This window comes from Sphingosinicella sp. SM1-17 (assembly GCF_056821765.1).
In genome coordinates, this window is sequence record NZ_JBPDIO010000001.1 from 2,404,637 (window position 1) to 2,458,123 (window position 53,487).

Consider the following 53,487-nt stretch of genomic DNA (forward strand, 5'->3'; position numbering starts at 1 on the left):
GAGGATGCCCCAGAGGAGTGCACGATACTGATATCTGGGTGGAATCGCGAAGTAGGTGAAGATCAGGCTGATGACGAAGACGTTGTCGATCGACAGTGCCTTCTCGATGAAGAAGCCGGTGAAATACTGGATTCCGGCTTCCTCGCCGCGGCCGTACCACACCCAGGCGCCAAACAGCATTGCGACGCCGATGTAGAAGGCGGAAAGCTTCAGGCTTTCGCCAATCCCCATCTCGCGATCCTCCTTGTGAAGGACTCCGAGGTCGAAGACGGTCAGCGCAGTGACGAGGGCGAGAAAGGCAAGCCAGAACCAGGCCGGCGTGCCGAGCCAGTCAGCGAAGAGGAATTCCGTCATCTGACTATCCCTGCAAGAAAGGTCGATCGGGACGACTTGCGGCTTCTTCAGAGGTGAGCGGGGCCGTGCGCGAACCGATGGATGAAGTCCTGTTCCGCAGCGTCTTCTCCAGCCGCACCACTTCGACCCCGTTCGGCTGGGGTCGATGCTGCGTCAGTCGCAGCGCTTCGTCGATCCGCCGGTGCTTTCCTGTTGGCCGGTACAGTCGCGAACGCATGATTCTTCTCCTCTTCGGGACGCAAAGGTCACCGGAGGATCCGCGCTGCGGGATGTTGGGCGAGAAATCGCGCCGGGCCTACGAGCATCGGACCTTCCGATGCGGTCCGACATCACGAGCATTGGCTCGCCAGAGGGGCCCGGGCCGCGGAAGCCAGATATTGATTGACTAGTCAGAGGACAAGGGGGCGCCGAACTTTTCGGCAATGCTTGTCGATCAGTCCCTTCAGAACATCCTTCTCCGTCACCACTAGCGCCAAGGTGGTGAAGATCCTCGCGGCCAACCGATTGCTGCGATGAAGCCTTCCAGAGCGCATTTCACCCTGAGGGGAGCTTGAGCCCAGATGCAGGGCCGGGAGCGGATGGAATGCGCTCTGGGTGGAAGCAAATGATCTAGATCTCAGTGGCAGCTCATTCCGGATAGTAAGTCGGCGCGAAGCTAAGCTCGTTCGTGCGATCTGCGCGAACTCGGCACGAAGCGCTCCTTACGCCACTCTTTGATCTGGTCGGCAGGTCGGTGTTCGGTCCAGCGCATTCGAATCGCGCTGCTGCACTTGCTGAGCCGGATCTGCGGCGGCCAGGCTCCTGACCCTCGATTCTCTGACGTCCCTGACCGGAGGCTTGCCAAACTGGCGGCCATATTCCCGGGTGAACTGAGAAACGCTCTCATAACCCACTGCAAAGGCCGCGCTGCTCGCCGTCTTTCCTTCCGACAGCATCAGCCGTCGCGCCTCGATCAGGCGCAGATGCTTCTGGAATTGAAGCGGCGACAATGACGTCACCGCGCGAAAGTGCTGGTGGAAGGAAGATGGGCTCATGCCCGCGGCGGAAGCGAGGCGCTCCACCGGCAGGGGCCGTGCATAGTCGGTGCGCAGAATCGCGACCGCGCGGGCGATCCGCTGCGCGTGGCCATCGGCCCAACCCAGCCGCCGGATCGCCGATCCGTGCCGCCCGACCAGCAGCCAGTAATGAAACTCGCGAACAAGCTGGGCCTGAAGCACCGGCAGCGAAGCCGGCTTATCGAACAGCCGGATGAGCCGAAGCGCGGCATCGGCGACCTCTGCGTCGGTCGGATCGATCCGGACGGGCGTGGAGTCGGTCACCGGGCCGGGGCCCATCTCCGCGCAAAGCTCGGCGATCAGCGTCGAATCGAGCTCCAGCACGAACGAGTAGTAAGGGACGGCGAGGCTGGCCCGGGTAATCTGGCTGACCGTCGGCACATCGGCCGTGATCAGAAGCGAATCCCCGGCGGAAAAGGCGAATTCCTGGACGCCCATGGTGACGCGCTTCGCTCCCTGCACCACCAGTGCCACGAGCGGGCGCGAAATGGCGTAGAGCAGGTCGCTGGGGGCGGTCGCGCGAATTGTCGACAGCCCCGCGACTTCGGTGCGGGCGATGCCGTCTTGGTCCGCATGGGTATCGGCATGGCGGCGAACGGCGGCGAGCAAAGCGGTCATGATCCTCATCTACGCCTCAGCCGCCGACGCGCAAAGCAATTTGGAGGATCAGGCAAAAACCCGCGAGTTTCGGGAAACACAGGCGGGCCGCTTCGGACGATAGCCAGATCGCCACATGAGTGGCTCAACTCGAAAGGAGCAAGGCCATGACCAAGATCGCACTCGTAACCGGTTCCAGCCGCGGCCTGGGCCGCAACACGGCCCTGAGCATCGCCCGGCGCGGCGGGGACGTCATCGTCACCTATCACAGCCGGTCCGACGAGGCCGAAGCGATAGTCGGAGAGATTCGGGCAATGGGTCGCAAGGCGATCGCCCTCCAGCTGGACGCCGGAAACGTGTCGACTTTTCCCGAATTTGTCGAGCGGCTTCGAACCGTGCTTGCCCAGAACTGGCAGCGGGAGACCTTCGACCATCTCGTCAACAATGCCGGCCACGGCGACATGGCCACGATCGCCGAGACTAGCGAGGCTCAGTTCGACCGGCTCGTGAACGTTCATTTCAAGGGCGTCTTCTTCCTGACCCAGGCGCTTCTCCCGCTGATCGCCGATGGCGGCCGGATCGTGAACCTGTCGTCGGGCCTCACCCGTTTCGCCGCCCCGGGCTTCTCCGCTTATGCGGCTGCCAAGGGAGCCGTCGAGGTGCTCAGCGTCTACATGGCAAAGGAGCTCGGAAGCCGCGGCATCGCCGTCAACACGGTGGCCCCGGGGGCGATCGAGACCGACTTCCTGGGTGGAGCGGTGCGCGACACGCCCGACCTCAACCAGACCTACGCAGGGATGACCGCTCTCGGCCGCGTCGGCGTGCCGGATGATATCGGGCCGATGGTCGCGACCCTGCTTTCCGAGGAGAATCGCTGGGTGAACGCCCAGCGCATCGAAGTGTCGGGCGGCCAAGCGATCTGACCCAACACCCGAACCTTTTCGCCGGTCCGTCTGGAAAGCCCCACTCTCGAGGCGGACCGGCCGTCTTCCAATCTCTCCCGCCGTTCCTCGGAACCGGCATAATCCCTGGCAGGCAAAAGCCTTATCGAGAAACGGCTTGACTCATATCGATATTCGATCAATATTATTGATATTCGATATGGAGCGGAATGATGCCACCTTCCCTGCCGATGCGCCCAATACTTGCCCTTCTGAAGGTCCTGATCGTCCTCAACCTCGCCGCGCTCGTGCTCTTCATCGGCGTTCTCGGTGCCAGTTTCACCGATCTCGTCATGCGTAGCATTGCCGAGGATCATCCGGACACACCGCTCGAGACAGTGCTGCTGAGCTCGCGCGCCGTGCTGGTGATCGCCATCCTTATCGTCCCGTTCGCCCACGTACTGCTCACCCGCCTGCGCGACATCGTCGAGACGGTGCAGGCGGGCGATCCGTTCGAGATGGCGAATGCCGGCCGGCTCGCCACCATCGCTTGGTGCCTGCTCGCCATCCAGATACTCGATCTCGGCTTCGGAGCCGTCTCCTATTTTGCGCTGCCAGATCCTGCCTGGAGCTTCTCGCTCACCGGTTGGCTGGCGGTCGTGCTGCTGTTCGTGCTGGCCAAGGTCTTCGAGCGTGGCGCGGTGATGCGAGAGGAACTGGAGGGGACGGTCTGACCATGCCCGTCATCGTGAAGCTCGACGACCTGCTCCATGAGCGACGAATGACTCTGACCGAGCTGTCGGAGCGCGTCGACATCACATTGGCCAATCTGTCGGTCCTGAAGACGGGAAAGGCCAAGGCGATCCGCTTTTCTACATTGAGCGCGATCTGCCGCGAACTGGGCTGCCAGCCCGGTCAACTGCTGACCTGGGAAGAGGGAGAGGAAGAATGACGGATATCGCCATGCCTGCCGCCGAAGAGCGAGAGACCTCCCGCATCGGAAGCCTGCTGCGCGGGACGAGCTGGGCGATCGTCCTGACCTATCTGCGCGCCGGCCGGATGTGGCGCGTGGCGCCTGCCATCCTCGCAATCGCGGTGGTACCGGAATTTGCGCAGCATGCCGCAGAGATCCATCTTGGGATGTTCGACTCGCGCGAAGCCTTTCGCGCGCTCGCCTACGACCCGCTTCGCTGGACCTTCGCCTATCCCAAGATGGCGGGATTCGTCCTGGCCATTCTGGCGACCGTGCGCTTCCTGGCGTTGGGCTCGATTCGCGCGGCGCTGTTCATCCGGCCGATGAACCTCCTGCGGCTGGCCTTTGCCATTGCCCTCACTTTTGCCGCCGAACTGCCGATCGAGTGGCTACGCGATGCAAGCGTTTCCGCTGCGGTCGACGGGCTCATCACCGCCACGTCGGTGGTGCTTCAGGCCGGGCTCCTCATCTATGTCGTCCGAGCGCTGGTCGACGACCCGTCGAACAGCCTGCGCTCCGCTTTTGCCGAACGCTGGCCGGCCGCGATTCTGATGGCGCTGCTGGTGGCAGTCGCCTTCGTACCTGCCCAGTCGCTGCACACCGGCAGCCACCTTGCCGCGATGGGGCAGGATCCGCTGATCGTCTGGGCAATCATGCTCTTCGACAGTCTGCTCGTGGGCATGATCGCCGCGCTGATCGGCGCCGCGCTGTATACGGCCCATGCGGCGGCACCGACCTGGCGCGGCTGGACCCGTTCGCCGGCGAAAGGCCGCACATTCGGGAGAATCCTTGGCCGGTACAGCCCGGTGCAACGCATGCGCGGAACAATCCCTGGCTGAGTCATGTCAGCCTTGCCAGGGGCGATAAGTTGCCGGAGGCCCCGTGGATCGTCCGCAGCCCTTGCTTCCGGGCTGGCCTCGCCGCCGCTACGCTGCTCGGTGCGGCCATGGCGAACCAGCGCCGGTTCGGGATATGCTTAAGTCCGATGCTGTTTGCGTGATCACGGTGCCTGCCCTCTTGACTGCCGTCGGTTCAATGAGGATCGCTTATCCGTGTGGGTGGGGAGGGGGCATTTTGACAAGCGTAGATCCTTTGCCTGCTCACTTTCGACGGAGTTCCTCCAACGGATGCGCGCGATGAAAGTGCGGCGCGTGGCCGCACTCGCCTTCTCGGTCCTGCTCGTTCTTATCGCCCTTCTGTGTCTTGCTTCTCCCATTGCACAGCTGCTCCTCCAGGAGGACGGCGCAATCATCGAGGATACAAAGGCCTATTTCGGTGCTGGAACGAGCGTCGGCGTTCCTCGGGTATCGCAGGTACATTGCTCCAAGAACGGCCGCGGCGGCTCCTCCAGAGGAAACTCACGTACCCTCGGATGGAGTTGCAGCTTGTATCTCGTGCCGGGTCCGGCCCAGCCAGAGCAGGATCAGTGGGAGGGTAGGAGCTACGAAGAAGGTTATCGCGAATATCGGAGGCGGATGAGCCGATATCTCGAAGATCTTCGCACCGGTGAGCGCCCTCCAGCGCGACTGGAGCGCGTGTTGCCTTCTGATCGAACGGGTGATCTGCCCACGCTCCGGCGCCTGTCAGCCGAGGGTGACCCATACAGGTTCGGCATAGTCTGGAGTGGCAAGGAGATCACGAGCCGCTGGTTATACTGGGCATTGATCACTGCAATCTTCTGGGGGATCGGGCTTGGTTGTCTCTTTGCCCTTCGGACAATCTGGCGCCGCCACCGTTGAGGTGTTGAGCCAAGGATCTGGCACTTGCCAATCGAGACGTAATCACCAGTCGGTCCTGTTCCTTGAAATCCGAGTTGAGAGCTGATCGTCCTGGCGGTTGGCGGTCGTCGTGCCCGCGAATGCGGCGAAGATGATCGACGGCGTAGGCTAAAGATCAGTCCACGTCGCGCACCAAGCAAGCAGGGAACTCAGCCTCTTCACGCGGCAGCGAGATCAAGAGGTCGCCTTGACCTAGCAGAGGCGCTCCTTTGGCAGGAATGGGCGGATTGCTGCTCCGTCGCCTGCCGAAACGGGCCCGCGCAAAAGCCCAGTGAGCTGCCCGCGCCCGGATAGTTCATGGAAGCGGGCCAAGAAGGCACCTGCCTCGCCGGCAGGCCTTCTCGAATCGCCGCCGATTCAAATCATTCCAGTGAGGTTGCTCACAACAGAGTTGTGAATCCTTCACTCAGCAAGTGGCTTGCGCAGCCGCAGCAAAGACGGCAGTCTTGCTGCGACGCAACATTTTCTGGTGCACTGCAGCGGAGGTGGAATGAGGCTAGCGCGACGCGGATTGGCGGGTCCCCTGCTGGCGGGATTGCTGCTCTTGCCTGGACCGGCCGCCGCATCGCCCGCAATCTTGAGCGTCGACAAGGGCGACACCGCATGGATGCTGGTGTCCACGTTGCTGGTGCTGCTTATGATCGTTCCGGGCCTCGCCCTATTCTACGGCGGGCTGGTACGAGCCAAGAACCTCCTGTCGATCTGCACTCAGATAGTCGGCATCACAGCTCTGACGATCCTGGTCTGGGTCGGCTGGGGCTACTCGCTGGCATTCTCTGATGGCACGGCTTTGGTCGGCGGCTTCGGGAAGCTCTGGCTCGCTGGTATAGGCGCCGACACGCTCAGCGCGACCTTCACCGAAGGAGTCGGCATTCCGGAGTTGCTCTTCGTTGCCTTCCAGATGACGTTTGCCGCAATCACGGCTGCCCTGATCGTCGGCGGACTTGCCGAGCGGGTGAAGTTCTCGGCGATCATGTTCTTCACCTTCCTGTGGCTGACGATCGTCTACGCGCCGCTCGCGCACATGGTCTGGGCCTCGGATGGGCTCATCTTCACCATGGGCGCGCTCGACTTCGCCGGCGGCACCGTTGTCCACATCAATTCCGGCATTGCAGGCCTGGTCGGCGTCTGGTTCGCCGGCAGCCGAATTGGCTTTCTCCGGGAAACCATGGCGCCCCACTCGCTGGCGCTGACCCTGCTAGGCGCGGGCCTGCTCTGGGTCGGCTGGTTCGGCTTCAACGCCGGATCGGCACTCGAGGCGAATGGGGCGGCTGCGGTCGCGATGGTCAACACGTTCGTCGCGCCAGCCGCCGGCATCCTCGCCTGGATGGGGGTCGAGCGCTTTGTGTCGGGCAAGGCATCGCTGCTCGGCGGTGCGTCCGGCGCAATCGCCGGACTGGTCGGCATCACGCCTGCGGCCGGCACTTCGGGACCGCTGGGCGCGATGCTGCTCGGCGCTGGATCGGCGTTCGCTTGCTATCTCTTCATCACTCGGCTGAAACACCGGCTACGGCTCGACGACAGCCTGGACGTGTTCGGGATCCACGGGCTGGGCGGCATCGTCGGGTCGATCGGCACTGGGATCGCCAGCTCTCCGCTGCTCGGCGGCCATGCGGCTGGAGACTATTCGATCGCTGCTCAGACGTCGGTACAAGTCGGGGCGGTCCTTATCGCCATTATCTGGTCGGCAGCGGGCTCCACGCTCTGCTTCTTCCTCGTCAAGCGAACGATCGGCCTGCGCCATCACGAGGAGGCGGAGCGTGAAGGCCTGGACATCAGCGATCACGGAGAACGCGCATACAATCTGTAGGTCGGGAGCAAGGAGTGGCGCAGGCGTTGAACGCACAAGGGCTTTATCAACCGTCGCGCGAGCATGACAGCTGCGGGATGGGATTCGTCGCCCATGTGAAGGGCGAGCGCACCAACGGCATCATTGCCAAGGGGCTCCAGATTCTCGCCAATCTTGCCCATCGCGGCGGCGTCGGAGCCGACCCGACCATGGGGGATGGCGCCGGTTGCCTGATCCAGATGCCCGACGCCTTGCTGCGCGAGTGGGCGAAGGGCGCACGGATCGCCTTGCCCGAGCCTGGCGACTACGCCGTGGCGATGTGCTTTTTGCCGGGCGACGCCGCCGCCCGCGCCGTGGCCGAGGCACGGCTGGAGCGTTTCGTGAAGATTGAGGGGCAGCTGTTTCTCGGCTGGCGCGACGTGCCGGTAGACCATAACGTCGTCAGCGCCTCGGTGCTGCCGACCGTGCCGGTAATCCGGCAGGCAATCGTCGCTCGCGGCCCGACGACGAAGGACCAGGACGGTTTCGAGCGCAAGCTGCTCGCCATCCGCAAGCAGGTCCAAAATCCCCTCGCCGAACTGGCGGCGAAGCACGACCTTCCGGGGCTCGCCGACTTCTACATTGCCAGCTTCTCAAGCCGCACCCTCGTCTACAAGGGCATGCTGCTGGCCCACGATGTCAGGCGCTTCTACAAGGACCTGACGAACCCGCTCACCACCTCCGCACTGGCGATGGTGCATCAGCGTTTCTCGACCAACACCTTTCCGAGCTGGCGCCTCGCCCACCCCTATCGGATGATTGCGCACAATGGGGAGATCAACACGGTTCGCGGTAACGTGAACTGGATGAATGCGCGGCGGCGGACGATGAAGAGCGCGCTGCTGGGGGATGACCTGGACAAGATATGGCCGATCATCCCGCACGGCCAGTCCGACAGCGCCTGCCTCGACAATGCGCTCGAACTGCTGATCGTGGGCGGCTATTCCCTGCCGCACGCAATGATGCTGCTGATCCCGGAGGCATGGGCCGGCAATCCGCAGATGGAGGCGCAAAGGCGCGCTTTTTACGAATATCATGCCGCGCTGATGGAGCCCTGGGACGGCCCTGCGGCGATTGCCTTCACCGATGGGCGGCAGATCGGCGCGACGCTCGACCGCAATGGGCTCCGGCCGGCCCGCTTCTGCGTCACCGACGACGATCTCGTCGTGATGGCCTCGGAAAGCGGCGTGCTTCCGATCCCGGAGGAGAGGATCGTCCGAAAGTGGCGGCTCCAGCCTGGCAGGATGCTTCTGATCGACCTCGAACAGGGCCGCCTTGTCGAGGACGAGGAAGTGAAGGCGCAGCTCGCCGCGGCCGAACCCTATGGCGACTGGCTGAGCGAGACCCAGTTCAACCTTGCGGACCTTCCGCCCGGCTGCCACCCGATTCGCCGCCCGCCCGACCTGGAGGTGTTTCGACGCACGCAGATGAGCTTCGGCTACACTGAGGAGGACGAGAAGTTCTTCCTCGCGCCCATGGCTGCGCAGGCGGACGATCCGGTCGGATCAATGGGAACGGACACCCCGCTCGCGATCCTTTCCGCCCGACCTCGTCTCCTTTACGATTATTTCAAGCAGGATTTCGCGCAGGTCACCAACCCGCCGATCGATCCGATCCGTGAAAGCCTGGTGATGAGCCTGGTCTCGATGATCGGCCCGCGCCCCAACCTGCTCGGCCGGAACGCGGGCAACCACAAGCGGCTTGAGGTCTCGCAACCGATCCTCACCAACGAGGATCTCGAGAAAGTCCGGTCGATCGACCAGACGATGGATGGCGCGTTCCGCACCCGCACGCTCGACGCCACCTGGCCGAACGGCGGCGATGCCGAGTCGCTCGCGGCGGCGATCCAGCGTCTCTGCTGGGAAGCGACCGAGGCGGTGCTCGCAGAGATCAACGTGCTGGTCCTTTCCGACCGGGAGGAAGGTCCGAACCGAATCCCGATTCCCGCCGCGCTCGCCACCGGCGCGGTCCACCACCACCTGATCCGCCAGGGCCTCAGAATGCAGACTGGACTCGTCCTGGAGACCGGCGAGGCACGGGAGGTCCATCATTTCTGCGTCCTTGCCGGCTATGGAGCGGAAGCGATCAACCCCTGGCTTGCCTTCGACACGATCGAAGATCTGTGCGAGCGAGGAAAGATCGCGCTCCCCGCAGCCGAAGCGCAGGCCAGCTACATCAAGGCGATCAGCAAGGGCATGCTGAAGGTCATGTCCAAGATGGGTATCTCGACATTCCAGTCCTATTGCGGTGCTCAGACCTTTGATGCGGTCGGGCTCAACGCCGACTTCGTCGAACGATATTTTACCGGCACCGCCACCAGCATCGAGGGCATTGGCCTTGCCGAGATTGCCGAAGAAACCGCCCGCCGCCATCGCGCCGCCCATGCGCCGCTCGCCGAACGGCTGGATGTCGGCGGCCTGTACGCGCTTCGCGCCGGCGGCGAGGCGCATGCCTGGACGCTCGATACCATCGCCGACCTTCAGCACGCCGTCCGCGGCAATCTTCCCGACAAGTATCGCGCCTTCGCGGCCGGGATGAACGAGCAGAGCCGCCGCCTGCTGACCATCCGTGGGCTGCTCGACTTCAGGCCTGCCGGGCCGCCGGTGCCGCTGGACGAAGTCGAGCCCGCGTCGGAAATCGTCAAGCGGTTCGCCACCGGTGCAATGAGCTTCGGCTCGATCAGCCGCGAGGCGCACGCGACGCTCGCCGTCGCCATGAACCGGATCGGCGGCAAATCGAATACTGGCGAAGGCGGCGAAGAGCCGGACCGCTTCGTCACGGACGAGCGGTCGGCGATCAAGCAAGTCGCCTCCGGCCGCTTTGGCGTCACCACGGCCTATCTGGTCAACGCGGACGATCTCCAGATCAAGATCGCCCAGGGCGCCAAGCCCGGCGAGGGTGGCCAGCTTCCCGGCCACAAGGTGGACCGCCACATCGCCGCGGTGCGCCACGCGACGCCAGGCGTCAGCCTGATCTCGCCTCCGCCCCATCATGACATCTATTCGATCGAGGACTTGGCCCAGCTGGTCCACGATCTGCGTCATGTGAACCCCGCCGCCCGGATCTCGGTGAAACTGGTCTCGGAGACCGGCGTCGGCACGGTCGCCGCGGGTGTCGCCAAGTGCCTCGCCGATCACGTCACGATCGCTGGCTATGAAGGCGGCACCGGCGCGTCTCCGCTGACGTCCCTCTCTCATGCCGGCTCCCCATGGGAGATCGGTCTCGCCGAAGCGCAGCAGACGCTGGTGCTCAACGGCCTCAGGGGTCGAGTGACGGTTCAGGCCGACGGCGGTCTGCGAACCGGCCGCGATGTCGCCGTCGCGGCCCTGCTCGGCGCCGACGAGTTCGGCTTCGCCACCGCACCGCTGATCGCCGCAGGCTGTATCATGATGCGAAAATGCCATCTCAACACCTGCCCGGTCGGCATCGCCACGCAGGACCCGGCGCTGCGCGCGAAGTTCACGGGCGCACCCGAGCATGTGATCAACTACTTCTTCTTCGTCGCCGAGGAACTGCGCGGGATCATGGCTTCGCTGGGGCTGCGCACCGTCGACGAGATGATCGGGCGCGCCGACCTGCTCGAACCGCGCAGGGTTCAGGATCATTGGAAGGCAGGGGCCGCCGACCTTTCGAGACTTTTGTTCGTTCCGCTCGACAGCGCGGAGCGGCGGTTCGGGGGTGCCCTCCACCGCACACCGCAGGCGCGGGTCGATGCCCGCCTGATGGAGGCGTTCGACGCCATCCCCGCCCGCATCGAGATGCAGGTCACCAACGTCGATCGCGCGATCGGCGCCATGGCCTCGGGCGAGATCGCCCGCCGCCACGGCCATGCCGGACTGGCCGAGGGTTCGGTGCACGCCACGCTCCTCGGTACCGCCGGGCAGAGCTTTGGCGCGTTCCTCGCGCATGGGCTGACGCTGGAGCTGATCGGCGATGCCAACGATTATGTCGGCAAGGGCCTCAGCGGCGGCCGCCTGATCGTTCGGCAGCCGCCGCAAGCGAGGCGGGATCCCGCGGGGAACATCATCGTCGGGAATACCTGCCTCTACGGCGCCGTCGCCGGCGAGGCGTTCTTCTGCGGCGTGGCCGGCGAGCGGTTCGCCGTCCGCAACTCCGGTGCGGTTGCGGTCGTCGAAGGGACCGGCGACCATGGCTGCGAGTATATGACGGGCGGCGTGGTCGTCGTGCTTGGAGCGGTCGGGCGCAACTTCGCCGCGGGAATGTCGGGCGGCATCGCCTATGTCTGGGATCCCGAGCGCCGCCTTTCCGAGCGCTGCAACCGCGAAGGCGTTGCGCTGGAGCCGGTCGAAGACGAAACGCAGCTAAGGGACCTGATCGAGCGTCACCGCGATCTTACCGGGAGCCTGCGTGCGCGCGGACTTCTTGCCGATTGGCGGCACTGCCTGAGCGATTTCGTCCAGGTGATGCCGCACGAATATCGCCGCGCCCTCGCCGGCCGGCTCGTTGCGGCGGAGTAGGGCGATGACCAATCCGACAGGCTTTCTGGAGATCAAGCGGCGGGATCGGCGCTACCGGCCGGTCGAAGAGCGCGTTCAGGACTGGCGCGAATTGGCCGAACCGCTGCCCGCCGAAGCGGTCGCGCAGCAGGCGGAGCGCTGCATGGATTGCGGCGTCCCCTTTTGCCACACGGCCTGCCCCGTGAACAACCTGATCCCGGACTGGAACGATCTCGTGACCGATCGGGATTGGCGTGCCGCGATCGACCGGCTCCACGCCACCAACAATTTTCCCGAGTTCACCGGACGCGTCTGCCCGGCTCCATGCGAGGCAGCCTGCACGCTTAATCTCGAGGAAGAGCCGGTCACAATCAAGACGATCGAGTGCGAGATTGCCGACCGCGCCTGGCGGGAGGGTTGGATCGAGCCGCGCCTGGCACGACAGGCAAGTGGCCGGCGGATTGCCGTCGCCGGCTCGGGTCCCGCAGGGCTTGCCTGCGCACAACAGCTCGCACGGATGGGGCACCATGTGACGGTGTTCGAAAAGGCCGACCGGATCGGCGGACTGCTTCGCTACGGCATTCCGGACTTCAAGCTGGAAAAGCCTCTGATCGACCGGCGGGTCGCGCAGATGGAGCAAGAGGGGGTGCAGTTCCGGACCAACGTGCATGTCGGCATCGACATCGACATCGAGCGCCTGCTCGACGATCATGAAATCGTCGTTCTGACGTGCGGCGCCGAACAACCCCGCGACCTGCCGGTTCCGGGGCGCGAACTGCCGGGCATCCACTTCGCGATGGACTATCTTGTCCAGCAGAACCGCCGAGTTGCCGGCGACGATGAGGCGACGGCGGCACCTGGCGGCACGATAAACGCACGCGGCAAGCACGTGGTGGTGATCGGCGGCGGCGACACCGGGTCCGACTGCATCGGCACGGCGAACCGGCAAGGAGCGGCGTCGATCACCCAGCTCGAGATCATGCCAAAGCCGCCTGCGCGTGAGGACAAGGCCCTGACCTGGCCGTTCTGGCCGCTCAGGTTGAGCACCTCCTCAAGCCATCAGGAAGGTTGCGAGCGGGACTTTTCCGTCGCCACCGTCGCCTTCGAGGGGGAGACCAGGGTCGAGCGATTGCGCTGCGAACGGGTCCGCTGGGCCGGCGGGCGGATTGAAACGGTGCCCGGTTCGCAGTTCAAGATCCGGGCAGATCTCGTCCTGCTAGCGATGGGCTTCACCGGCACCGCCTTTGCCGGGACCGCTGCAGGCATCGTGCAGGACGGAGGCGTGATTCGCGCCGGCTTCGGCGACTATGCCACCAGTCGCGAGCGCGTCTTTGCCTGCGGGGACATGCGTCGGGGTCAGTCGCTGGTGGTATGGGCGATCCGCGAGGGTCGGGACTGCGCCACAGCCGTTCATGCGTTCCTTTCCTCATGAACTCAGATTTCTACCGCATCCGGCGTCTTCCGCCCTACGTCTTCGCCGAGGTGAATGCGATGAAGGCGGCCGCTCGTGCGCGCGGGGAGGATATTATCGACCTGGGCATGGGCAATCCCGACACGCCCCCAGCGCCGCACGTCGTCGAGAAGCTGGCGGAGGTTGCTCGCGACCCGAAAGCGCATCGTTACTCGGCATCGCGCGGCATTCCGGGCCTGCGCCGCGCCCAGGCGGCCTATTACCAGCGCCGCTTCGCGGTGGACCTCGATCCCGAGACGGAGGTGATCGTCACCCTTGGCTCGAAGGAGGGCCTCGCTAACCTTGCACAGGCGATCACGGCGCCGGGCGACGTCGTGCTGGCGCCGAACCCCTCCTATCCCATCCATCAGTTCGGTTTCACCATAGCGGGGGCGGCGATCCGCTCCATTCCCGCTGCGCCGGGGCCGGAGTTCTTGGAAAGCCTGGAGCGCGCCGTCCGCTTCACCGTCCCGAAGCCGTCTGTGCTGGTGATCGGTTATCCGTCGAACCCGACCGCGTACACGGCGACTTTCGACTTCTACAAACAGGTGGTCGATTTCGCCCGCGAACATGCTTTGTGGGTGATCAGCGACCTCGCTTATGCCGAAATCTATTTTGGCGAGGAGCCGACCCCGTCAATCCTTCAGGTGCCCGGCGCGAGGGACGTGGCCGTCGAGTTCACCTCGATGTCGAAGACCTTCTCTATGGCGGGATGGCGGATCGGCTTTGCCGTCGGCAATCGAGAGCTCATCGCCGCCCTCGGACGCGTGAAGTCCTATCTCGACTATGGCGCCTTCACGCCAGTACAGGCGGCTGCCGTCGCGGCGCTCAACGGGCCTCAGGACGTGATCGAGGCCAATCGCCGGCTCTACAAGGCGCGCCGCGACGTGCTGGTGGAGAGCTTCGGTCGCGCCGGCTGGCAAATCCCGCCGCCAGAGGCGAGCATGTTCGCCTGGGCGCCGGTGCCGGAGCCCTTCCGAGCGTTTGGGTCGATCCAATTTGCCAAGCACCTGCTCGCCGGGGCGCAAGTGGCGGTCGCGCCGGGCGTGGGCTTCGGCGAGCAGGGCGAAGGCTTCGTCCGGATCGCTCTGGTCGAGAACGAACAGCGTATCCGCCAGGCTGCGCGAGGGGTGAGGAAAGTGCTGGCGGCCGCTGATCTTCAGGCGGCTCGTGTTGGAAGCTCCAGCAATCCGGATTGGTAAGGATCAAGCGGATCCAGCGCCCGCGGACTAGATCCAACGCCGGGAAGCGAACGATCGCGAGAAAGGGGAGGAGGAGCCCAGCAGACCTGGGGCATGTCTCGGAAGGTCGTCAAAGGCACTTGAGTATGCGGACCCAAGATTCGGTCGAGCGGGTGCAGCAGGTGCCTGCTCCGCGCGATCAAGCTTAGGACGACTGAAAGGCCGGTGATTGTGATTGCTGGTGTGGATGGTTCCATTCATTGGGATTGACTCGGTTCGCGACGGGCGCGGCGAGCCCGCCGTAGACCTCAAAAGCTGTACTTCGCCGCGACCTCCGCGCGCTCGACTTCGCCTTCGGCGCCGGAGACGAGGCGTCTTCGGCCGTGGCGCAGCTCGATGCCGAGGTCGAGCGGGCCGACCGGAGTGAAGAAGAGGTTGGCCGAGGCGCTCCAGGCGCGATCGTTAAGATCGGCGGCGGCGAGGACGCCGGGATGGTCGATGGTCTGGAAGCTGCCCGTCAGCGTCGAGCGCAGGCGATCGGTCCAGCCGATGCGCAGCGCGGCGAAGCCGGCGGTGACTCCAACGGGGCGAAGATCCAGGCCGGCGCCGCGGGCGACCAAAGCATCCGGGGCGAGGTTGAGCCCGACATAGCGGCCGATGCCCTCGCCATGGGTGAGCATGAAGCGGACGTCGTGACGAGTGCCGAGGGCGATCTTCCCGGCCGCGGACACGCCCCACCCGAACGTGCTGTCCCGGGCCGAGCCGGTATTGACGGTGAGGCTTCGGACGAGGCCGGCAAGCGAGAGTTCGGAGCGACCGAGCTTCAAACCCACCCGGGTGGTGAAATCGGGCGAGCGATCGGTGCCATATTCGACGAGGAGCGACGAGCGGGCGTCCGCGGCCACGGTGGCCGGGTTTTCGAGCGCCGCGGACAGGGTGAGTCCGCGGCCGATCGACGCCGAATAACGCAGCTGCGCCTGGCGCACGAACACCGTCCCCTCGCTCGGACCCAGATAGTCGGTGGTCTCCGGAAGAGCGCCAACGAACTGGAAATTGGTCCATTCCTGCCCGGCGAGGAAACCGCCGAACGAGAAGAAGGCGCGGCGAAGGGCCGGATTATAGGCATTGGTCATCCGCTGAGTGCCGAGGCCGGGCGAGGACTGGAAATCGATCTCAATCAGCCCGTCGAGCGAGCGATCGCCGATCGGGGTGGCGGTGGCGAGCGCCAGCCGAGTCTGCTTGGCGTTGATCCCGAAGGACAGGCCTTCGCCGCGACCGCCGACCGGGATCGTCCCCGGAACATAGAAATCCTGGCCGGCCGAGGCGGCGGCGAGCGGCCCGTCCGCATAGCGGCTCGCCGACAGCCAAGTCTTGACGTAGCCGGTCAGCCGAAGCCGGGTGCCCCCGATCGTGGCTGAGGCCGGTGAAGGCGAGGGTGAAGCCGGCGAAGCGGCAACGGGCGGAACGGACGCGGCGGCGATCGCCGGCGGCGCAGACGGGACCGGATCGGGCGCGACCGCCGAAGCGGCGCGGGCGCGGGCAAGCTCCTGCCGAAGCTCATGAAGGCTGGATTCGAGGGCACGAAGCCGGGCTTCGAGCTCGGCCGTCGAAGGCGCTTCGCCGGCGGCGAGGGCCGGGGAGGCGGCGGGAAGGGCGGCGAAGGCCGCCCCGGCGAGCAGCGCCCGCCGAAGAAGGAGGCTCATCTTGTTCTCCGAGGGAAAGGACGTTCGAGGTCAGCCGAAGACCGGGACGGGCGGCTCGGCTTCGGCTTCGGCCAGGATCGGCCTGGCCGGTGCCTGGGAGCGGGGGCGGGACCTCGCTCCGGGAGCATCGGAGTCGATCCGGAACTGCCCGGCATGGGCGGCCAGCGACTGGACCTCGCGGGCGAGGTTGACGGCCGCCGCGGAGGTTTCCTCGACCATCGCCGCATTCTGCTGGGTCGAGCGATCCATTGCGCCGACGGCGGCGTTGATTTCGGTGATCGTTCCCGACTGGGCGTTGTTGTCGTCCGCCATCTTGGCGACGAGCTCGTGCACCTGCTCGACCCCGCCGGTGATGTTGGCGAGCGCGCCATCGACCTTCTGGACCATCTCGACCGCGGTGACGACGTCGCTCTGCGTGGCGGTGAGCTGTTCGCGGGCGCGCTTCGCTTCCTCCTCCGAGCGCATGGCGAGGGCACTGACGAGATCGGCGACGACGGCGAAGCCGCGACCCGCCTCGCCGGCGCGGCCGGCCTCGACCGCCGCGTTCATCGCGAGAACTCGGGTCTGGAAGGCAATCTTGTCGAGGCCTTCGATCACCTGGTCGATTCCCCGGGCGCTGTCGGCGACCCGGTTCATCGCGCCCATGGCCTGATCGGCCGTGCTTCGGCCGGCGACGACGAAGGTCATGGCCTGGCTCGTCTGCTCGACGGTCCGGCCGGCTTCGCGGGCGGTTTCGCGCAGGCGCGCTTCCATCTGGTTCAAGGCGGCCGAAGTCTGCTCGAGGCTGGCGGCATTGCTTTCCGTGCGCCGGGCGAGATCCTCGGCGGCTCGGGCGATTTCGTCGGAGCCGCTGCGGATATTGCCGGTGGCTCGGGCCAGGCTGGCGATCAGGCCGCGAAGATTGCCGACCGCCTTGTTGAAGTCGGCCTTGATCGAGGCGTAGGTGCCGGGGAATTCGACGTCGATCTCGGCGGTGAGATCGCCCTCGGAAATGGCGGAAAGCCGCGAGGAAAGCGTGTCGACGACGAAATTCTGGTCGGCATCGGCGCGGGCCTTGGCCTTTTCCACTTCCGCCTTGGCGATCGCCGCGTCGCGGAAGACTCCGAGCGCCGCCGCCATTTCGCCGACTTCGTCGCCTCGGCCGAGGCCCGGGATCGGCGCGTGGACGTCGCCGTCAGCGAGGCTGCGCATGCGTCCCGTCAGGCTCACGACCGGGCGGGAGATGGAGCGGCTGAGCAGCCAGCTGAGCACGGCCACGACGAGCATGATGATCAGGGCGAGGGCGCCCTGGGTGAGGGCGGTCTCGAACACGGCCGTGTCGATATCGGTCATGTAGACTCCGGAGCCGATGATCCAGCCCCAAGGCGCGAAGCCCTTCACATAGGAAACCTTGGCCTCCGCCTCGGTCGCACCGGGCCGTTCCCATTGGTAATAGACCAGGCCTTCGCCCTGGGCGCGGACGATGTCGACCATTTCGCGGAACATGAAATTGCCGTCGGCGTCGGTCTTGTTGCCGATGTCGGTGCCGTTCAGCGCCGGCTGGAACGGGTGCATGATCATCCGGGGCTGCATGTCGTTGACCCAGAAATAATCGTCCTCGCCGTAGCGCATGGCGCCGACGGCGGCGAGCGCGGCGGACTGCGCCTGTTCGCGCGTCAGGCGCCCCGCCGCTTCCTCCCCCTGATAATGGACGAGGATGCTGTGCGCGGATTCGACGGTCTTGCGGGTCCGGTCGGCAATGTCGCTGCGCATGACGGTGTTGAGGTGAATCAGGGACACGGCGAGGACGAGGGCGAGTCCCACGATCGCGGCGAGACTCACCAGGTTGAGGCGGCCGCTGATCTTCAGGCGGTTCATGTCAAAGCTCCAGCAATCCGGATTGAGAAGGATCAAGCGGAGCCATGCCGACCCCCGGCTAAGAATCTCCAGCGGCGGCCCTAAGTAGTAGTACGGATAGGGGAGGCGACGTCATCGACTGGTTCGTCGGCAAAGCCTGGAACTCTATCGGCCCCGCCGGTTTCTTTCGAAATCAACCCGATGGGAGCAGCCTCATGAGCACCGCCACCAAAACCATTGCCCATGACGAAATTCGGCGTTGGGCGGAGGCGCGCGGCGGCAAGCCGGCTGTCGTCGATGCGACGTCCGGAAAGGGCGGCGGAGGAATCCTCAGGATCAATTTCGACGAGCCCGGAGGAGACGATGACGAGGGTCTGCGGGAGATTGGCTGGGACGAGTTCTTCAGGATCTTCGACGAGAACGAACTCGCTTTCCTGCACCAGGACGAGACCTCCGACGGCAGCGACAGCCGGTTCAACAAGTTCGTAAGCCGGGACGACTGAGCGAAGGCGGGCCAGGCAGGCCTTGATTGTTCCCGGGCGGCTTGCGGGCCGTCGCGACGTAATCGGGATTTCGGCAGGAATGAGTCCCTATCGACAGCGCCGGCGGGGATCGTCCTGCCGGCTCCCGGTCTGCGCGCCTGCTTCCTCGAACTCGGGTGCGGCGCCAACCTGGATCAGCTGCATTTTCTCCAGCGCCTTAACGCTGGTGAATGCGGGCGTGGCGGTTCCTTGTCAGAGGACGGTAAAGCCTTGGCAAGGAACAAGAAAAATGTGCGAAGAAGAGGATCTGAACTACCATCCGGAGCGGGCGATGCGGGAGCTTCATCTGGGCCTCACCGCGCCCTTGATGCCTGTCGCCAGATCGCATCTCCAGCTCTCGTCGCTGCATCTGGAAAAGGTGATCGAGATTCGCGGTCCCGCTTCCCGAACCCGCCCTCACTGCATCCTCGACTGAACCCGCCGACATTCCATCTGCTGATCCTGGGCAAACTTCTGGTTTCACACAGGTTAGGCAGAATGGCTGCAACACTGCCGATGGTTCGTCCGTTCATGAGCCAGGCAGGTTCGGCGAGGATCGAGGCATGGACCGACAGAAGATGGATCGAGGCACCGGGCGTTCTCCGGACGAGCTGGCCCTTCTCGTGCGGAACTGGTCGGCAGCGGCCGTTCGTGCCGGCGACACCCGCAATCGGCGGATCTGCCGGCGCCTGGCCGAGCAGCACCGAAAGCGTTTGAAGCTCAGCGCAACGGCGCGATCGACCGAGCGGGACTGGACAGCACCCGCCGAAGCCGCGGCGACATAGGCGACTTATTTCAGGAGCAGTGCCATGACAGGAGCAGGCGATAGAGCCGGTCACCCGAGCACCACCGTCGACGCGACCGGTACATCCGGCGCCAATGGCGGCGGCGGCCCGATCGAGGGGCAGCAGCAAGACGAGAGCGGCGTTCCTCCGCCCGACGCTCCCGCAGGCGGTGGCACCGGCCGCCAAGGCGGGTTGACCAGCGAAGATCTGAAGAACGATGCCGGAGTCACCGGCGGGCCCGATGTCGTCGGCGAAGAGGACAGCAGGAAAGGCATTGCCGGCGGGCAGACCCAGGGGAGCGCGACCGGCGGCGGCTGAGCCGCGCAGCAAGGGAAAAGCGGCGAAGGCTCGGACCGCCGGCCAGTAGGAAGCGTCCGGCGACCAGCGCAGGAGGGACCGTGGGAACGGTTTGGCGGGGTACGGGCGTGCAGGCAGCCACGCCAGTTCGGCGCAACGCGTGCCGGGCTAACCCGCCACAATGATTTCCACCGCCGCTGCGAAGGGCAGCGAATGAACGAGGGCGCCGCCGTCGTCGTGAACATCGATTCGGTACGGCAAATCGAGCCGTCCGGTCCTGACGTCGCCCGCCATGCAGTCACGGGCCTGCATCAGGGCCGTTCCCGCTACCGCCTCGCCGGTCATGATGATGCCGTCGGGATCGAGCACCTCGTCGATACTGTCCCTCAGATGGAAGAAATAACGAGACATGTCTGTGCTCCTGGGTCGGGAGCACGATCATGTCTCTTAGTCACCGAATGGCGGAAGGCCGGCAATAAGCGACCAGCGCTCATGGGGAGGAGGGATGTTCCTGTCAGCCCGCGGCGAAGCGCGGCCGCCGGTTGGAGCCGGCTCAGCCTCATCCGAGCGCGGCTTCGTCGATGCGCAGGTGCAGATAGGTGCTGTCGAAGTCGCCCGCATCGGCCAGCTTTCTCCAGTCGCCGATGACGACGGTGCGGCTGCTTCGACGTTCGATCAGCCGTTCGGTTTCGAGCGCCTTCAAGGTCCGGTTGACATGGACGGGGGTGAGGCCGGTGCAGTCGGCAATCTGTTCCTGGGTCATCGGCAATTCATATTCGGTCGCCTCGCCCAGACCCGCGACCTTGAGACGGAGCGAGAATTCGCAAAGGAGATGGGCAAGACGGGTATGGGCGTCGCGCCGCCCGACATTGGCTATCCATTCCCTGAAAATCGAACCGTCGACGAGCGTGTCGATCCACATGGCCAGCCCGATGCGCGGACGCTCGAACGCCAGTTGCTTGACGGCATCGCGCGGGATGAAGGCGACCTCGCCTTCGGTGAGCATCTGGACGCTATGATCGGCCACGCCCAGAAAGGAATTCTGGAGGTCGACCATGTCGCCCTTCATGTGAACGGCGACGATCTGCCGAGCCCCACCGACGACGATCTTGTGCCGGAAGGCGAAACCCGAGAGCATCAGGCACGAATGGGAGGTCCGCTCGCGTTCGCGAACGATGAAGCCGTGCCGCTCCAGCCTCTTCACCTGATGCGGGAGATCGAGCAGGGCTTGCTCGTCGGCCGAGTCGAGCTTGCCCCAATAAGCGAGCTTGCGGACCAACGGGTCCAATGTTCGATTCGACGGGCCTGACATCGTGCTCTCCGCTACGGCGGGAGCACTTATGTCTCACGGTCGCTGACAGGCCGGTGGTAAGTTCAGCGATAGAGAGGTTTAGCTCCTAAGGGGATCATTGTCCCTAACCCATGTTGACCTGAAGAACTTATCCAGATCCGGGCCTCGTAGCCTAATTGCCAGTCCCGTCCGATCTTCCGTTAAGCAGGGCATCGGGCGCTGCCGGTCCTTATCATTGACGGAAGAGGAGCCGGATCTCTGCCTCCGAGTGGCTGCTGCCTTGCCGTTCCAGCTCCTGCAAGCTAACGCATCGTCTGAGGTACCGAAACATGCCCTATTGCTACCATTTAGGAGGGATAGTAAGGCATATAGAGGAGTAAAAGGGAGCACTGTTGATGTCATATGGTCTTGTCACCGTTGAAGAGGCTGCCGAGCAGCTGAAGCTTCATCCCAAGACCGTGCTCCGTCACATTCGCGAGGGCCGGCTTGCGGCGACCCGGATCGGCAAGTCCTACCGGATTGACCGGGCTCGACTGGATGCCTTTGCCGGCCTGGCGAGCGGCGAAGCGGGGAGAGGGGACGAGGTGCGCGTCACCTGTATCGTCGACCTTCCCGAGATGACGGCCGAACGAGCGGAGCGGATGGCGACGTTCCTGGCTTCCGCTGCCTTGACCGGCGATTCCGGCACGTCGCCGCTGCACCTCAACACGGCGTTCGATCCCGTGGCCAGGACGGTCAAAATCGTCATGATCGGCAGCCCGGCCGATACGTCCCGACTGCTCGACATGCTGCAACTTCAGATCGGACCCCGGCCATGACCGACCCGGTGTTTCGGAGCGAAGCCGCTGCCGCGACGGTCGAGGCGCAATACCGGCAGGTACTCGACGGCTGGCCGGTTCCGAAGACGGAACTGTGCCTTCAGACATGCCAAGGCTCGACCTTCGTTCTGGCCTGCGGACCGCAGGATGCTCCGCCCGTTGTCCTGCTCCACGGATCGCAGGCCAATTCCGCGGCCTGGATAGCCGATGTCCCTTCATGGTCGTCGCAGTTCAGGCTGTTCGCCATCGACATGATCGGCGAAGCCGGGCTGAGCGCCCGGGTGCGGCCGGACCTTCGGACGGAGGCCCACGCCTTGTGGCTCGACGATGTGTTCGAAGGCCTCGGGCTGAGGGCCGCTCGCATCGTCGGCACCTCGCTCGGCGGCTGGCTTGCGCTCGACTATGCGAGCAGGAGGCCTTCGGCCGTGCAAGCGCTGGCCCTGATCAGTCCAGCCGGAATTGGCCGGCAGAAGAACTTCCTGCTGAAGGTGGCGCCGCTCCTCCTTCTCGGCTCGTGGGGGAGGCACAAGATCCGGGAAAAGGTTTTCGGGCCGCGGCCAGCGGAGTTCCCGCCCGAGGTGCAACCGATGGCTGACCTTATGGACAGCGTGGGTCGAGCGATCAGGCCCAGGGTGGTCGAAATTCCGCGGCTGACGGACGAGCAGCTTCGGCGGCTCGACATGCCCGTCCTGGCGATCGTCGGCGGTCGGGACGTACTGCTCGACTCCCGCGATACACGGGCGAGACTTGAACGTACGGTTCCGCACGCGCAGATCGACTTCATCGAGGATGGCTACCACTTCCTGCCGAACCAGTCGCAGCGGATCCTGGAATTCCTGAAGGACACAGTCGAGCAGGACAAAGGCTGATCGGCACGAGGGCTCGCTGTCAAGGCTTGCGCAGTCCCGCCAAGCGGCGATGGCTCACCGAGTAGCGACTGCGATCAGAGCCGTCGAGGGGATGGGAAGCACCGGGCGATCCGCCGCCAGCTGCCGAACCTCGGCGAGCACGGCGGCTTTCTCGACTTCGCTCAGGCTGGTCCAGTCCGGCGACATTCCGAACAGGGTATCGGGCTTTGCGAGCGCCGCCAGGTCGAGCTCGTAATCGTAGGTCACGGCCTCGATCTCCGGATCGCGATAGCCGGCGTCGATCAGTTCGCGAGAAAAATCCTCGGGGCGGCTGAGCGCCCTGACCGCTTCCGGCATGGTCATGCCTTCGCGCCCGGGGAAGAGCTTGTCGCGGATCCGGCCGAGCAGGAGAAAGGTGGCGGCTCCGCGTTCCTGCCAGGTCGCGACAACGCCTTGGCCGCCGGGCCGGGTCACCCGAGCCATTTCGCGAAGACCCCTTCGCCAGTCCGGGAACATGATGACGCCGAAGATCGAAAAGACCGCGTCGAATAAGGCGTCCGGAAGGTCGAGCGCCTGGCCGTCCATCACCCGCGCCTCGACATTGGGCAGTCCGGCGGCGGCGATCCGCGCCACCATTCCGGGCGAGAAGTCGGTCGCAAGCACCTGCGCCCCGGTCCGAGCGGCGGCGAGCGCCAGCGCTCCGGTTCCGGCCGCGACGTCCAGCACCCGGCTGCCGGGCCCGAGCGGCACCCGGGCAAGCGCCGCCTCGGCGAAGCGCGCCGTGAAGGGGTGGGCGGTCTTCTCATAATGATCGGCGGCGGTGTCCCAATGATCGGGATCCTCGAACGGCTTCATCTTCGCCCTTTCACAACTCATGTAACATCATAAGTAGCATGAGTGCCCGCCCTTGCCAATCCCGGGTCGCCTGTGGAGGATCGCGCGATGCGCAAGGACAGCCGTCTTTCCCGGACCCTGCACGTGCTGCTCCACATGGCGCGGCATGACGGACCAATGACGTCCGAAGCGATCGCGCAGATGCTCGGCACCCATGCGGTGGTGGTGCGCCGGACGATGGCCGGGCTTCGCGACGCCGGTTATGTGCGCTCGGAGAAGGGCCATGGCGGCGGCTGGGTGATCGCGGCGGACCTGAAGAAGGTGTCGCTGCTCGACGTCCACCGAGCCGTCGGCGGACCGAGGATCTTCGCGATCGGCAACGAGCATCCGAACCCCGAATGCGCGGTCGAGAAAGCCGTCAATGCGGCGCTGGAAGACGCGCTGCACGAGGCCGAGGCGCTGCTCTTCGCCCGCCTTGGCGCCGTCAGCCTGGCGGAGCTCGCGCAGGATTTCGACGCGCGCTGCAGTGCGCTGCGCTGAGGAGCAGCCGGCCAGCTCCGCCGCGTGGCGGGGGAGCAGACGAACGCGCTTCCTCCCGTGCGATGGAAGTCGGCTATCGAGTGCCCGAAGTTCGCGGCTCGAGCGACACCGGGAAGGCGCAAGGCAGGCAGGACAAGCAGCGGCGATCGCGTTACAGTCGCGAAATGAGCATCGAGACCAAGCGCTCATGATCAGCCGTCGGACTTTCGTGGCGCTGGCCTCGGCCTCGATGGCGGCGCCGGCGCTCGGCTGGGCGGAGGAGGCGCAAGGACGGATCGAGACCCTGGAGCCGCTCGGTTCCGGCTTTGGCCCGCAGCCCCGGATCCGGATCGGCTTGCCCGCCGGCTATGACGAGAGCGGGCGCTCCTATCGGACGATCTACATGCTCGATGGCCAGTTCGTCTTTGCGGGCGACAGTGACGGCCAGAACTTTGCCGCGGACCGGCGGATCGCCCGGCTCGCGGCGGCCGGCCGGATCGAGCCGGCGATCATCGTCGCGATCGACAATCTCGAAGGCGATCGCTTCCTGCAATATATGCCGCAGACGATCTACGACCAGGCCGAAGGCGAGCTTCGCGCCGCGATCGACCGGGAGCTCGCCCGAACCGGCGGGCGGCCGCTCGTCTCGGCGCCCTTCATCGAGTTTGTCGCGACCCGATTGAAGCCGCATGTCGACGCCCGCTACCGGACCGCTCCCGACCGCCTCGACACCGCGATTTTCGGGGCGAGCATGGCGGGCGTGATGGCCGGAGCCCTCTTCGTGGAGGCCCAGCCGGCGTTCGGCCGGGGCGCCTGCATGTCGCCGAACTGGCCGATCTACGACGCGCGCTTCATCGACCATCCTCAGTTGGCCGAGATTTGGCCGGCCTATTTCGCGCGGCTGGGCGCTCCAGCCGGCCGCCGGCTCTGGCTGGACCATGGTACGGAAATGATGGACGCCGGAATGGCGCCGCATCAGGCGAGGATCGCGCAGAAGCTGGCCGAGCTGGGATGGCTTCGCGGCCGCAACCTCGAGGCGCGAGTCCATGAGGGAGCGGGCCACGCCTTCGCCCAGACCGCAGCGCAGATGGACGAGCTGCTCGTCTGGCTGCTCGGCGACTGATCATCCCGGGAGATCCATTTCCCGCAAACCCCGCAACGCCTTCGATCGGAGCAAGCCCTTGACCCTGACCTTCTACGGACATCCCTTCTCCTCCTACTGCCAGAAAGTCCAAGTGGCGCTGTACGAGAACGACATCCCGTTCGAATATCGCATCATCGGGCCCGACGATCCCGAAACCGCCGCCGAATGGGCAGGGCTTTGGCCGATCCGCAAGTTTCCGGTGATCTCGGACGGTGGGATCGTCGTCGCCGAATCCAGCATCATCATCGAGCATCTGCAGCTGCACCATCCCGGTCGCGTCCGACTGATCCCGGAGGACCCCGCCGAGGCTCTCGAAGTCCGGTTCCTGGACCGCTTCTTCGACAATCACGTGATGACCCCGACCACCGCGCCGGTGCTCGAAGCCATCCGCCCGGACGGAGGGCGCAAGGAGGAAGCGCTGGCCAAGGCGGCCGAGTTGCTGACCGTCGCCTATGGCTGGCTGGAACAACGGCTGGAGGGCCGGACCTGGGCGGCCGGCGAAGCGTTCAGCCTTGCGGACTGCGCCGCGGCGCCGTCGCTCTTCTATGCCGACTGGGTCCATCCGATCGGCGAGGCATTCGCCAATGTCCGCGCCTATCGATCGCGGCTGCTGCAGCGGCCGTCCTTCGCCCGGGCGGTGGACGAGGCCCGACCCTACCGGCCGCTCTTCCCGTTGGGCGCGCCCGACCGGGATTGAGGCGGGATTCCCGAACGCGACGGGCCGGAGACCGCGGCCGGCGGTGCGGACTCCGTTCGTTCGCTTGCTTCGGCGCTTCCCGTGCCACAATTCGGAGACAGGATGCGGTTGGCTGACCACTTGTTCGTCATCACCGGCGGGCCCGGTTCCGGGAAGACCAGCCTGATCGAGGCACTGGCTCGCGCCGGCCTGCGGCACATGCCGGAAGGCGGGCGAGCCATCATTCGAGATCAGCTTTCGATTGGCGGCGACGCCTTGCCCTGGGCGGACAGAGAAAAGTTCGCGGAGCTGATGTTGAGCTGGGAGCTGCGTTCCCATGGCGAGGCCGCCGCTTCGACGGCGCCGGTCGTCCTCGACCGGGGCGTACCGGACGTCCAGGCCTATCTCGAACTTTGCGGCCTTCCGGTGTCGGATCACGTCCGCAGGGCCGCCGAGCTCTACCGGTACAATCGCTCCGTCTTCATCGCTCCGCACTGGCCGGCCATTTACGGACAAGATGCCGAGCGCAAACAGAGTGAAGAGGAAGCGGCGGCCACGTTCGACGCCATGGAGAAGGTCTATTCCCGCCTCGGCTACGCGTTGATCACGCTGCCCCGGAGCAGCGTCGCCGACCGCGTCTCCTTCGTCCTCGAGCGGATTGGCCTGGCTTTGCGGGGAAGAGGCTCCCCAGCCTAAGGCCGAGGGCAGGGCGGCCGACCAAGCCCGGCCGCGGCCGATCCGGAAGACTCGGCCCGGCCTTCGTCTTCAGCCGCGAGAGGATGCGCATAGCGAAGAAGGGCGGCGAAGAAGCGGCCCGGTTCCTCGATCATCGGCACATGGGCCGAGTTTTCGAACCAGAGCGTGGCCTTGCAGGGAGCGTTCACCCGTTCCATCCAGCGCGCCGCAATCTCCGACGGGGTCATGTAATCGTGGCGCCCGAGGAACATGAAGACGGGGACTCGAACTTCCCCGAGGGAATCGAAACTGAGATCGGCCAGCCGCGGCCAGAGCGTCCTTACCGTGAACAGGCTGCCGTCGCTCCACGCCTGCCGGTCCGCGGGCGAATATTCGGGGGATAGGCGCGGCGCGCGAAGGTAGAAATTGCTGTTCGCCCGCCCTGCAGCGAAGGCGCCATAGCCGAATGCGTGCCTGCGCCACCCGTCGGCCTGATCGATCGTGAACGGCCCGGATTCCGGATAGGGCGCCAGCGCCTGGATATCGCGGACGGCGCGTTCGTCGCCGCGGCGGCGCGCCTGGTCCAGGGTCCAGGCCATGCCGACCCGCTCATTGTCCCGGACATCGATGATCTGGCCGGTGCCGATATAAGCGTGGAGCAAGTCCGGGCGCCGGGCCGCGACCGCCAGTCCCACGGCGGACCCCCAGCTGTGCCCGAGGACGAACACTTTCCTTTTTCCGTAGCGGGTTCGAAGCATCTCGATCAGCTCGATGGCATCGTCGCGATACCGATCGAGGCTCAAGGTCGGCGCCAGCTGCTCCGGATCGGTGAGCGGGAAGGATCGGCCCGCCCCGCGCTGGTCGTAATGGACGACGGTGAAATAATCTTCCCAGGGCCGCTGGAAGGCCCAGGCGATCGGCATTTCGACCGCGCCGGGGCCGCCATGAATGAAGAGGATGAGGGGATTGTGCCGATCGGCGCCGCGCACGTTCACGACCTGGGGAACGCCGCCCAAAGTGACCTCGAACGTTTCCTGGACGCCCTGCGGAGTCACCACCCGGTTGATGTCGGCGATGATTTCCCGGCCCTCCGAATAAGGATCAGGCGCAGCCGGTGTTTCGGTCGCGACGTTCAGAAGCAGGAGGAGCGGAGCCAAGCCAATCATCGTGTGCCGGTACACCTTCGTTGGGATTCATGATGCGTAGGAGCCGATCTAGGCCCTGGGAGTCAGGCCCACAACCGGCTGCCCGCCCTCGCCGAGAACACGGCCCCGGCGCTGCCTGGAGACAGCAGCCCCTGATCCCGATGACCGGCACGGCGCGATCGGCAGGGAAGGGGGGCGGAAGGCGCATGACGTTCGCCCAGGCCGACGCAAGGCCACTTGTCTGCGACGGCCTTTGTCGGCCATGCACGACAGGCCGGCCGGAGCGGGTGCGTTCCCGCCCTCCCTTCGGCCAGGTTCGGCGCGGACCGGTGGCAAGGTTCCGATCGCAGACAATGAGGTGAGTGCATGGCTGCAGTCCCCGTCGATCCGGCGAAGGTGCATGAATTCGTCGATGCGGCGGCGTTCGAGGCGTGGCTGTCGAAGCATCATCAGAGCGAAACCGAAATGTGGATCAAGATCCACAAGGTGGGTTCGGGCCGGCCGTCGATCACGCCGAAGGAAGCCATCGACGTGGCGCTGTGCTGGGGCTGGATCGACGCGATCCGGAAATCCTTCGACGACCAGAGCTACCTGCAGCGTTACACGAAGCGCCGCCCGAAAAGCCTCTGGAGCAAGCTGAACGTCGAGAATGTGGAGCGGCTGATGGCCGAGGGCCGGATGACCGAGCACGGCCTGAGCGAGGTCGAGGCTGCCAAAGCCGACGGGCGCTGGGACCGAGCCTATGGCGGCAGCAAGGACATGAAGATCCCCGACGATCTCCAGGCGGCGATCGATGCCGATCCCGATGCCCGCCGGACGTTCGAAAGGCTCACCGCCCAGAACCGGTTCGCGCTCGCCTTCCGGATGCACAAGCTGAAGACCGAAGCCGCTCGGCGCCGCAACATCGAGACGTTCGTTGCGATGCTGAGGCGCGGCGAGACAATCCATCCGCAGCGCTAGCGGTCGGGAAGCGCGCCGCGCGAAGCTCTCCGGACGTCCCGCTAGGGCCTGGAGCCGGTCCGGAGCAGGCTGAGGCTGAGCGCGACGGCCCAGAGACCGACGAGCAGAAGGGTGCCGAGCGCCGCCAGATAGAGGGGGCCGGCCGCCTTGGCCGGGCCGTGCATCTGATGGCCGGCGGTTTCGACGAGCAGGGCGAGGGTAAGGCCGCAAAAGGCGCTCCAGGCCGCGACATGCCAGCCGGCGCCGTCCCGGCCCGATCGCCAGGCCGCCCAGAGCAGGGCCGCGGCGACCAGGAGCTCGTCGAACGCCATCGGGACGAAGCGGGCGCTTCCCCAGTAGCGGGCAACCTCCCCGGCGGAGAGAAGGAGCGCGATCAGGCAGGCGGCGAGGTTCAGCGCTTTCATCGGCCGACCCTAATCGGATCCGGCAAGCGACGGCAACAAGGGCAGGAGCGCGTTCGCCATTGGATTGGCGCCGCACGGCCTCCTAATCAGCCCCTTCGGAACTCGAGGGTTTTGCCCTGCCGCGGCCTTAGTCCGCAGACGCCGTGACGCATTCCGAACTCGACGCCGGCAGGCTTGACTGCAGGGGCAGGCTGAACCGGAATTCCGCTCCGCCGCCGGTTCGCGGGAGGTGCCAGATCCGGCCGCCATGGGCTTCGACGATCGACCGGCAGATCGAAAGCCCCACGCCCATTCCCTCATCCTTGCTCGACAGGAACATGGCGAAGACCTGGCCGGCCCGGTCGGGAGGGATTCCCGGCCCATTGTCGGCGACGCTGACTTCCGCATGTCCGTCATTGGTGGAAACGGACACTTCGAGCCGCGGCGAAAGGGTCGCTTCCATCGCGTCGAAGGCGTTGCGCACCAGGTTGATCAGGACCTGCTGGATCTGGATCGGATCGACGCTGATCGTCACCGGTCCTTCGGGGATGGACAGCCGGCAATCGATCCCGCGCGGGCGAGCGTCCACGCAGGCCAGAGCGCAGGCCTCGCGGATGATTTCGCCAAGGTCGGCCTCGATCCTTTCCGGTTCCTTCCCCGATACCCGCGAACGGATGCTCCGGATCAGTTCGCCGGCGCGAAGCGCGCAGGCCTCGGCCGATTCCAGGCCGTCGATCGACAGCTCGACCGCCTCGGGCGTGGGCCTTGCGAGCAGCCGCCTCGTGCCCCTGATGAGGCCGACAATCGCCATGAGCGGCTGGTTGATCTCGTGCGCCAAAGACGAGCCCATCGCGCCCATCGCGCTCGCCCGGGACGCCTGGACCAGTTCGCGGCTGACCCGCCGCAGTTCGACGGTCTTGTCTTCGAGCGCTGCGGCGAGCTGCGCCTTTTCCTGAAGCGCGCGCTGCAACCCGGCGGAAGCGCCGTAAAGCTCCAGGCAGATGTCCATGAACAGCTTGATCATGAACAGCCCGCCCACGCCCAGCACCTGGTAGAAGCCGTCTCCGGTCAGGAGCGCGCCGATGCTGGCGGGGCCGAGGATGAGGAGGGTCTTGCCCAGAGCGAGCGCCGGCCGGAAATGATCGCGCAGGTTGGTGATGGTCGCGCCGAGGGCAAGCGAGATGAAGATCATGTGGACCAAAGGGTCTTCGGAGGCGAGCAGGGCGAAGCCGGCCATGAAGCCGATGCTTGCGCTCGAGCTCCAGACGAGCCGTTCGAATGCACGCTCCATCGACCGGATATCGGGCAGTGACGCCCCTTGCTCCAGCCTCGCCAGATAGCTGCGCGCCGCCAGCGGAAAGACGAGGACCAGAAGGCAGGACGCGAGCGAAAGCAATCCGAGCACGAAGCTTTGCGCGCGCCACGCCCCGGTCAGGCCGATGACGAGGACGAGCAAGGCTTCGAGCAGCGAGATGGTCGGAGAGATTCGGAACAGCTGGCGGGCGAGCGCGCGATAGACGTCGTCCCCCAGCACCTGCCACGCGCCAGGGCGAAGCAAGTCGATCCAACCCTGTTTTGCGGCGGCCCCCATTCCTGTGGAGCCATAATATATGGCGAGGTTTCAGGCCAGTGCGAGCGCGGGGCGTACTGCTCAGCGCCGATCGAAGGACGATCCGATATCGCGGATCGCGATCGACACGAGGTGGGTGCAGAATTGGAAGGTGGGGCGGAATGAGGATCCACGATTTGAAAAACATGAGGGGTATTCAAAGCGGAGCGTCGGCCGAGAGAGAATTGCGAGGCACTTTGAAAAACCGCGGCGCGAATTCAAAGCCGGGATCCTCGCGCGGAGGGCAGGGCGGAGGGTCAGTACCCCTCTGTTTTGACAGGACACAGTTCGGGATCGTCGGAACTGGAGATGAGCACTCGATCGGGGGAGGGGAGGATGATTGAGTATTGTGTTCCCGGAATAGCGCCGGAATAGCGATGTCCCCGGAATAGCGGTGTCGCCGGCGACGCGAGGAACCGAACTTTGCGAAGCGGTCAATTGTAAGCTGGGCCCGAGCCGGATGGCGGTGGGGTTGGTACCTCGCTACCGAACGAAGAAGGCGGTACGCCCTACACCGGCATTGTTGGCCGGCGTCATCCACGCCCGCACTTCGACTTCGTACAGTCCCGGCGCTCGCGGTGTCAGTTCGGTGCCGAACAGGCCGGTCCTTCGATCGAAGACCAGCGTCCGCCTTTCCGGCGGTCCGCCGTTCAACGAGACGAGGCTCTCGACTTCAGTGTCATCTGCGCGCCAGGGTCCCTCTGTAGAGAGGGGGCAGCCGCACATCATCGTCACCGAGACACGCAGCGGGACGGAGGCGCCGGCCTCTACCCACTGGTAGGCAACCGGACTCGAGAGATCGACTATGAGGCCGGGTAGCTCGAGCCGCCAGCCGTCCCCTGCCGTGAGATGGCGGCCCGGCAGCACCCATTGGGTGCTGGTGACGTTCGTCGCCGCCTGCGGCTGGCTGAGTGGACCGGTCGCGCTGACCGTCACCCTGCGGGGGGCAGCCAGATCGAGCGTGGTCGAGAAGACGGCCGAATCGTCGCTTGAGAGGCGGCCGTCGGCCTGGTCCCCGCCCATGATCCGCTGTGTGTCTCCGGTCGAGCCTCGCGTCATACCGTGAGCGAGAACTTCGCCGCTATCGGCATCCGTGAGAACGATCCGCATCGACGCTTCGTAGCCGCCGATGAACTTGGCACCGCGCGCCAAAACCCGCACCTCAATATGGGTTGGCTCCGCCGAGGCCGGGGAGGCCATTCCAAGCCACATCGCGAATGCCAAGGAAGCGGCGAACCGTCTGGTCTGCATGGTTGGTCCTTTCGAAATCGACGAGCATCGTCACCGGAAATCGTGGGCGCCGCCTGCTAGCGACCCGAGCCGCGGGTGGTGGCGATTGCGGCGTCCAGTTCGCGCAGGACGGCCTTGATGCGGGCGTTGCTGGGATCGAGATCAAGTGCGCGCGCGTAACTGGTGCGGGCCGCAGCCAGATCGCCGGTCGCCCGATAGGCTTCCCCGAGGCTGTCATGCGCGTTGGACGAGTCGGGAAACCGCGTCACATTCAGCTGGAACGGAAGCAGTGCCGCGCGCGGCCCCAGCGCGAACAGGGCGTCATAGCCGACCCTGTTGAGGATGTTCTCCAGGCGGTTCGCCAGCGGCCCATCCGCGACATGATCGATCGTTCGAAGGGCCTCATCCCACTGGCCGGCCGCAAGCCGCTGGAGCAGGGCCTCCTCGAGCGCTGCGCCCGGCCTGGCGGCGCCCGGAATGATCCTATCGGCCAGCAGGCTCGCCAGCCGCTCCGGCCTGAGAAACGTTCGCCCCCCATTGTCGAGGTAGATGACGGTAACCGAGTCCTCAGGATCAGCGGCTTTGAAGAAGTGGCGCCACACGACCCGGTCGCCGCCCGTATGTCCAACGATGATGACATCGCCGGTGCGCTCATATTCCCAGCCGTTGGTGTGGCGGGCAGGGTCGCCCGAGACGAGGCGCCGCGGCTGCCAGCTGCGGCGCAGGGCCGGTAACGGGACGAGGTCGCCGCTGAGCAGCGACTGCGTCCACCTTACCATATCTTCCAGAGTCGTGACTGCTCCGCTGGATCCAAATGTATAATCCGGCCAGGCCGGCACCGGAAACACGGCTGGCGGTCCGCTCCGCTCCGCCGTTGGTCGATAGCTCGTAACAAGGTTGCGCGCAGGTGAAGTCAGGGCGTGGTACGACGTATTGACCATGCCTGCGCGGTCGAACTGGCGCGCCGCAAGCTCGGGGAAAGGCCGTCCGCAGGCGCGCTCGAGCGCCTCGCGTGCGAGCAGGAAGTTTGTCTGGTTGTATTCGCTTCGCGTATCCGGGGCGAAGCGGAGGGGCGCGCGCCGGATCCGATCGAGAGCCAGTTCGGCCGTCGCCGGAATGGCATTGAGGTCTGTCAGGAACTCCGGAAGGCCCGAGACGTGCGAAATCGCCTGGCCCAGCGTGACCGGGGACCAAGCCGAGGGCAGGTCCGGGAAGATCGTGGCGATCGACTTGTCGAGATCGATCCTGCCTCTTTCAACGGCCTCGAGAAGAGCGACGATCAGGAAGAGCTTCGAGACAGAGAAGATGGGATAGATGGAATCGGGCGCGATCGGTGTTCGGCGTTCCCGATCGGCCCATCCGGCATGCCGCTCATAAACGCGCCTTCTACGCCTCAACAAAGCGACCGAGTGGCCGACCGTTCCGAAGCTTGCCGCCGCACTGTCGAGGAGCGACTCGATATCCTCGTGGACGTTCGGCTGGAGCGGAGCAGCCCGTGCTTCCGGCTGCCTCGGGGCGCTCTCCCGTCCCCTCGTGCATGCGCTTATGCTGCTGATGGCTGCGAGCAAGAGAAAGCGACGCCGATCGAGGCGACAGGAATTGCTCATGATCCTCGGCTCCCTCCGCGCCACGACCGGCCGAGGCCGACCGCGAGCGTGGCGAACCGATAGCGGTGTCGCCTTGGAGCGTGGAATGAATTAGCATGACACAGTCTGACAATTTGTGCCGAGTGGTCACCAGCCGGGCTTTCTACCCGGAAAACGGAGGTGGCATGTACCGCTTCGACGAATTCCGCGTGGAGCCTGATTCCCTTCGCATTTTCCGCGATGAGAGGCGGCTGGACGCGCCGCCGCAGGTCGTCGAGGTTCTGGTATATCTGCTGGCGAATCGTCATCGGGTTGTCACCCGGAGCGAGCTCGTCGATCGTTTCTGGCCTCGTGCCGGAACCGGTGCAGATGCCGCCCTCAATACCTGCATAAGAAGGATCCGCGCTTTGCTCGGCGACGATGCGGATTCACCGCGTTATGTTCAGACCCGGCCGCGCGCCGGCTACCGGTTCGTCGGCACGCTTTTGGCCGGGTTGCCCGCGTCGAAACGCCGCCACGGCGGAATGCTCACGTCCGCGGCCGCTTCCCTCGCCGCGATCGTCCTTGGCCTCGCTTGGGCCCAAGGCGGCTTGCGTGCCTCCGAACCGCGGAACATCGCGTTGGAGCCGGCCGAGAACCTTTGCGAATATACCCTTTTCCCAAAGTTCAACGCCGGCCTGAGAGAGAGCCTGGCGGCGAGCATCAGCCGCCGGCTCCCCGACGGCTTTGTGATCGTCGAGCCCGGATCGGACGCGGAATTCAGGACGCGAACGACAGTGCGCCAGACGCCTCAGGCGACCCTGGTGACCTTCTCGCTGGTACGAACCCAGGACGGCGCAACGATCCTCTCGGAGGAGTTTGCCGAGCCGACGAACATGGACGATTATGTTCCAGTTCAACGCACGCTTGCCGAACGCATGGCGGCTTCGGCGAGCCGGGCACTGAGGGTGGCGCCCTAGCTGGTGCACAGCGACGTCAGCTGCGCCTCCCGACAACAGGAGTCACAGCGGACATCGATGCGACATCGCTGGGACGTTCCAATCCTGCAATGAGCTACGAGGTGACAGGTCCTGGCGTCGGGCCGGTCAGTTCCTCCAATACCAGCTTGTTGGATGCTTCGCGGCCGGTGTCGAAGATGGAAGATCAAGGGGTGCAGAGCGTCAGCGTCTTCGATGCGACGGGTTTGAAAAACCGTGGCGCGGATTCAGCGCCGTAGTGCCCGCGCAGGTGCAGGGCAGGGGCAGGGCGGGGTCAGCTCGGCGGCTTCCAGGTGAGCGCGGTGAAGACATGTTTGCGGGCGCTGTCGCCGTCGGAATTTACGGGCTGAAGCCTGGCGTTGCAGTAAGGCAGCGCCGCCTTCGCCGCGTCGAGCCGCCTGGCGGCGTCCTCGTTCTCGTCGCGCATCACCCGTAGCAGGTAGTCGAGCGGCGAAAGGCCGTCATGAGCCTTGGCGATCGCCTCCCGGGTGATCAGGTTGCGCCCGCCCGGCTTGCGGCCGGCCCCCTTCCTAGCGCCGCCGCGGGGCATGTGAGTTGTCCTTCTGTGAAATTGGCATGAGACCTCCTTCAGCCGCGCCACAAGCGGGCTCTTTCCGGATTTCCATGGATGATCGGGGCCGCAGGATCGCTATGGAAACGCCGCCTGTCACGAGGCGATGGCGACGTGGTTCCGCCGTCTAGTGGTGCCTGCGTATAACCCTAGCGACTTTGATGTTCTTACAATGTTCCGCGTTACGGTTCAAGTTTGCCACGCTAGGCCGCGGTGCGCGAATATATGTGCGTGGACGAGCTCGCTCGGCTAGCGAACACCACTGAGCCGACAGCGCAACTGATGATCTGCCTGATCGACCATTGGACTCGGTGCGGGTCAACCAAGCACCGCGATGTGGAGCATCGGCCCAGTCCTGTGCCTCTGTTCTCAGAGGGCGACGGCTCGGGATGCGCGGACCAGGAGATGAGCATTCAAACGAGGGGCAGTTGATTACTATGTCCCCGGAACACCCTTGCCGTAGTGCTCGCCAAAGACTTGGCACCTAACGCTACCGCTTCCCTCGCTACCATGGTGCCGCTAGGTGCCGGGATCGGCTTGGCGCCAGAGTATCCGCGCGCGGGCATATCCTCCCAGATGCCGCTCAAACCGATTGCCGCGACTCTCCAGGCATGGTAGTTACACTCTTCAAGGGTGGACCAATAATGCAGCTGACGAAAACAGTTTATTTCAGAGATTACCCCTCAAACGGTATAAAGAAATCCGGCCTGACAATCTCATTTCCAGAAATTGATAGGAAGCTCCACGCCTATGTTGAGCGCTTGAGCAGTTACAGCGTTAGGCGAATTATCGGCTACGAACTATACGCGGAGCTGGAAGCTGCGGCGAAGGAGGCGCAGAGTCCGGTGGCGGCATATGTCCGGACGCTCTTGGTCAAGGGCATAAATGGTCAGCTTCAAGACTACAGTGTGGATCGAAAAGCGGGTCTGCAGGCAACCTTTCGCGGCGGCAAAGGCAGTCCCCTGCATGACTGGTTCCCCTACCTTGAGGGCTATTCTCCTGATTTCGTGGGCTCGATTATTTCCGAATATGCGACTGCGGCTGAAACGATACTTGACCCCTTTTGCGGGTCGGGTACAACCGTTCTAGTAGCGGCTCTTAAGGGCCGCCGCGGGTTCTATACGGAAGTCAATCCGGTTTGCCAGTATGTGATCGCGGCCAAAGCCTCCGCACTCTCCATGTCGGCCCGCAGGCGGCACAATCTATCCAAGCGGCTCCTCGAAATTGACGACGGGTTGAAGGCCCTACTCAAAAAAAGCCCGCCTGACGCTGCGCTGCGCTCAGCCTATGAAGCGGCGTTCCCAGGTCGCCCGTCGTTCGACGAGACGGCATTCGATCTCATTCTACGCGCCCGCGCCCTTGCCGACCGGCTGGGCGCGGAGAATGCCGCGCTCGGCGTTCTCTTTACGGTTGCCGTGCTGCGCAGCCTCGTGCCGGCATCGCTGCTCATCCGGCGGGGCGATCTGCGCTTCCGGACCCGCCACGAACTGGCGCGAGAGCGGCCTTGTTTTACAACAGCCCTTCACGACAGCCTGCGCATCATCGCCAGCGACCTCGACGACTGCGAAGCGGCAAGCGGCACGACGCAGTTTGTCGGCCCCGATGCGCGGCAGCTTGCATCCGCGCTGCAAGCGCCTGTTGATGCGATCATCACCTCACCACCCTATCTCAACGGTACGAACTATTTCCGCAATACCAAGCTGGAGCTCTGGTTCCTTCGGCAGCTCGCCAGCAGAAACCATCTGCGCGCCTACCGCGATTTAGCCATTACGTCCGGCATCAATGACGTTACAGTAGGAAAATCGCGTGGCAACGGTGCGAGCGCTCTGCCGTCATTGCTTGCGGATACGATCGAAGCGCTCGAGGAAGATACCTACGACCAACGGATTCCGAAGATGGTCGAGGCCTATTTTCGCGAAATGTCGGTCGTCATTCAGAATCTGCGTCAAGTGTCCCACCGGGATACGACGGTTGCGATAGATCTCGGTGACTCCTGCTACGGGGATATTTGGGTACCGACGCACGACATCATCTGGGATCTGATGGAGCAGCACGGGTTTCATCGCCGTGAAGTGGTCGTTCTCAGGGAGCGGCAGTCGCGAGGCGGCAGCAAGCTCTCTCAGACATTGCAGATATTCAAGCCGCATTTAGATCGCTGGTCAGGCACGGTGAAGGAGCCGAAGTCTCCCACCGTCAAATCCGACAACCGACTGAAAAGATGGACGACGTTCCGGGAATCCCTGCCGCATCAGCAGGGCGAGATGGCTAAAAGAAACTGGGGCCATCCCTGGCATTCGCTGTGTTCTTACCAGGGAAAGCTGAAGGCTTCGATTGCACATACACTGACGCATGCACTTCTCCCGCAGCGAAACGGACGTATGCTCGATCCCTTCTCTGGGGTTGGCTCCATTCCCTTTGAAGCGCGCCTCCAGGGACATACGGCTTTCGGTTTCGATATCAGCCCGGCGGCCATTGCGATTTCGCGCGCCAAGCTGGAGGCTGTCAGCGAAGCGGAAGTTCGGCAGGTGATGAAGAATCTGGCGGTTTATATCGGCCGCCGCAAATCCCGCCCCCTCGACGAAGATGCCCTCAACGCGATCCGCTTCAATGGTCCGCTGCCCTCGTATTTCCATCCGGAGACATTGAAGGAAATCGTTGCCGCGCGCGCTTTCTTCCTGAAGAATCCGCCTGTGACCGGCTCGCAGGCACTGGTCTTTGCCTCAATGTTGCATGTGCTGCACGGCAACCGCCCTTACGCCCTAAGCCGCAGGTCGCATCCGATAACGCCGTTCGCGCCAACCGGCGAGTTTGAGTATCGGCGGGTAATCGACAAGGTGGGTCAAAAAGTCGATCGGGCGCTAATGGATGCGGTGCGCAGCGGATTGCCGGCCGGCCGGTCGTTTGCACAGGACGCCACGGCGGTCTGGCCTGAGGAAGTGGCCGATCTTGATGCGATCATCACCTCGCCCCCCTTCTTCGACAGCACGCGCTTCCATACAGCCAATTGGATGCGCCTGTGGTTCGCCGGATGGGACGCGCAGGATTTCGCCGAGAAGCCTGAGACGTTTGTCGACGAGCGCCAAAAGCGCAGCTTCGCGATCTACGATGAGATATTTGCGCAAGGCGCAGAGCGACTGAAGAAGGGTGCGTATTTTGCGGTGCATCTCGGCAAGAGCGCCAAGTGCGACATGGCGGCTTCCCTGACCGCCGTCGGCAGCAATTATCTGGAGCTGGTGGATTCATTTGCCGAAAGCGTGGAGCACTGCGAGAGCCATGGCATCCGCGACAAAGGAACCGTCACGCATCACCAGTATCTGCTCTTTAGGCGGCGATAATCTAGCGCAGCGCGTCCGCCGCCTTGCGCCAGTCGGGCGATATGCGCGCGGCCGTGTCGAGAAAATCGAAGCCCGTCCGCTCGAGAATACGGTTGCGCAGGCGCAGCAGTTCGTTCGGATTGCACGCGAACTTTTCGAACAGGGGTTCGATGAATTACGGGTTTGTCAGACAGTCCAGCGCGTCGAGATCAAAAACCTGATCGCCCACCATGAGCCTGTAGTCGATCCCGGTCAGCGCCGAAAGCTTGCGCAGTTCCTGATCCGTGTAGAAGGCGCCGGGCCACTTCTCGGCCTTCTCGCCATTGTAACCCCGGCATAGCAGCGTCGCATTGTTCGTGGTCAGAGGCCAGAGATAATAGACAGGCAGGGTGTGATCGAGGTTGCCGAGTTTTTGCGGCGCATTGCTGGAAAGATCGCCGACAGATCAGCCCCGCACTTGAGGCAGCGGCATGAGAACCGCTCATATATCTGATTGATATTGAGCTTCTGCGGTTCTTCAAACTGCGTATAAAGCCGCCGCTTCTGGCCGGCCTCCCGATGCTGCTCCACCAGCCTGGTCTGATTCTTGATGCTGTTATAGACCTTCTTGCACAGCATACATTCGCCCTGCCGGCCGATTTTTCGGGCGCTGTGACGATCGAACTGATCGAGCGGCTTCAGCGCCCCGCAAATGATGCAATATTTGAACCGCTGCGCATCCCGCAGATAGTCGTCATGGAAAATCTCGAAGGGACCTTCGTCGACTTTCTCTCCATCTGTATTAGGTCGTAGTCGTAGATCTTGATCGATTCGCCGGCGGCGTGCTCATAGCCGCACGCATCGCACACTATAGAAAATCGGGATCAAGGCCGTCCTCGCGCACGAATATGAAGTGCGGGCAGTCCTTGTTGAGGCACTGAAAGCCTCGAAACACGCGGTCTCCCATCCCGGCTACGTGAGCGGGATTCTGAAAATTCTTTTGCGTGACCTCGGTATAACTCTCGCGCCGCGCCATTTTGCATCTTCAAAACTCTTCCGTAGGAGGTCAGACTCACCCGAAAAATTCAAAGAAAAGAATCGTTGGGGCGATTGGAAGGGGGCAGATGGACTTCACGGCGCTTTTGGCAGCACTGACAGCGCGCCTGGATGAAGGCGGTCGGGGAGATCGTGCGTGGTGGCTGCTGACGCGCGTGCATCTGAGTGCGGTGCGGTTGCAGCAGATCGCCGCCTACCTGCTCGATGCGGGCGCGGATGCCGAATTGGAGCTGACGCCGGCGCACTATGCCAATCTCGCTATCATCCTCGATATCGCAACGGCCAATCCGGCTCAGGGCATCAACCGGCACTATTTCCTGGCAATGGATACGCCGCTGCAGCTCTTGGCGCGGGCAGATGGCGTGCACTGGAATCGGATCGCCTTGACAGATCCCGGCGTCGCACTGGCGACAGACCCCGATACCTCCGGCATCCTTGAAGACCAGCTTCGTGAAATCCGTTTCTGCCGCGTGCCTTGGTACAATCAGGCGCGCGTCGACGAATATCCTGAGTTCGACATTCGGCCCTACGATTCGATCCTCACGGTGATGGCCGCCAGCGGCGGGTATGTTGATGTCGATGAGTTCGATCTTTTTGTATCCCGCATGCGCAACGACGCGGAAATTGCAGACGCCATCGAACGCATTGCGGCATTCAGAACCCTCAACAATGAGCAGAAACAAATCTTGCGCAATCTGGTCTCCGACCGCATGCCGGCCGGTACCGGAAATGATCCGCACAAACCTTACAATAACTGGCGCGACATGGGCCGGCACACTTTCTCCTTGCTTTCACTCGGGGAACGCGCCGTCCAGATCAATAACAGACTCTATCTCGCAGCCATGCTGGCTGCCCCGACTCAGCCTGAAACCCCAGAGGAAGGAGCCGGTGAGGCCGTATCTGACTTGCCGGCACCGCCTGCGGAGCAGCCACTCGCCGGAACATTATTGCGCATCCCCGATTCCGAGGCGCCTGAAGAACTTCTGAGTCCGCCCGGCGTGCCGCAGACAAACAGCGGCACTTGGGCTGAACTCCTCGTGGCCAAGATCTTTGCGGCCGCCGGATGGGAGGTCGTCTACTACAATCATAGGCGCGGCTATGGATTTGACTTATGGGTACGCAAAGACGGACAGGCGTTTGTCATTGAAGTCAAAAGCTTCGTCGGGCAAGGAGGCAGCGTTACGCTGACCGCCCTCGAACACGAAGCCGCGCAGCATTATGGCGAGAATTTCCTGCTTGTGATCGTCGAGAATGTGACCGGGAGCAACCCGACGCTGCACGTCATTCAAAATCCAGCTGCCGTCCTGACCTTCAATCAGGCGCAGGTTTCGCAATTCAGCGTCGGCCGCGCCGCATGGCTTCAGGCGGCAGCAGAGCTGGAGCCCTAGAGCTCTCTGGAGCGGCTAACCGGATTCGGCCGGCCTGGCCGGGATAATTCCTTTGAACCACGGTGAAGGGAGCTTGTCGGGGCAGTGAGATGACAAGCTTGTATGGAGTGAGGCTGATACGCGAATCAGCCCTCGGCGACAGATCGATAAGGTATTGGTTCAAGGTGATCCGCAAATCGCAAGATCCCGCTCGGGTGGGCCATCGAAGTGCGGATGCCAAGGTTTCAACCCATCGTATCGTCCTCCAAGTTCGACGGTTGTGATGGGTTGATTTGCCTCACACAGGAATCCGAGACCCGAGAGGAGCTGGAGAGGGACATCGACAATCTGATTGCTCAGCCGCCTGAACCCGCCCTTCGCCCAGTGGCGCACCCGACAGGAGTGGCTTCTCTAGCTTCCGCCGGTCTCCGCCTCTGCGGGGTTCGCCCGGTCGCAGTCCTGCAAGCGGACAGACAAGTACCGGCCAACAGCGAACGAGCTGATCGCGCACCCAGAATCGGTGGCTACCGTCAGCTGCGTGCAAAAGACTGTCTCCCCTGCTCTGATAGCGCTGTATTCGAGCTTCGGAAATCGTCTGGTCTACGGTAGTGTAGTGGTTCGCCCGCTGGGGGGGGCAAAATATGCCATTAATCTTTGAGTCGCTCGGATCGGTCGGCTTTTCCAGTCAGGCGGCGACGAGCGTTTTCGAACTGATGGAAAAGGGGCGCCCTTGGGAGCGCAGAGCGGGCTGGGCGAGTCCCCTGGGGATGCTTGCGGGAGCCGCGATCGCGATCATAGCGGCGACTGACAATATGCCGCGCTCCGGAGTGCCAGTAGGCATCACGCTTTTCGTAGTCGCATTCTTCGTTTTCGGGGCCGCCCTGAGCAGTTTCGAATACCGAAAAGCTCAAGCGACAACTGAGGCGGTGACGGCGCTTGAAGAGCGTGTTCGGGCAGAGCCGGCGGAACCTCAGCTGGCTTGGGATCTGGCTCGAATAAAGCTGGAGAGCTATCTTGATCGTAATCTCAGGCAGGTCACTTCAATCTACTATCTCACGCTCCTAGTGATGCTTTTCGGCATGGCGCTGATCAGCGTTGGCGTCTGGCGGGCGATCAGCTTACCGACTGACATCCAGCCGGCAGCTATCGCTGCGTTGGCCGGGGTGATCGTCCAGATCATCGGCGGCACTTTCCTGCTCGTCTACCGCTCGACGATGACGCAAGCCAAGGATTACGTGATTGTTCTGGAGCGGATCAACGCAGTCGGCATGTCCATCAATATTCTTGAGGGGATCGAGTCTGCAACAGAGATGCGCGACAATGCTCGGGTAGAGCTCTCAACCAATCTTCTCAGCATGTACGCTCCAGAAACGCACCGGTTTTCGTCGAAAGGCCCAGAGGGTCCTGGCTCTCGAACAGCGACGTGATCTTGCACCTACTAGATCAAACAGCCTAGCGGCTGTGCAGTGCTCCATAGGTGACGGACGCTCCAACTCGGCAGAACGGGTTCGAACCGACGAGGTCCAAAATCGCTGATGGCGCACCCGACAGGATTGATCTCGCTGCGCTCGATCGTCTCCGCGCCTGCGGCGCTCCGGCTCGAATAGGTTCGAATCTGAGCGGGTCCGCCATCTGCGATGGCGCACCCGACAGGATTGGGCTCGCTCACGCGTCGCCCGTCTTCGCTGCGCTTCGACTCCGAATAGGTTCGAACCTGAGCGGGTTCGCCATCATTAGATGGCGCACCCGACAGGATTCGAACCTGTGACCTCTGCCTTCGGAGGGAAAAATTCATTTCTCTGGTTTCCTCATGGATTCTAAGGCTCTTAGCTGTCGCCGCCAAGCTGGCGTGTACTTGCGGTGTACGGCGTTCCGGATGCGTTCCCGGCGCTCGCGCTGCCAATCGGCAGCGTTGTCGGCGGCCGATCCCCAGTAGAGGTTCGCGGCGCGGTTGTCGGTCTTCTGGCCATTACGATGGCAAGCGAAGCCGCGTCCGACTGGTGGCTGTCCGTGAAAGGCTTCGCACACCAGGCGGTGCACTCGCTGGGGCTCGGGTCGGCTCGCGCGGTAGAGAGTGACCCTGAAATAGCCATCACTCGTCTCGACCCTCTTCAGGATCCTCAGGCTTCCCTTGTTCGAGACACTGGCCCGCCGAACCAGTCCATCATCGGACACTTCGTAGGCCGGGAAGCCGGGTACGGGGCGCCACTCCCGCTGCTTCTCGTCCTGATCGACGAGCTTCAGGATCGGTGCGAGCTTGGTCCTGCCGCAACCGCGCATGACCCTGATCAAAGCGAGGATGCGCGGGGCAGGGCTTGAAGCGCCCTCCGCGATCGCGAACAGGTCGTCACGCTCAATCCCGGCGAGGCGGCTGAACTGGTCCGGCGTCACGTCAAGCCGAGCGAGGGTGGCGAGAAGGTCGTTCACCGGGACCTCGCGAGCCGCAGCCCGGTGCGCCGCTCGGCTTGCTCCAGCCCCGCTCTGAAACCGGCGTGAACCTTCGCCTCCGCGTCCTCCGCGTGGGTGTACACGCGGGCAAGCATGACGGTGTCGGACCAGGCCCCATATTTCGCCGTGGCCTTCGCGTCGGTGCCCTGCCTGACGACATGCTCCTGGCCGAAGCCATGCCGGCCGGCGGCGTGCGGGGAGATGTATGGGATGCCGGCGCGCTTGCACGCGGTGCGCCAGCCTTTGAGCGGCGCGCAGCGGTCGGCGAACCCGAAGACGCGCAGGTTGTCCTTGTCGGTCCGGTCCCAGCCGCGCGGCGTCTTCGCCGGCAGGTTCGCCAGCTCGACCACGAGCTCGACCGGGATGGAGATGGTGCGATCCGCATGCCCCTTGGCGCCGGGGATCGTCACCTTGCCGTTCTGGAGGTCGAGGTGCCGGCCCGGGTGCATCGCGACGGCCTGGCCGATGCGCGCGCCGGTGGCGAACATGAAGAGGGCGAGGGCGGCGTGATAGCGGCCGGCATGCTCGCGAAACTGCAGCAGCCATTCCCATGAGCCGGGCCGCCGCTCGAGCCGGCTCGCCTTCTTGCGCTTCTTGTCCTGCGCGACCCGCTCGGCCTCGCTGTAGCCTTTCACCGTGATCGCAGGGCAGCGGGCGCCGCCGAGGATGTCATGCGCGTTGTTGATGACTGCGCGCGCCGGCGTGACGACCCAGCGGCGCCAGCTATCCGTCGCGTTCGCCGGGTAGAGCTTCGGGCCCAACTCGCGGATCATCTTGGGCGTGATGTCGCGCACCAGCATCGGGCCGAGCTCGGCCGCGATCGGCACCAGCTTTTCCGCGGTGTCTGGATCGCATTCGTAGAGCAGCAACGCGTCGTTGAAGGTTAGCGGGAGGTGTTCTTCGCCGAGGAGATAGCGACGACGCTCCCTCTCCTCGCGCTCGTTGATCCAGTCCTGCGCGCCAGCCTCTGAAGATGCGCCAGTGCTCTCGCGGATGTAGCCGGTGATTGGCCGCCCGTTGTAATCGACCGTGCCGCGCGCCCACCAGACGCGCCCGCGGGGGTAGGCTTCGAGGGGCATGCGCAATCCTCCAGGATTCGGTCGATATGCTCAGGCGTAAGTAGCATGGACTTGCCGAAGACGATGCAGGCGCCGAGCTCGCGGGCCTTGGCGCGCAGGGTGCGCTCGGAGATCGGGGCGCCCTTGGCGGCAAAGTGCTCCAGCCATGCCGAGGGGGTGCGCGCGGCGTCGAGAAGGGAAGAGCCGGTGGCGGGGAGGTCAGCCATTGCCGTCCTGCCGTGCGTAGGCGCCCTCCCAAAAACCATCGTCGTCAGACCGACGATCGATGTTGACCTTCTCGACGCGGAAGGTGAGCGCGACGACCTGCGGGTTGGCTTCCCAGCTGCCGGGGCCGTGGAGGTGCCGCCACAATTTCGCGAAACTCGCTGCCGCTCCCTCAGTCGTCTCCACGCCCGTAAGACTGTGCGGCCATATCCCGGGGACATAGTAGAAGGGTGGGTCGGCCGTCTCGTACTCAACGCCCTCGGCGACTGCGTCGCCATCCGTGATCGCCTGCAGCGGCTCGACCCGCACTGCCTCGACGATCAGGGTCAAGCGCGAGGCCCAGCGGGGCATGTGGATCGAGGGGCGCCACTTCGGCTTGGACCGGTCCCAGGCGGCGGCATAGATCGCAGCGTCTTGAGGCTCGTGCGGGCAGACCGTCTGTTGGACGCCAGCGCTGAGCCGGTATGCGGTCGCCGGCACGATGGCGAAATTCTCCCGCACCCACAGCCGGTCGTCCGGCTCGCACAGCCGCAGCGGCGACGTAGCCAGGCGCCTGGTTTGCGTCTTGCGCCCGTCGAGGAGCGCGCGCACCATCGGCGCGGAAAAGATGATGGAGCGGTCGGTCATGCGAACAGGTCTCCTGCCGCCATCTCCGCCCGGGCGCGCTCGGCAATGCCGGCCCTGCGCTTCGGCGCGTCGTATCGGTTGTGGCAACGCTGGCACATCGCCTTCAGGTTTTCGTCGGCGCAGTTCTCCGGGACGTGATCCAGGTGCGCGACGGTCAGCACGACCTTTGAGCCCGTGTCGGGATGGGCCTCGCCGTTTCGGGCGCTGCATCGGGGTTTCTGGTCGATGTACTCCCCGTGCCGTTCCCGACCATGCTCCTGCCCGCACTCTCCATTGCACTCGCAACGATTGCCGGCTCGCTGGAAACGAATGCGCTCGCTGATCGCCTTCCAGTCCTTTGGGTAGCGTGCGCGATTCTCAGGCCGGATAGGCACTACGCCGCCCTCCGCAGCACCACCGGCGCCGCATCCTTCACCGCTGCCCAATCGACCTCGATCGTTCCGATCGGTACGCCCATCCTGTGGGCCACGGCGGCGCGCGCGATTCGGACGTGGTCGATGTTGGTCCGGTGGACGAATGCGCCGTGTGTGCCGACATGCCGGCGCTCGAAGGGGTCGAGGTGGATCTCGTCCCAAAGTGTCGATCTGGACATCAGCCCTAATCCTTCGCGGGAGGGGCGGACGCGCAGCCCTTGCCGGCTCGCTTTACGAACCTGGTAGCCGTGTGCGCGGTGACGATGATCATGGGCGGGTTCCGCGATGGGCAGCGGCCTTGATGCGCAGCGGCGGCACCGATACTATTCGACTTGTGATCCAGCGCGCTTTTCGGTTCCGCCTTGCACCCACGCCGGAGCAGGAAGCGACACTTAATCAAATCGCCGGCGTCACGCGCCTTGTCTACAATCTGGCTTGGGAACAGCGACGCGACTTCTGGCGACACTATCGAGCGCAAACTGGTGGGACACTTAACTTCGCTAGTCAGGGGCGCGAAGTCACTGAGCTGCGGCGTCAGTTCGACTGGGTCGCCGCAGTACCGTACACCTGCCTGACCCAAGCGCTCCGCGACCTCGACAAAGCGTTCTCTGCATTCTTTGCCGGCCGCAGTCGCTTCCCGACGCCTCGCAAGAAGCGAATCAATGACAGCTTTCGCCTTCAGGGGCGGGAGACTGGAGTGCGGATGATCAATCGGCGCTGGGCGGCGGTTCGAGTTCCAAACCTGGGCTGGGTCAAGTTTCGCCGGACCCGCGAAATCAAGGGTCGACGCCTTAGCGCGACGTTCGCCAATGATGCTCTTGGCTGGCACGTCTCGTTCGCTTGTGAATTGGAGCATGAGCCGCCGCTCAATGACAACCTGAGTGTCGGCATTGATCGCGGTATCGCGGTCAGTCTCACACTGTCCAATGGCGAAACTTTCAACCTGCCGCGACTCGCCGATTTGGAACAGCGCAAGCGCCGAGCCAACCGGGCCTTGTGCCGCTGCCGTCGAGGATCGAAGCGCCGTCGTAGGCGGCTGCGCATTGTAGCGCGTCTCAGTGCTCGCATCGCGCGCATCCGGAGTGACTGGCAGCACCGCATCTCCCGAAACCTTGCTGATCGCTTCGGGACGGTGGCGATGGAAGATCTGAAGATTGGCAACATGAGCGCGGCCGGTAGAGGGAAGCGCGGCCTGAACCGATCGATTCTTGAGCAGGGCTGGGGCGGCTTCGCCACCAAGCTCGCCTATAAGCTCGAAGAACGGGGAGGGCGACTGATCCTCGTCAACCCAGCCTACAGTTCGCAGACCTGTTCTACATGTGGAATCGTTGATGCCGGCAGCCGCAAGAGCCAAGCGGTGTTCGCCTGCATCGCCTGCGGCTTCACTGACAATGCGGACAGGAATGCAGCCGAAGTGATCCTGCGCCGAAGCACGGCGCTGATGCCCGTGGAGGGACGCGGTTGCGCGCCCGGTGAAGCGGGAACCATTCCCGAGGCAGCTTAGGGCCGTCACGGGCGTTCGCCTCCGGGCGTGGATGCTGACACACCTGCAGCAGCGACTGCGCGCATCAGCCAGGTCCCATTCGTTACCACGCTTCAGCGTTTCTCGGCTGCTTCGTAGGCGGCTTCGACATCGGTCCTTATCTCCGGGTTCCACCAGGCGCAGGCCTCGGAAGCAGCGGATCATTTCCGGCCCTTCAGCGCCTGGATCCGTCCCAGCGCATGACTGGCAAGCTCGGCGTGATCATCCTCGGAAAGCTGGCCCTGATAGGACGAGACGAGCCGGTTCACGTCGGTGACCAGCTCCGCCGCGTCGACTGCGCGCTTGGCCTCGTCGAGCCCGGGCGCCTCGCCCCGTTGCTCGTCGGCGGGGCCTTCGGGGAGACACTCCGCGCTGTCGCCCTCCTGGGTTGAGGCCTCGGCGCCGCGATCGCCGGCCGCGGAGCAAGTTGGGGCTTCGTCCGACGAGGCTTGCGCCAGCAGCGCAGCGCCGGTCAGGGGTTCACGTCTCACCTCAGCGAACGAGACGTCTTCGGCTTCCTCGGCGGTCTGATAGCCGAGCATTACGTCGGGCGCGTAGAAGCGGACCAGGAAGGTCGCGCTGCGATAGCGCAGCATGACCTCCGGCATCGTCTTGTACTTGCTGTTGCTGGTCCAGCCTTCGGCCTTTGCCATCGCCATATCGGCGGTGAAGCTGACCTCCTCGCCCGTATCCGCGAGCGTGGCGTAGGCGGTGACGCTCAGGCTATCGCCGCTCCCCTCTATCCGCCAATTGATGCGGCCCTTGAACACGCCGGAGGCGTTGGCGCGAGCGATCATGTATTGCGCCGCGAAGCCGGCTTTGCCCTTCACGATGTGGATGTTCTGCATCACCACGAGCGGGGATTCGCCCATCGCCTCCGCCATCTGGAGAGCGATGAGGCAGTTCGCCGCGGCCTGATCGGCGCCGCCGGCGCGCAGGTGCTCAGGGATCAGCGGCGAAAGGGCGAACATCTTCGCCTTGTCCTTCATGATCGCATAGCCCTCGCGCTGCGGGGACAGCGTTGCGACCGCGGTGCCGGTGCCGTTGGTGTGCTCTGCCTGGGTAGCCATTGTCTCGGTCTCCTTCGTGGATGTGGTCAGGCCGCCGCCGACCAGGCTTGGTCGTGCAGCGTGGAATCGTCGTCGATCGTCTTGCGTGCCCAGCCGGGAAGGCCGACTTGGCTGGGCTCGTCCGAGTAGCCGGGCCAGCGGTCCGAGCTGAGGCAGTCGGCGAAGCGCCGGATCGCCTTTCGATTGAGCCAGCGGCCGCGCTCGATGTCTTCGCCGGGCAACTCGTAGAGCGAGACGACGTGCGGCGGATCCTTCTCGAGCACGACGTGGACCCAGTGCGTCGGATAGGCGCCGAAGATGGCCTTGATCCCGTCGCAGTAGAGCGCGGCGGCCTGATGGTAGCCGTTGTCGTCGATCGCTTTCGCAAAGGCTCGGGGCGAGCCATTGGCCGCCGTCTTCAGGTCCGGGATGATGAGGCGCTTGGTGGGGAGGAAGTCCGGCCGGGCGCGCAGCCACACGCCGGTTTCCGGATCCTGCCACGCCAGCGTCACCTCGGACTCGCCGCTGGTCAGCGCGGCCGCGGCGTAAGGGTTGGCGCGCAACGCCTCGGCCATGGCGAGGACGGTCTGCGCCTCCTCATGCTTCAGGACGGTCTTTCCCGCCTCGATCGCGGCCGCGCGCTCAGCATGCCACTCGGCCTGCGCCTTTGTGGCGTTCGCGTTGAAGTCCGCCGGCAGCACATGGTAGCACTCGGGCCACCGTTCGCTCAGCAGAAGCACGTCGTGCGCCGCCTTGCCGACCCGGAAATGCGGCTTGTCCTTCTCCGGCGGCCGGTTCGGGTTGAGCGGGCTGTCGAACCAGAAATGCCGCGGCGACTTGGTTCGGATCGTCTTCAGGCCCGAGGCGCTGATCGAAGGGCCCGGAAGCAGGTCCGGGTTGCGGTGATAGTCCTCATTCGAGATGCCGGGATAGGCGCCGGGGGCGGTGATCAGGGCGGTCACAACCCGACCCTCCTGAACCGAGGCCGCTGATCCGGCGCCAATGCGGTGACGACGGTCCCCTGATCGACCACGAGCCTGCAGCCATCGGCAAGGCGGACTGCAACCAGGCAGCCCATCTCGGCTGCAGCATCAAGCGCGCGGGCGTGGGAGCGGATTTCTTCCAGGGCGGTGAGCGGGTCGGCAGCCGGATTGACCCGCTCCGTCCAGCGCTGACAGGCGTGGGCTGTGATCAGGGCGTTCATGGCAGCACCACCAGGGCGCCCCAGATCACGAGCGGCAGGATCAGAAGGAAGAAGATTACATCGATGATCGGCGAGCGCTGCCGGTCACGACACTCAGGCCGCGGCATCGAATGTCGTCCGGTCGCGGCGCGGTCGGACATGGCGTCGGCGAGCGTCTCAGGCGAGAGCGGCGGGAACTGGCGCCTCACAGCACGTCTCCGGGGATGACGCAGATTGGGTCGGCCCAAAGTTGCCGCACGCGCTGCGGCAGATGCTCGCCGGCGAGCCGGACCCATTGCGCCGGTTTCTGGCGAATCGCGTAAACGTGCAGCCGGACAGCCCCGTTGTCGGCTGTCTCGCGGATAAGCAGCTGCTCTCGGTGGAGACATGCGCTCTGAGCGGCGCGGACCGCTTCCGAGACACTATCGCACTCCCCGATCGACAGGGGCGAGGCCTTGCCGTCGCTCAGCCGGAAGGCCTCGAAGGTCGCGGCCTGGTAGCGGGTGAGGGTGGCGGTTGCGTTCACGCCGCCGCCCTCCGCGTTTCGATCTCGTGCCGCCGCCCAATTTCGGCCTCGGTGTCGGCGAGAAGGCGAAGGGCCTCATACTTCGCCGGCGTTGGAGCCGCCTCGTAGTCCGCCACTGCGGCGTCGAAATCACGCTTAACCTCGCGGCGGATGCGGCGCGCGACTGGACCGGTGTAGGTCCGGTGTGGGTTGCCGAATTGATCGACGCTGCTGCGGGTGGGAAGGGACGTGTCCATGGGCATCACAATAGCGATGCCTATAGTTCAGTCAATAGGGAAAATTATAGGCTATCTGATCAGGCCGTCATTTTCGGAACCATCCGGTCGCAACCTCCGACGCGCCTCTGTCCATTCCAGCGGAGGGTTCTCTTTAGTCTCGGTTTGTTCCATCAGCATATCGAGAGCTCGATCCTGGTTCCGGAAACGCCAGTGTAGAGCCTCCCCGATCTCATCGAGTCTCTCGCGTAGTCTTCCGACTTCATTGTGAGTGAAGGCATGTCCGCGGATGTTGCCCCAAACCCGTCCAGCGAAGAAACCCAGAAAGACTCCGATGAACAGACCGTGCTGCCAAGTCATATTCTGCGGCCGATCCAGATGACGCGGCCGACCACGTGCATTTCGTCATCAGCACACTCGATCGGCGGGATGGTCGAGTTGTCCGAAAGAAGTAGATACGTTCCATCAGGGCGCCGTCGCACGCGCTTGATCATACCGAGCTCGCCATATGCGACCGCCCAGATCCGATCTTGCTGCCGCACGTCCCGTTGTGCGGTGTCGATAAGAACTATGTCGCCGTCCAGGATGGTGGGCTGCATCGAGTCCCCTTCACCGCGTGCGACGAAGAGGTCAGCAATGGCACCGCGCATCATTGAGCGCAGCCACTCTCTTTGGAAAGGTACGACTCCCTTCTGTTCGTACTGATCGAAAATCGCGCCAGCGCCCATCGAATAGCCGAGCTCGAGCTCTGGCACGATCGCCAGGTCTAGCTTCTCGGCTAACGCCTCGAGGGCCGATGGTGCTACCGAAACGGGAGCGTCATCGTCCGTTTCACCGGCAAGATAGGCGGGAGAGGTTTCCAGCTCCGCCGCGATGCGATGAAGGTGCTTAGAACTGGCATTGTTGCCCTTGATGAGCGCGTTAATCGTCGGCTGAGACAATTTTACTCGACGCGCCAGTTCCGACTGGGAGATGCCCAGCTTCGTTAGTCGTTCTTGGATGCGAGTGCCGACGGACATGCGTGACAGTCTATAGGCGCGGCTATAAACCGCCACATTGGTTTGCCTATTGACTGATCTATAGCCGTGGCTATATGCAAGGCTCATGGCCAAAACACCATTATCCCGAGCGGTGGAGCTGGCGGGCGGGCAGTCCGCCTTCGCAAGGCTTCACGGCGTCTCACAGCCGACCGTTTGGGCATGGCTCAAGCAAGGCAAACCGCTGCCGGCAGAATACGTGCTCGCGACCGAGCGCGAGACCGGCATCTCCCGACACGATTTGCGGCCGGACCTGTACCCGCGCGACGAAGCGGCCGCAGCATGAGCCCACCTCCGATCGAGATCACGCTGCTTTTCTGCGTGGTGGTCGTGGCGCTTCAGGCGTTCTCCAACGCCTTTACGATGATTCTCTTGTCGCGAAACGTGCGCGCGCTGGAGGAGATCGTCAGCTCCAGCTGCGCCGGTCCGTTGACGATCGAAATTCGGAACGTCGCCGAGGAAAGGGGTGCCACGGTCCAGGACAGTCCGACGGGAGAGGCATAGGTGATCTCTGTCCCGGGAATGACCGAACCGCCAGTGTCCTCGGCATATTCGCCGAAGTGGATCCATCCTTGCGAGCGCGCCTCCGAGATCATCAGATGCTCGTTGAGCCGATTCACGACTTCCATGTACTCGCCGCCCCACCAGATCGCGGGCAGCTTTTCGCGACGCTCCTTCCAGCCACGCAGCAACCAGCCAACGAAAGCGCCGGCAAGGCCGACTGCACCGACCGCGACGGCTGCCCATTCCGCACCGATGATCATCAGGCGCGATCATAACGCGCGCGGACCTTGCTTGGCGAGGGCGGCAGCATGACTGCCCTCGACCTGATCGCCATTATGTCCGCCATCATTGCGGCAGGCGGCCTGATTGCCTTGGCACTTGATGAGCGCGCGCTGGGCTTCGCCGAAATACGTATCCGCAAGATCATCCGCGACGAGATCGATCGGCAGACGCTGATCCGGGCCGGACTCAGAGGCGAAGATCGCGAGCGTCTTCGGGCGGCGATTGCGCTCGACCGCGCCAGGAATGATGCCGATGCTAATCTCTAGCCGCCTCGTCGGCCTTGAGCTCACTCTCAAGGATCCGCAGCTTCTCCGCGTCCGTCGCTCGCACCGCTTTGTCGGCGTGGACGGCGGCGTGCCCCATCTCGAGGATGATGCTCGCCGAGTCTCCCTTGCCGATCGCCCCGGTTCTCCGCAGTCCTTCGACGAGGGCGCGGATGGCCATCCGTGTTGCGTAGTCCACTCTTGTCCTCCTGCTGAGCTGGCACTCGCAGGAATGACCGAAGGCGCGGGCGGGAGCAATCCAGTCCGCGCCGGAGGTGCCGCATGAGCCTTAGTGCCCTTCGCAGCGCCGAAACCCGCCGAGCCGCGGCGGAAGAAGGAATTTCCTTCGCCCGCGCCTGGGCGGCGAAGCGTCGACCAGTCCCTGCGCGCGATCCGTATCCGTTTCAGGATCATCGGGACTGTTCGCAATGGTCCGAGGCGGAGGTCTGAATGGACCGCATCCTCATCGGCCTGCTCGTGCTCGCCATTGTCTCGCTCGGATTGCTGCTGGCCGCCGCCTGGCGCGCGCCTGAGGGGTACGAGGACGAAGCTGGCTTCCACTACGGCCGGAAGGGTTGAGCGATGCAGTCTCAGCCCTCCACCAACACCCAGCCCGCCGACAAGACGCCGCCACTCGTCATCGAGGTCGAGCCGATCCCGCGCGGGCTGATGAGCAGGTCCTTTCATCCCGCCGCCAATATTCCGGAGAGGCAAGACGATCATGCCGCTTGATCCGAAGATTATCCGAAACTTGAAGCAGGCTCAGGAGCGGGTCTTCCGGCTCGCCAAGCGCGATCATGGGCTCACCCTTAAGGCGGTCAGCATGGACAGCGGGATCGATTACGACTCGCTGTGCAACTACGCCAAAGGCGAAACGCAGATGCCGGTTGGCGCCCTCTGCGCGCTTATCGGCGTAATCCCCGACGAGTTGCTGTCTCTCCTGCTGCCCGAGGGCAAGGCCATCATCTCGATCCCCGAGAACGTGGATCACGACGAGATCGCGGACCTGGTTTGCGACTACCTGCGCACGAAGCAGCAGGCCCACCACCCTGAGAGCCCAGCGGGGCGCGACATAGCGCCGTGTGAGGACAATATCCTTCGCGGCAAGTTTGCGCGGGTGAGGGCTGCCTGATGTACGGCGGAATCCCTCGTTCAGCTCCGATCGGACATCAGCGCGATGACGCCGAGCGCCGACTGGAATGCGCTCGTCTTGTTGCTGTCTTCACCGATGGCGAGGGCGACCAGGTCGAGAAGACCGATCGGCTGTACCGCTATGTGCGGGAGGGCAGGCGCTGATGCCGACCGGCCTTTTCCCTGTGCGCCGCGCCGAAGGAGGTCCGCGCAAGGGCTACACCCCAAACAACCGCCGTAGGGCGCTCAAGCTGCGCGAATTCGCGGAGCTGCTGAGCCAGGGCCTGCACCCTGAGCTCGCGGCGCAGCGGCTCGGCTTTTCACCC

At 64.3% G+C, this 53,487-nt stretch carries 61 protein-coding genes (2 of these 61 only partly in view); 33 read left to right on the forward strand and 28 right to left on the reverse strand.

The window, feature by feature from the left end; genetic code table 11:
* Both ACRYLT_RS11970 and ACRYLT_RS11975 read right to left on the reverse strand, forming a co-directional pair.
* Nucleotides 1–354, reverse strand: partial view of a TerC family protein gene (locus ACRYLT_RS11970; RefSeq protein WP_482664321.1) — the 5' portion only. 672 nt of this gene lie to the left of the window's left edge; 354 of the gene's 1,026 nt are visible here — the first part of the coding sequence; the start codon lies at nt 352–354; its stop codon lies off the left edge, out of view.
* Nucleotides 355–1,055: 701 nt separating this feature from the next.
* Entirely contained in the window at nt 1,056–2,036 is a 981-nt protein-coding gene (locus ACRYLT_RS11975) for an AraC family transcriptional regulator (protein WP_482664322.1), read from the reverse strand.
* A 137-nt stretch (nt 2,037–2,173) separates the two neighbouring features.
* Here ACRYLT_RS11975 and ACRYLT_RS11980 point away from each other — a divergent pair, with 137 nt between their 5' ends.
* The 9 genes from ACRYLT_RS11980 to ACRYLT_RS12020 all read left to right on the forward strand — a co-directional run bounded on the left by ACRYLT_RS11980 (nt 2,174) and on the right by ACRYLT_RS12020 (nt 14,575).
* The gene (locus tag ACRYLT_RS11980) at nt 2,174–2,929 is read left to right on the forward strand and encodes an SDR family oxidoreductase (protein WP_482664323.1); all 756 of its coding nucleotides are present in this window, start codon (nt 2,174–2,176) and stop codon (nt 2,927–2,929) included.
* 188 nt (nt 2,930–3,117) lie between these two features.
* On the forward strand, nt 3,118–3,621 hold the full coding sequence (locus ACRYLT_RS11985; protein WP_482664324.1) for a DUF2975 domain-containing protein: 504 nt from the start codon (nt 3,118–3,120) through the stop codon (nt 3,619–3,621).
* A gap of 2 nt (nt 3,622–3,623) precedes the next feature.
* Nucleotides 3,624–3,839 (forward strand): helix-turn-helix domain-containing protein, encoded by a 216-nt coding sequence (locus ACRYLT_RS11990; RefSeq protein WP_482664325.1) that lies wholly within the window; start codon nt 3,624–3,626, stop codon nt 3,837–3,839.
* Nucleotides 3,836–4,699, forward strand: a complete 864-nt coding sequence (locus ACRYLT_RS11995) for a hypothetical protein (RefSeq protein WP_482664326.1) — start codon at nt 3,836–3,838, stop codon at nt 4,697–4,699. Before ACRYLT_RS11990 ends, ACRYLT_RS11995 begins: the two co-directional genes overlap by 4 nt.
* Nucleotides 4,700–4,996: 297 nt before the next feature.
* On the forward strand, nt 4,997–5,599 hold the full coding sequence (locus ACRYLT_RS12000; RefSeq protein ID WP_482664327.1) for a hypothetical protein: 603 nt from the start codon (nt 4,997–4,999) through the stop codon (nt 5,597–5,599).
* A gap of 529 nt (nt 5,600–6,128) precedes the next feature.
* A complete protein-coding gene (locus ACRYLT_RS12005; protein ID WP_482664328.1) occupies nt 6,129–7,448 on the forward strand; it encodes an ammonium transporter in 1,320 nt (439 codons plus the stop codon).
* Between the two features lie 77 nt (nt 7,449–7,525).
* A complete protein-coding gene (gltB, locus tag ACRYLT_RS12010; RefSeq protein WP_482665439.1) occupies nt 7,526–11,944 on the forward strand; it encodes a glutamate synthase large subunit in 4,419 nt (1,472 codons plus the stop codon).
* 4 nt (nt 11,945–11,948) lie between these two features.
* Nucleotides 11,949–13,355, forward strand: coding sequence for a glutamate synthase subunit beta (locus ACRYLT_RS12015; RefSeq protein ID WP_482664329.1), 1,407 nt, complete (start codon nt 11,949–11,951; stop codon nt 13,353–13,355).
* Nucleotides 13,352–14,575, forward strand: a complete 1,224-nt coding sequence (locus ACRYLT_RS12020) for an LL-diaminopimelate aminotransferase (protein WP_482664330.1) — start codon at nt 13,352–13,354, stop codon at nt 14,573–14,575. Before ACRYLT_RS12015 ends, ACRYLT_RS12020 begins: the two co-directional genes overlap by 4 nt.
* Before the next feature lie 287 nt (nt 14,576–14,862).
* Here the strand turns inward: ACRYLT_RS12020 and ACRYLT_RS12025 are convergent, their stop codons facing one another.
* On the reverse strand, nt 14,863–16,257 hold the full coding sequence (locus ACRYLT_RS12025; protein WP_482664331.1) for a DcaP family trimeric outer membrane transporter: 1,395 nt from the start codon (nt 16,255–16,257) through the stop codon (nt 14,863–14,865).
* A 30-nt stretch (nt 16,258–16,287) separates the two neighbouring features.
* Complete coding sequence (locus ACRYLT_RS12030) at nt 16,288–18,114, reverse strand: cache domain-containing protein (protein WP_482664332.1); 1,827 nt, start codon at nt 18,112–18,114, stop codon at nt 16,288–16,290.
* A 194-nt stretch (nt 18,115–18,308) separates the two neighbouring features.
* On the opposite strand from ACRYLT_RS12030, the gene ACRYLT_RS12035 reads away from it, so the two are divergent.
* From ACRYLT_RS12035 to ACRYLT_RS12050, 4 genes are all read left to right on the forward strand, one after another.
* The gene (locus ACRYLT_RS12035) at nt 18,309–18,596 is read left to right on the forward strand and encodes a hypothetical protein (RefSeq protein ID WP_482664333.1); all 288 of its coding nucleotides are present in this window, start codon (nt 18,309–18,311) and stop codon (nt 18,594–18,596) included.
* Between the two features lie 268 nt (nt 18,597–18,864).
* Nucleotides 18,865–19,050, forward strand: coding sequence for a hypothetical protein (locus ACRYLT_RS12040; RefSeq protein WP_482664334.1), 186 nt, complete (start codon nt 18,865–18,867; stop codon nt 19,048–19,050).
* Nucleotides 19,051–19,177: 127 nt separating this feature from the next.
* Complete coding sequence (locus tag ACRYLT_RS12045) at nt 19,178–19,399, forward strand: hypothetical protein (protein WP_482664335.1); 222 nt, start codon at nt 19,178–19,180, stop codon at nt 19,397–19,399.
* 24 nt (nt 19,400–19,423) lie between these two features.
* A complete protein-coding gene (locus tag ACRYLT_RS12050; RefSeq protein WP_482664336.1) occupies nt 19,424–19,717 on the forward strand; it encodes a hypothetical protein in 294 nt (97 codons plus the stop codon).
* Between the two features lie 147 nt (nt 19,718–19,864).
* On the opposite strand, the gene ACRYLT_RS12055 is transcribed toward ACRYLT_RS12050, so the two are convergent.
* Nucleotides 19,865–20,107 carry a DUF6894 family protein gene (locus ACRYLT_RS12055; RefSeq protein WP_482664337.1) on the reverse strand — a complete coding sequence of 81 codons (243 nt, stop codon included), beginning with the start codon at nt 20,105–20,107 and terminating at the stop codon, nt 19,865–19,867.
* A gap of 148 nt (nt 20,108–20,255) precedes the next feature.
* On the reverse strand, nt 20,256–20,984 hold the full coding sequence (locus ACRYLT_RS12060; protein WP_482664338.1) for a Crp/Fnr family transcriptional regulator: 729 nt from the start codon (nt 20,982–20,984) through the stop codon (nt 20,256–20,258).
* A gap of 398 nt (nt 20,985–21,382) precedes the next feature.
* On the opposite strand from ACRYLT_RS12060, the gene ACRYLT_RS12065 reads away from it, so the two are divergent.
* On the forward strand, nt 21,383–21,805 hold the full coding sequence (locus tag ACRYLT_RS12065; RefSeq protein WP_482664339.1) for a helix-turn-helix domain-containing protein: 423 nt from the start codon (nt 21,383–21,385) through the stop codon (nt 21,803–21,805).
* Nucleotides 21,802–22,674, forward strand: coding sequence for an alpha/beta fold hydrolase (locus ACRYLT_RS12070; RefSeq protein ID WP_482664340.1), 873 nt, complete (start codon nt 21,802–21,804; stop codon nt 22,672–22,674). Before ACRYLT_RS12065 ends, ACRYLT_RS12070 begins: the two co-directional genes overlap by 4 nt.
* Nucleotides 22,675–22,728: 54 nt before the next feature.
* Here ACRYLT_RS12070 and ACRYLT_RS12075 read toward each other — a convergent pair whose 3' ends face one another.
* Entirely contained in the window at nt 22,729–23,508 is a 780-nt protein-coding gene (locus ACRYLT_RS12075) for a class I SAM-dependent methyltransferase (RefSeq protein WP_482664341.1), read from the reverse strand.
* Nucleotides 23,509–23,595: 87 nt separating this feature from the next.
* On the opposite strand from ACRYLT_RS12075, the gene ACRYLT_RS12080 reads away from it, so the two are divergent.
* The 4 genes from ACRYLT_RS12080 (at nt 23,596) to ACRYLT_RS12095 (ending at nt 26,522) form a co-directional block, all read left to right on the forward strand.
* A complete protein-coding gene (locus tag ACRYLT_RS12080; RefSeq protein ID WP_482665440.1) occupies nt 23,596–24,027 on the forward strand; it encodes an Rrf2 family transcriptional regulator in 432 nt (143 codons plus the stop codon).
* Between the two features lie 187 nt (nt 24,028–24,214).
* The gene (locus tag ACRYLT_RS12085; RefSeq protein ID WP_482664342.1) at nt 24,215–25,129 is read left to right on the forward strand and encodes an alpha/beta hydrolase; all 915 of its coding nucleotides are present in this window, start codon (nt 24,215–24,217) and stop codon (nt 25,127–25,129) included.
* Nucleotides 25,130–25,187: 58 nt separating this feature from the next.
* Nucleotides 25,188–25,847 carry a glutathione S-transferase family protein gene (locus ACRYLT_RS12090; protein ID WP_482664343.1) on the forward strand — a complete coding sequence of 220 codons (660 nt, stop codon included), beginning with the start codon at nt 25,188–25,190 and terminating at the stop codon, nt 25,845–25,847.
* 102 nt (nt 25,848–25,949) lie between these two features.
* Nucleotides 25,950–26,522: an AAA family ATPase gene (locus ACRYLT_RS12095; protein WP_482664344.1), complete on the forward strand. Its 573-nt coding sequence runs from the start codon at nt 25,950–25,952 to the stop codon at nt 26,520–26,522.
* Here ACRYLT_RS12095 and ACRYLT_RS12100 read toward each other — a convergent pair.
* Complete coding sequence (locus ACRYLT_RS12100) at nt 26,519–27,667, reverse strand: alpha/beta fold hydrolase (protein WP_482664345.1); 1,149 nt, start codon at nt 27,665–27,667, stop codon at nt 26,519–26,521. The genes ACRYLT_RS12095 and ACRYLT_RS12100 overlap by 4 nt on opposite strands.
* Nucleotides 27,668–28,012: 345 nt before the next feature.
* Between ACRYLT_RS12100 and ACRYLT_RS12105 the strand changes: the two genes are divergently transcribed.
* Nucleotides 28,013–28,606 (forward strand): YdeI/OmpD-associated family protein, encoded by a 594-nt coding sequence (locus ACRYLT_RS12105; protein WP_482664346.1) that lies wholly within the window; start codon nt 28,013–28,015, stop codon nt 28,604–28,606.
* 41 nt (nt 28,607–28,647) lie between these two features.
* Here ACRYLT_RS12105 and ACRYLT_RS12110 read toward each other — a convergent pair whose 3' ends face one another.
* The 4 genes from ACRYLT_RS12110 to ACRYLT_RS12125 all read right to left on the reverse strand — a co-directional run bounded on the left by ACRYLT_RS12110 (nt 28,648) and on the right by ACRYLT_RS12125 (nt 33,435).
* A complete protein-coding gene (locus ACRYLT_RS12110) occupies nt 28,648–29,010 on the reverse strand; it encodes a hypothetical protein (protein WP_482664347.1) in 363 nt (120 codons plus the stop codon).
* Between the two features lie 127 nt (nt 29,011–29,137).
* On the reverse strand, nt 29,138–30,580 hold the full coding sequence (locus ACRYLT_RS12115; protein WP_482664348.1) for a sensor histidine kinase: 1,443 nt from the start codon (nt 30,578–30,580) through the stop codon (nt 29,138–29,140).
* A 501-nt stretch (nt 30,581–31,081) separates the two neighbouring features.
* Nucleotides 31,082–31,849: a hypothetical protein gene (locus ACRYLT_RS12120; protein ID WP_482664349.1), complete on the reverse strand. Its 768-nt coding sequence runs from the start codon at nt 31,847–31,849 to the stop codon at nt 31,082–31,084.
* A gap of 56 nt (nt 31,850–31,905) precedes the next feature.
* Nucleotides 31,906–33,435, reverse strand: coding sequence for a serine hydrolase domain-containing protein (locus ACRYLT_RS12125; protein ID WP_482664350.1), 1,530 nt, complete (start codon nt 33,433–33,435; stop codon nt 31,906–31,908).
* Nucleotides 33,436–33,530: 95 nt separating this feature from the next.
* On the opposite strand from ACRYLT_RS12125, the gene ACRYLT_RS12130 reads away from it, so the two are divergent.
* Nucleotides 33,531–34,373 (forward strand): winged helix-turn-helix domain-containing protein, encoded by an 843-nt coding sequence (locus ACRYLT_RS12130; RefSeq protein WP_482664351.1) that lies wholly within the window; start codon nt 33,531–33,533, stop codon nt 34,371–34,373.
* A gap of 292 nt (nt 34,374–34,665) precedes the next feature.
* Here the strand turns inward: ACRYLT_RS12130 and ACRYLT_RS12135 are convergent, their stop codons facing one another.
* Nucleotides 34,666–34,941: a hypothetical protein gene (locus tag ACRYLT_RS12135; protein ID WP_482664352.1), complete on the reverse strand. Its 276-nt coding sequence runs from the start codon at nt 34,939–34,941 to the stop codon at nt 34,666–34,668.
* Between the two features lie 665 nt (nt 34,942–35,606).
* On the opposite strand from ACRYLT_RS12135, the gene ACRYLT_RS12140 reads away from it, so the two are divergent.
* Together ACRYLT_RS12140 and ACRYLT_RS12145 are read left to right on the forward strand one after the other, a co-directional pair.
* Nucleotides 35,607–38,297, forward strand: a complete 2,691-nt coding sequence (locus ACRYLT_RS12140; RefSeq protein WP_482664353.1) for a DNA methyltransferase — start codon at nt 35,607–35,609, stop codon at nt 38,295–38,297.
* The gene (locus tag ACRYLT_RS12145) at nt 38,236–38,616 is read left to right on the forward strand and encodes a hypothetical protein (protein WP_482664354.1); all 381 of its coding nucleotides are present in this window, start codon (nt 38,236–38,238) and stop codon (nt 38,614–38,616) included. Before ACRYLT_RS12140 ends, ACRYLT_RS12145 begins: the two co-directional genes overlap by 62 nt.
* Nucleotides 38,617–38,636: 20 nt before the next feature.
* Here ACRYLT_RS12145 and ACRYLT_RS12150 read toward each other — a convergent pair whose 3' ends face one another.
* Complete coding sequence (locus tag ACRYLT_RS12150) at nt 38,637–38,894, reverse strand: hypothetical protein (RefSeq protein ID WP_482664355.1); 258 nt, start codon at nt 38,892–38,894, stop codon at nt 38,637–38,639.
* Nucleotides 38,895–39,379: 485 nt separating this feature from the next.
* On the opposite strand from ACRYLT_RS12150, the gene ACRYLT_RS12155 reads away from it, so the two are divergent.
* Together ACRYLT_RS12155 and ACRYLT_RS12160 are read left to right on the forward strand one after the other, a co-directional pair.
* Nucleotides 39,380–40,699, forward strand: coding sequence for a protein NO VEIN domain-containing protein (locus ACRYLT_RS12155; RefSeq protein ID WP_482664356.1), 1,320 nt, complete (start codon nt 39,380–39,382; stop codon nt 40,697–40,699).
* Nucleotides 40,700–41,319: 620 nt separating this feature from the next.
* Complete coding sequence (locus tag ACRYLT_RS12160; protein ID WP_482664357.1) at nt 41,320–42,105, forward strand: TRADD-N-associated membrane domain-containing protein; 786 nt, start codon at nt 41,320–41,322, stop codon at nt 42,103–42,105.
* A 364-nt stretch (nt 42,106–42,469) separates the two neighbouring features.
* Here ACRYLT_RS12160 and ACRYLT_RS12165 read toward each other — a convergent pair whose 3' ends face one another.
* The 5 genes from ACRYLT_RS12165 to ACRYLT_RS12185 form a co-directional block, all read right to left on the reverse strand.
* On the reverse strand, nt 42,470–43,105 hold the full coding sequence (locus tag ACRYLT_RS12165; RefSeq protein WP_482664358.1) for an NUMOD4 motif-containing HNH endonuclease: 636 nt from the start codon (nt 43,103–43,105) through the stop codon (nt 42,470–42,472).
* Complete coding sequence (locus ACRYLT_RS12170) at nt 43,102–44,205, reverse strand: tyrosine-type recombinase/integrase (RefSeq protein ID WP_482664359.1); 1,104 nt, start codon at nt 44,203–44,205, stop codon at nt 43,102–43,104. The genes ACRYLT_RS12165 and ACRYLT_RS12170 overlap by 4 nt, the downstream gene beginning before the upstream one ends.
* A gap of 198 nt (nt 44,206–44,403) precedes the next feature.
* On the reverse strand, nt 44,404–45,036 hold the full coding sequence (locus ACRYLT_RS12175) for a hypothetical protein (RefSeq protein ID WP_482664360.1): 633 nt from the start codon (nt 45,034–45,036) through the stop codon (nt 44,404–44,406).
* Entirely contained in the window at nt 45,033–45,197 is a 165-nt protein-coding gene (locus ACRYLT_RS12180) for a hypothetical protein (protein ID WP_482664361.1), read from the reverse strand. The genes ACRYLT_RS12175 and ACRYLT_RS12180 overlap by 4 nt, the downstream gene beginning before the upstream one ends.
* A gap of 212 nt (nt 45,198–45,409) precedes the next feature.
* Entirely contained in the window at nt 45,410–45,628 is a 219-nt protein-coding gene (locus ACRYLT_RS12185) for a hypothetical protein (RefSeq protein ID WP_482664362.1), read from the reverse strand.
* A 122-nt stretch (nt 45,629–45,750) separates the two neighbouring features.
* Between ACRYLT_RS12185 and ACRYLT_RS12190 the strand changes: the two genes are divergently transcribed.
* Nucleotides 45,751–46,953, forward strand: coding sequence for an RNA-guided endonuclease InsQ/TnpB family protein (locus tag ACRYLT_RS12190; RefSeq protein WP_482665441.1), 1,203 nt, complete (start codon nt 45,751–45,753; stop codon nt 46,951–46,953).
* A 179-nt stretch (nt 46,954–47,132) separates the two neighbouring features.
* On the opposite strand, the gene ACRYLT_RS12195 is transcribed toward ACRYLT_RS12190, so the two are convergent.
* From ACRYLT_RS12195 to ACRYLT_RS12225, 7 genes are all read right to left on the reverse strand, one after another.
* Entirely contained in the window at nt 47,133–48,041 is a 909-nt protein-coding gene (locus tag ACRYLT_RS12195; RefSeq protein WP_482664363.1) for a recombinase family protein, read from the reverse strand.
* Nucleotides 48,042–48,067: 26 nt separating this feature from the next.
* Nucleotides 48,068–48,982 carry a PD-(D/E)XK nuclease-like domain-containing protein gene (locus ACRYLT_RS12200; RefSeq protein WP_482664364.1) on the reverse strand — a complete coding sequence of 305 codons (915 nt, stop codon included), beginning with the start codon at nt 48,980–48,982 and terminating at the stop codon, nt 48,068–48,070.
* Nucleotides 48,979–49,224 carry a hypothetical protein gene (locus tag ACRYLT_RS12205; protein WP_482664365.1) on the reverse strand — a complete coding sequence of 82 codons (246 nt, stop codon included), beginning with the start codon at nt 49,222–49,224 and terminating at the stop codon, nt 48,979–48,981. The genes ACRYLT_RS12200 and ACRYLT_RS12205 overlap by 4 nt, the downstream gene beginning before the upstream one ends.
* A complete protein-coding gene (locus tag ACRYLT_RS12210) occupies nt 49,221–49,412 on the reverse strand; it encodes a hypothetical protein (RefSeq protein WP_482664366.1) in 192 nt (63 codons plus the stop codon). Before ACRYLT_RS12210 ends, ACRYLT_RS12205 begins: the two co-directional genes overlap by 4 nt.
* Nucleotides 49,409–49,729, reverse strand: a complete 321-nt coding sequence (locus ACRYLT_RS12215) for a hypothetical protein (RefSeq protein WP_482664367.1) — start codon at nt 49,727–49,729, stop codon at nt 49,409–49,411. Before ACRYLT_RS12215 ends, ACRYLT_RS12210 begins: the two co-directional genes overlap by 4 nt.
* Nucleotides 49,726–49,965 (reverse strand): hypothetical protein, encoded by a 240-nt coding sequence (locus ACRYLT_RS12220; protein WP_482664368.1) that lies wholly within the window; start codon nt 49,963–49,965, stop codon nt 49,726–49,728. Before ACRYLT_RS12220 ends, ACRYLT_RS12215 begins: the two co-directional genes overlap by 4 nt.
* Nucleotides 49,966–50,300: 335 nt before the next feature.
* Nucleotides 50,301–50,963 (reverse strand): XRE family transcriptional regulator, encoded by a 663-nt coding sequence (locus tag ACRYLT_RS12225; RefSeq protein ID WP_482664369.1) that lies wholly within the window; start codon nt 50,961–50,963, stop codon nt 50,301–50,303.
* An 85-nt stretch (nt 50,964–51,048) separates the two neighbouring features.
* Here ACRYLT_RS12225 and ACRYLT_RS12230 point away from each other — a divergent pair, with 85 nt between their 5' ends.
* Nucleotides 51,049–51,267 carry a YdaS family helix-turn-helix protein gene (locus ACRYLT_RS12230; RefSeq protein ID WP_482664370.1) on the forward strand — a complete coding sequence of 73 codons (219 nt, stop codon included), beginning with the start codon at nt 51,049–51,051 and terminating at the stop codon, nt 51,265–51,267.
* Nucleotides 51,268–51,319: 52 nt separating this feature from the next.
* Here ACRYLT_RS12230 and ACRYLT_RS12235 read toward each other — a convergent pair whose 3' ends face one another.
* On the reverse strand, nt 51,320–51,745 hold the full coding sequence (locus ACRYLT_RS12235) for a hypothetical protein (protein WP_482664371.1): 426 nt from the start codon (nt 51,743–51,745) through the stop codon (nt 51,320–51,322).
* Between the two features lie 48 nt (nt 51,746–51,793).
* Here ACRYLT_RS12235 and ACRYLT_RS12240 point away from each other — a divergent pair, with 48 nt between their 5' ends.
* Entirely contained in the window at nt 51,794–52,033 is a 240-nt protein-coding gene (locus ACRYLT_RS12240; protein ID WP_482664372.1) for a hypothetical protein, read from the forward strand.
* Here the strand turns inward: ACRYLT_RS12240 and ACRYLT_RS12245 are convergent.
* Nucleotides 52,023–52,229 (reverse strand): hypothetical protein, encoded by a 207-nt coding sequence (locus tag ACRYLT_RS12245; protein ID WP_482664373.1) that lies wholly within the window; start codon nt 52,227–52,229, stop codon nt 52,023–52,025. The two genes, ACRYLT_RS12240 and ACRYLT_RS12245, sit on opposite strands and share 11 nt — an antisense overlap.
* 251 nt (nt 52,230–52,480) lie before the next feature.
* Between ACRYLT_RS12245 and ACRYLT_RS12250 the strand changes: the two genes are divergently transcribed.
* The 5 genes in view from ACRYLT_RS12250 to ACRYLT_RS12270 are tightly spaced (at most 3 nt apart) and all read left to right on the forward strand, a layout consistent with a single transcriptional unit that may run on beyond the window.
* Nucleotides 52,481–52,609: a hypothetical protein gene (locus ACRYLT_RS12250; RefSeq protein WP_482664374.1), complete on the forward strand. Its 129-nt coding sequence runs from the start codon at nt 52,481–52,483 to the stop codon at nt 52,607–52,609.
* A 3-nt stretch (nt 52,610–52,612) separates the two neighbouring features.
* Complete coding sequence (locus ACRYLT_RS12255; protein ID WP_482664375.1) at nt 52,613–52,762, forward strand: hypothetical protein; 150 nt, start codon at nt 52,613–52,615, stop codon at nt 52,760–52,762.
* The gene (locus ACRYLT_RS12260; protein WP_482664376.1) at nt 52,752–53,162 is read left to right on the forward strand and encodes a hypothetical protein; all 411 of its coding nucleotides are present in this window, start codon (nt 52,752–52,754) and stop codon (nt 53,160–53,162) included. The genes ACRYLT_RS12255 and ACRYLT_RS12260 overlap by 11 nt, the downstream gene beginning before the upstream one ends.
* Nucleotides 53,162–53,326, forward strand: a complete 165-nt coding sequence (locus tag ACRYLT_RS12265) for a hypothetical protein (RefSeq protein ID WP_482664377.1) — start codon at nt 53,162–53,164, stop codon at nt 53,324–53,326. The genes ACRYLT_RS12260 and ACRYLT_RS12265 overlap by 1 nt, the downstream gene beginning before the upstream one ends.
* Nucleotides 53,326–53,487, forward strand: the 5' portion of a protein-coding gene (locus ACRYLT_RS12270) for a hypothetical protein (protein WP_482664378.1). It continues 60 nt past the right edge of the window; 162 of the gene's 222 nt are visible here — the first part of the coding sequence; its start codon is at nt 53,326–53,328; the stop codon falls past the right edge of the window. Before ACRYLT_RS12265 ends, ACRYLT_RS12270 begins: the two co-directional genes overlap by 1 nt.

Bases quoted from the DNA above. Each gene is read 5' to 3' on its own strand.
- ACRYLT_RS11985 (WP_482664324.1), top strand. From the start codon at position 3,118: ATGATGCCACCTTCCCTGCCGATGCGCCCAATACTTGCCCTTCTGAAG.
- ACRYLT_RS12265 (WP_482664377.1), top strand. From the start codon at position 53,162: ATGTACGGCGGAATCCCTCGTTCAGCTCCGATCGGACATCAGCGCGAT.
- ACRYLT_RS12035 (WP_482664333.1), top strand. From the start codon at position 18,309: ATGAGCACCGCCACCAAAACCATTGCCCATGACGAAATTCGGCGTTGG.
- ACRYLT_RS12000 (WP_482664327.1), top strand. From the start codon at position 4,997: ATGAAAGTGCGGCGCGTGGCCGCACTCGCCTTCTCGGTCCTGCTCGTT.
- ACRYLT_RS12260 (WP_482664376.1), top strand. From the start codon at position 52,752: ATGCCGCTTGATCCGAAGATTATCCGAAACTTGAAGCAGGCTCAGGAG.
- ACRYLT_RS12230 (WP_482664370.1), top strand. From the start codon at position 51,049: ATGGCCAAAACACCATTATCCCGAGCGGTGGAGCTGGCGGGCGGGCAG.
- ACRYLT_RS12135 (WP_482664352.1), bottom strand. From the start codon at position 34,941: ATGCCCCGCGGCGGCGCTAGGAAGGGGGCCGGCCGCAAGCCGGGCGGG.
- ACRYLT_RS12075 (WP_482664341.1), bottom strand. From the start codon at position 23,508: ATGAAGCCGTTCGAGGATCCCGATCATTGGGACACCGCCGCCGATCAT.
- ACRYLT_RS12160 (WP_482664357.1), top strand. From the start codon at position 41,320: ATGCCATTAATCTTTGAGTCGCTCGGATCGGTCGGCTTTTCCAGTCAG.
- ACRYLT_RS12115 (WP_482664348.1), bottom strand. From the start codon at position 30,580: ATGGGGGCCGCCGCAAAACAGGGTTGGATCGACTTGCTTCGCCCTGGC.
- ACRYLT_RS11995 (WP_482664326.1), top strand. From the start codon at position 3,836: ATGACGGATATCGCCATGCCTGCCGCCGAAGAGCGAGAGACCTCCCGC.
- ACRYLT_RS12225 (WP_482664369.1), bottom strand. From the start codon at position 50,963: ATGTCCGTCGGCACTCGCATCCAAGAACGACTAACGAAGCTGGGCATC.
- ACRYLT_RS12065 (WP_482664339.1), top strand. From the start codon at position 21,383: ATGTCATATGGTCTTGTCACCGTTGAAGAGGCTGCCGAGCAGCTGAAG.
- ACRYLT_RS12030 (WP_482664332.1), bottom strand. From the start codon at position 18,114: ATGAACCGCCTGAAGATCAGCGGCCGCCTCAACCTGGTGAGTCTCGCC.
- ACRYLT_RS12130 (WP_482664351.1), top strand. From the start codon at position 33,531: ATGACACAGTCTGACAATTTGTGCCGAGTGGTCACCAGCCGGGCTTTC.
- ACRYLT_RS12105 (WP_482664346.1), top strand. From the start codon at position 28,013: ATGGCTGCAGTCCCCGTCGATCCGGCGAAGGTGCATGAATTCGTCGAT.
- ACRYLT_RS12025 (WP_482664331.1), bottom strand. From the start codon at position 16,257: ATGAGCCTCCTTCTTCGGCGGGCGCTGCTCGCCGGGGCGGCCTTCGCC.
- ACRYLT_RS12005 (WP_482664328.1), top strand. From the start codon at position 6,129: ATGAGGCTAGCGCGACGCGGATTGGCGGGTCCCCTGCTGGCGGGATTG.
- ACRYLT_RS12235 (WP_482664371.1), bottom strand. From the start codon at position 51,745: ATGATCATCGGTGCGGAATGGGCAGCCGTCGCGGTCGGTGCAGTCGGC.
- ACRYLT_RS12110 (WP_482664347.1), bottom strand. From the start codon at position 29,010: ATGAAAGCGCTGAACCTCGCCGCCTGCCTGATCGCGCTCCTTCTCTCC.
- ACRYLT_RS12195 (WP_482664363.1), bottom strand. From the start codon at position 48,041: ATGGCTACCCAGGCAGAGCACACCAACGGCACCGGCACCGCGGTCGCA.
- ACRYLT_RS12150 (WP_482664355.1), bottom strand. From the start codon at position 38,894: ATGCTGTGCAAGAAGGTCTATAACAGCATCAAGAATCAGACCAGGCTG.
- ACRYLT_RS12100 (WP_482664345.1), bottom strand. From the start codon at position 27,667: ATGATTGGCTTGGCTCCGCTCCTCCTGCTTCTGAACGTCGCGACCGAA.
- ACRYLT_RS12170 (WP_482664359.1), bottom strand. From the start codon at position 44,205: ATGCCCCTCGAAGCCTACCCCCGCGGGCGCGTCTGGTGGGCGCGCGGC.
- ACRYLT_RS12020 (WP_482664330.1), top strand. From the start codon at position 13,352: ATGAACTCAGATTTCTACCGCATCCGGCGTCTTCCGCCCTACGTCTTC.
- ACRYLT_RS12070 (WP_482664340.1), top strand. From the start codon at position 21,802: ATGACCGACCCGGTGTTTCGGAGCGAAGCCGCTGCCGCGACGGTCGAG.
- ACRYLT_RS12125 (WP_482664350.1), bottom strand. From the start codon at position 33,435: ATGAGCAATTCCTGTCGCCTCGATCGGCGTCGCTTTCTCTTGCTCGCA.
- ACRYLT_RS12120 (WP_482664349.1), bottom strand. From the start codon at position 31,849: ATGCAGACCAGACGGTTCGCCGCTTCCTTGGCATTCGCGATGTGGCTT.
- ACRYLT_RS11990 (WP_482664325.1), top strand. From the start codon at position 3,624: ATGCCCGTCATCGTGAAGCTCGACGACCTGCTCCATGAGCGACGAATG.
- ACRYLT_RS12155 (WP_482664356.1), top strand. From the start codon at position 39,380: ATGGACTTCACGGCGCTTTTGGCAGCACTGACAGCGCGCCTGGATGAA.
- ACRYLT_RS12140 (WP_482664353.1), top strand. From the start codon at position 35,607: ATGCAGCTGACGAAAACAGTTTATTTCAGAGATTACCCCTCAAACGGT.
- ACRYLT_RS12095 (WP_482664344.1), top strand. From the start codon at position 25,950: ATGCGGTTGGCTGACCACTTGTTCGTCATCACCGGCGGGCCCGGTTCC.
- ACRYLT_RS12015 (WP_482664329.1), top strand. From the start codon at position 11,949: ATGACCAATCCGACAGGCTTTCTGGAGATCAAGCGGCGGGATCGGCGC.
- ACRYLT_RS12205 (WP_482664365.1), bottom strand. From the start codon at position 49,224: ATGAACGCCCTGATCACAGCCCACGCCTGTCAGCGCTGGACGGAGCGG.
- ACRYLT_RS12145 (WP_482664354.1), top strand. From the start codon at position 38,236: ATGGCATCCGCGACAAAGGAACCGTCACGCATCACCAGTATCTGCTCT.
- ACRYLT_RS12255 (WP_482664375.1), top strand. From the start codon at position 52,613: ATGCAGTCTCAGCCCTCCACCAACACCCAGCCCGCCGACAAGACGCCG.
- ACRYLT_RS12050 (WP_482664336.1), top strand. From the start codon at position 19,424: ATGACAGGAGCAGGCGATAGAGCCGGTCACCCGAGCACCACCGTCGAC.
- ACRYLT_RS12045 (WP_482664335.1), top strand. From the start codon at position 19,178: ATGGACCGACAGAAGATGGATCGAGGCACCGGGCGTTCTCCGGACGAG.
- ACRYLT_RS12190 (WP_482665441.1), top strand. From the start codon at position 45,751: ATGCGCAGCGGCGGCACCGATACTATTCGACTTGTGATCCAGCGCGCT.
- ACRYLT_RS11975 (WP_482664322.1), bottom strand. From the start codon at position 2,036: ATGAGGATCATGACCGCTTTGCTCGCCGCCGTTCGCCGCCATGCCGAT.
- ACRYLT_RS12040 (WP_482664334.1), top strand. From the start codon at position 18,865: ATGTGCGAAGAAGAGGATCTGAACTACCATCCGGAGCGGGCGATGCGG.
- ACRYLT_RS12250 (WP_482664374.1), top strand. From the start codon at position 52,481: ATGGACCGCATCCTCATCGGCCTGCTCGTGCTCGCCATTGTCTCGCTC.
- ACRYLT_RS11980 (WP_482664323.1), top strand. From the start codon at position 2,174: ATGACCAAGATCGCACTCGTAACCGGTTCCAGCCGCGGCCTGGGCCGC.
- ACRYLT_RS12085 (WP_482664342.1), top strand. From the start codon at position 24,215: ATGATCAGCCGTCGGACTTTCGTGGCGCTGGCCTCGGCCTCGATGGCG.
- ACRYLT_RS12240 (WP_482664372.1), top strand. From the start codon at position 51,794: ATGACTGCCCTCGACCTGATCGCCATTATGTCCGCCATCATTGCGGCA.
- ACRYLT_RS12185 (WP_482664362.1), bottom strand. From the start codon at position 45,628: ATGTCCAGATCGACACTTTGGGACGAGATCCACCTCGACCCCTTCGAG.
- gltB (WP_482665439.1), top strand. From the start codon at position 7,526: ATGGGATTCGTCGCCCATGTGAAGGGCGAGCGCACCAACGGCATCATT.
- ACRYLT_RS12175 (WP_482664360.1), bottom strand. From the start codon at position 45,036: ATGACCGACCGCTCCATCATCTTTTCCGCGCCGATGGTGCGCGCGCTC.
- ACRYLT_RS12080 (WP_482665440.1), top strand. From the start codon at position 23,596: ATGCGCAAGGACAGCCGTCTTTCCCGGACCCTGCACGTGCTGCTCCAC.
- ACRYLT_RS12220 (WP_482664368.1), bottom strand. From the start codon at position 49,965: ATGGACACGTCCCTTCCCACCCGCAGCAGCGTCGATCAATTCGGCAAC.
- ACRYLT_RS12055 (WP_482664337.1), bottom strand. From the start codon at position 20,107: ATGTCTCGTTATTTCTTCCATCTGAGGGACAGTATCGACGAGGTGCTC.